The 57,671-nt window shown below is 34.6% G+C and carries 53 protein-coding genes (1 of these 53 only partly in view); 31 read left to right on the top strand and 22 right to left on the bottom strand.

Features of this window, described 5'->3' with window-relative positions; genetic code table 11:
- Nucleotides 1-297 precede the first annotated feature (297 nt).
- Both EV144_RS15350 and EV144_RS15355 read right to left on the bottom strand, forming a co-directional pair.
- Complete coding sequence (locus EV144_RS15350) at nt 298-654, bottom strand: hypothetical protein (protein WP_134150050.1); 357 nt, start codon at nt 652-654, stop codon at nt 298-300.
- A gap of 51 nt (nt 655-705) precedes the next feature.
- Nucleotides 706-1,581: a hypothetical protein gene (locus tag EV144_RS15355; RefSeq protein WP_134150051.1), complete on the bottom strand. Its 876-nt coding sequence runs from the start codon at nt 1,579-1,581 to the stop codon at nt 706-708.
- Nucleotides 1,582-2,347: 766 nt separating this feature from the next.
- On the opposite strand from EV144_RS15355, the gene EV144_RS15360 reads away from it, so the two are divergent.
- The 5 genes from EV144_RS15360 (at nt 2,348) to EV144_RS15380 (ending at nt 6,962) form a co-directional block, all read left to right on the top strand.
- A complete protein-coding gene (locus EV144_RS15360; protein WP_134150052.1) occupies nt 2,348-3,343 on the top strand; it encodes an SDR family NAD(P)-dependent oxidoreductase in 996 nt (331 codons plus the stop codon).
- A 29-nt stretch (nt 3,344-3,372) separates the two neighbouring features.
- Nucleotides 3,373-4,185 (top strand): AraC family transcriptional regulator, encoded by an 813-nt coding sequence (locus EV144_RS15365; protein WP_134150053.1) that lies wholly within the window; start codon nt 3,373-3,375, stop codon nt 4,183-4,185.
- 543 nt (nt 4,186-4,728) lie between these two features.
- Nucleotides 4,729-5,511: an alpha/beta hydrolase gene (locus EV144_RS15370; RefSeq protein WP_134150054.1), complete on the top strand. Its 783-nt coding sequence runs from the start codon at nt 4,729-4,731 to the stop codon at nt 5,509-5,511.
- A 66-nt stretch (nt 5,512-5,577) separates the two neighbouring features.
- Nucleotides 5,578-6,105 (top strand): RidA family protein, encoded by a 528-nt coding sequence (locus EV144_RS15375; RefSeq protein ID WP_134150055.1) that lies wholly within the window; start codon nt 5,578-5,580, stop codon nt 6,103-6,105.
- 611 nt (nt 6,106-6,716) lie between these two features.
- On the top strand, nt 6,717-6,962 hold the full coding sequence (locus tag EV144_RS15380) for a hypothetical protein (RefSeq protein ID WP_134150056.1): 246 nt from the start codon (nt 6,717-6,719) through the stop codon (nt 6,960-6,962).
- A gap of 132 nt (nt 6,963-7,094) precedes the next feature.
- Here the strand turns inward: EV144_RS15380 and EV144_RS15385 are convergent, their stop codons facing one another.
- The 5 genes from EV144_RS15385 to EV144_RS15405 all read right to left on the bottom strand — a co-directional run bounded on the left by EV144_RS15385 (nt 7,095) and on the right by EV144_RS15405 (nt 16,920).
- Complete coding sequence (locus tag EV144_RS15385) at nt 7,095-8,105, bottom strand: XdhC family protein (RefSeq protein ID WP_134150057.1); 1,011 nt, start codon at nt 8,103-8,105, stop codon at nt 7,095-7,097.
- 30 nt (nt 8,106-8,135) lie between these two features.
- Nucleotides 8,136-9,662 (bottom strand): alkaline phosphatase family protein, encoded by a 1,527-nt coding sequence (locus tag EV144_RS15390; RefSeq protein ID WP_134150058.1) that lies wholly within the window; start codon nt 9,660-9,662, stop codon nt 8,136-8,138.
- Nucleotides 9,663-9,700: 38 nt separating this feature from the next.
- Nucleotides 9,701-10,762 carry a deoxyribonuclease II family protein gene (locus EV144_RS15395; RefSeq protein WP_134150059.1) on the bottom strand — a complete coding sequence of 354 codons (1,062 nt, stop codon included), beginning with the start codon at nt 10,760-10,762 and terminating at the stop codon, nt 9,701-9,703.
- 104 nt (nt 10,763-10,866) lie between these two features.
- Nucleotides 10,867-12,297 (bottom strand): hypothetical protein, encoded by a 1,431-nt coding sequence (locus tag EV144_RS15400; RefSeq protein WP_134150060.1) that lies wholly within the window; start codon nt 12,295-12,297, stop codon nt 10,867-10,869.
- Nucleotides 12,298-12,324: 27 nt separating this feature from the next.
- Nucleotides 12,325-16,920, bottom strand: coding sequence for a molybdopterin cofactor-binding domain-containing protein (locus EV144_RS15405; RefSeq protein ID WP_134150061.1), 4,596 nt, complete (start codon nt 16,918-16,920; stop codon nt 12,325-12,327).
- A 479-nt stretch (nt 16,921-17,399) separates the two neighbouring features.
- Here EV144_RS15405 and EV144_RS24195 point away from each other — a divergent pair, with 479 nt between their 5' ends.
- Nucleotides 17,400-17,561, top strand: coding sequence for a hypothetical protein (locus EV144_RS24195; RefSeq protein WP_166670587.1), 162 nt, complete (start codon nt 17,400-17,402; stop codon nt 17,559-17,561).
- A 439-nt stretch (nt 17,562-18,000) separates the two neighbouring features.
- On the opposite strand, the gene EV144_RS15410 is transcribed toward EV144_RS24195, so the two are convergent.
- The 4 genes from EV144_RS15410 to EV144_RS15425 form a co-directional block, all read right to left on the bottom strand.
- Nucleotides 18,001-19,212, bottom strand: coding sequence for a sensor histidine kinase (locus EV144_RS15410; protein WP_134150062.1), 1,212 nt, complete (start codon nt 19,210-19,212; stop codon nt 18,001-18,003).
- Between the two features lie 8 nt (nt 19,213-19,220).
- The gene (locus EV144_RS15415) at nt 19,221-20,015 is read right to left on the bottom strand and encodes an alpha/beta fold hydrolase (RefSeq protein WP_134150063.1); all 795 of its coding nucleotides are present in this window, start codon (nt 20,013-20,015) and stop codon (nt 19,221-19,223) included.
- Between the two features lie 287 nt (nt 20,016-20,302).
- On the bottom strand, nt 20,303-20,755 hold the full coding sequence (locus EV144_RS15420; RefSeq protein ID WP_134150064.1) for a response regulator: 453 nt from the start codon (nt 20,753-20,755) through the stop codon (nt 20,303-20,305).
- 31 nt (nt 20,756-20,786) lie between these two features.
- Nucleotides 20,787-21,422, bottom strand: a complete 636-nt coding sequence (locus EV144_RS15425; protein ID WP_134150065.1) for an MEDS domain-containing protein — start codon at nt 21,420-21,422, stop codon at nt 20,787-20,789.
- Between the two features lie 304 nt (nt 21,423-21,726).
- Here EV144_RS15425 and EV144_RS15430 point away from each other — a divergent pair, with 304 nt between their 5' ends.
- The 10 genes from EV144_RS15430 (at nt 21,727) to EV144_RS15475 (ending at nt 29,116) form a co-directional block, all read left to right on the top strand.
- Nucleotides 21,727-22,053 (top strand): ArsR/SmtB family transcription factor, encoded by a 327-nt coding sequence (locus EV144_RS15430; protein ID WP_134150066.1) that lies wholly within the window; start codon nt 21,727-21,729, stop codon nt 22,051-22,053.
- Between the two features lie 59 nt (nt 22,054-22,112).
- Nucleotides 22,113-22,586 carry a DUF6428 family protein gene (locus EV144_RS15435; RefSeq protein WP_134150067.1) on the top strand — a complete coding sequence of 158 codons (474 nt, stop codon included), beginning with the start codon at nt 22,113-22,115 and terminating at the stop codon, nt 22,584-22,586.
- Between the two features lie 131 nt (nt 22,587-22,717).
- Complete coding sequence (locus EV144_RS15440) at nt 22,718-23,137, top strand: arsenate reductase ArsC (RefSeq protein ID WP_134150068.1); 420 nt, start codon at nt 22,718-22,720, stop codon at nt 23,135-23,137.
- Between the two features lie 630 nt (nt 23,138-23,767).
- Complete coding sequence (locus tag EV144_RS15445) at nt 23,768-24,598, top strand: STAS domain-containing protein (RefSeq protein WP_134150069.1); 831 nt, start codon at nt 23,768-23,770, stop codon at nt 24,596-24,598.
- Nucleotides 24,599-25,276: 678 nt separating this feature from the next.
- Nucleotides 25,277-25,711: a thioredoxin family protein gene (locus tag EV144_RS15450; protein WP_134150070.1), complete on the top strand. Its 435-nt coding sequence runs from the start codon at nt 25,277-25,279 to the stop codon at nt 25,709-25,711.
- 37 nt (nt 25,712-25,748) lie between these two features.
- Nucleotides 25,749-26,642 (top strand): FAD:protein FMN transferase, encoded by an 894-nt coding sequence (locus EV144_RS15455; RefSeq protein WP_134150071.1) that lies wholly within the window; start codon nt 25,749-25,751, stop codon nt 26,640-26,642.
- A 56-nt stretch (nt 26,643-26,698) separates the two neighbouring features.
- Nucleotides 26,699-26,872, top strand: coding sequence for a DUF4266 domain-containing protein (locus EV144_RS15460; RefSeq protein WP_243854699.1), 174 nt, complete (start codon nt 26,699-26,701; stop codon nt 26,870-26,872).
- Nucleotides 26,873-26,890: 18 nt separating this feature from the next.
- A complete protein-coding gene (locus EV144_RS15465; protein ID WP_134150073.1) occupies nt 26,891-28,075 on the top strand; it encodes a DUF3570 domain-containing protein in 1,185 nt (394 codons plus the stop codon).
- Nucleotides 28,076-28,158: 83 nt separating this feature from the next.
- Nucleotides 28,159-28,632, top strand: coding sequence for a hypothetical protein (locus tag EV144_RS15470; protein ID WP_134150074.1), 474 nt, complete (start codon nt 28,159-28,161; stop codon nt 28,630-28,632).
- Between the two features lie 301 nt (nt 28,633-28,933).
- Nucleotides 28,934-29,116 carry a hypothetical protein gene (locus EV144_RS15475; RefSeq protein ID WP_134150075.1) on the top strand — a complete coding sequence of 61 codons (183 nt, stop codon included), beginning with the start codon at nt 28,934-28,936 and terminating at the stop codon, nt 29,114-29,116.
- Here the strand turns inward: EV144_RS15475 and EV144_RS15480 are convergent.
- Complete coding sequence (locus EV144_RS15480) at nt 29,085-29,537, bottom strand: hypothetical protein (RefSeq protein WP_134150076.1); 453 nt, start codon at nt 29,535-29,537, stop codon at nt 29,085-29,087. The genes EV144_RS15475 and EV144_RS15480 overlap by 32 nt on opposite strands.
- Nucleotides 29,538-29,776: 239 nt before the next feature.
- Here EV144_RS15480 and EV144_RS15485 point away from each other — a divergent pair, with 239 nt between their 5' ends.
- Nucleotides 29,777-30,175 (top strand): hypothetical protein, encoded by a 399-nt coding sequence (locus EV144_RS15485; protein WP_134150077.1) that lies wholly within the window; start codon nt 29,777-29,779, stop codon nt 30,173-30,175.
- A gap of 331 nt (nt 30,176-30,506) precedes the next feature.
- On the opposite strand, the gene EV144_RS15490 is transcribed toward EV144_RS15485, so the two are convergent.
- Nucleotides 30,507-32,402 (bottom strand): glycoside hydrolase family 97 protein, encoded by a 1,896-nt coding sequence (locus EV144_RS15490; protein ID WP_243854681.1) that lies wholly within the window; start codon nt 32,400-32,402, stop codon nt 30,507-30,509.
- 442 nt (nt 32,403-32,844) lie between these two features.
- Here EV144_RS15490 and EV144_RS15495 point away from each other — a divergent pair, with 442 nt between their 5' ends.
- Together EV144_RS15495 and EV144_RS24200 are read left to right on the top strand one after the other, a co-directional pair.
- Nucleotides 32,845-33,747 (top strand): GyrI-like domain-containing protein, encoded by a 903-nt coding sequence (locus EV144_RS15495; RefSeq protein WP_134150079.1) that lies wholly within the window; start codon nt 32,845-32,847, stop codon nt 33,745-33,747.
- A gap of 17 nt (nt 33,748-33,764) precedes the next feature.
- Nucleotides 33,765-33,932: a hypothetical protein gene (locus EV144_RS24200; protein WP_166670588.1), complete on the top strand. Its 168-nt coding sequence runs from the start codon at nt 33,765-33,767 to the stop codon at nt 33,930-33,932.
- Nucleotides 33,933-34,001: 69 nt separating this feature from the next.
- Here the strand turns inward: EV144_RS24200 and EV144_RS15500 are convergent, their stop codons facing one another.
- From EV144_RS15500 to EV144_RS15510, 3 genes are all read right to left on the bottom strand, one after another.
- Nucleotides 34,002-34,403 (bottom strand): nuclear transport factor 2 family protein, encoded by a 402-nt coding sequence (locus EV144_RS15500; protein WP_134150080.1) that lies wholly within the window; start codon nt 34,401-34,403, stop codon nt 34,002-34,004.
- Nucleotides 34,404-34,492: 89 nt separating this feature from the next.
- Complete coding sequence (locus EV144_RS15505; protein WP_134150081.1) at nt 34,493-34,954, bottom strand: response regulator; 462 nt, start codon at nt 34,952-34,954, stop codon at nt 34,493-34,495.
- A 275-nt stretch (nt 34,955-35,229) separates the two neighbouring features.
- Entirely contained in the window at nt 35,230-35,739 is a 510-nt protein-coding gene (locus EV144_RS15510) for a response regulator (RefSeq protein ID WP_134150082.1), read from the bottom strand.
- Nucleotides 35,740-35,952: 213 nt separating this feature from the next.
- Here EV144_RS15510 and EV144_RS15515 point away from each other — a divergent pair, with 213 nt between their 5' ends.
- The 6 genes from EV144_RS15515 (at nt 35,953) to EV144_RS15540 (ending at nt 42,841) form a co-directional block, all read left to right on the top strand.
- A complete protein-coding gene (locus tag EV144_RS15515) occupies nt 35,953-37,461 on the top strand; it encodes an ATP-binding protein (RefSeq protein ID WP_243854682.1) in 1,509 nt (502 codons plus the stop codon).
- Nucleotides 37,462-38,169: 708 nt separating this feature from the next.
- Nucleotides 38,170-39,336 (top strand): IS3 family transposase, encoded by a 1,167-nt coding sequence (locus EV144_RS15520; protein ID WP_134150083.1) that lies wholly within the window; start codon nt 38,170-38,172, stop codon nt 39,334-39,336.
- A gap of 123 nt (nt 39,337-39,459) precedes the next feature.
- Entirely contained in the window at nt 39,460-40,056 is a 597-nt protein-coding gene (locus EV144_RS15525; protein ID WP_134150084.1) for an IS3 family transposase, read from the top strand.
- A 247-nt stretch (nt 40,057-40,303) separates the two neighbouring features.
- Nucleotides 40,304-40,699 (top strand): response regulator, encoded by a 396-nt coding sequence (locus EV144_RS15530; RefSeq protein ID WP_134150085.1) that lies wholly within the window; start codon nt 40,304-40,306, stop codon nt 40,697-40,699.
- A gap of 87 nt (nt 40,700-40,786) precedes the next feature.
- Nucleotides 40,787-42,181: an IS3 family transposase gene (locus EV144_RS15535; protein WP_134150086.1), complete on the top strand. Its 1,395-nt coding sequence runs from the start codon at nt 40,787-40,789 to the stop codon at nt 42,179-42,181.
- A 60-nt stretch (nt 42,182-42,241) separates the two neighbouring features.
- On the top strand, nt 42,242-42,841 hold the full coding sequence (locus tag EV144_RS15540) for a transposase (RefSeq protein WP_134150087.1): 600 nt from the start codon (nt 42,242-42,244) through the stop codon (nt 42,839-42,841).
- 572 nt (nt 42,842-43,413) lie between these two features.
- On the opposite strand, the gene EV144_RS15545 is transcribed toward EV144_RS15540, so the two are convergent.
- The 3 genes from EV144_RS15545 to mnmE all read right to left on the bottom strand — a co-directional run bounded on the left by EV144_RS15545 (nt 43,414) and on the right by mnmE (nt 46,793).
- Nucleotides 43,414-44,556: a tyrosine-type recombinase/integrase gene (locus EV144_RS15545; protein WP_134150088.1), complete on the bottom strand. Its 1,143-nt coding sequence runs from the start codon at nt 44,554-44,556 to the stop codon at nt 43,414-43,416.
- Nucleotides 44,549-45,118 carry a helix-turn-helix domain-containing protein gene (locus tag EV144_RS15550; protein ID WP_134150089.1) on the bottom strand — a complete coding sequence of 190 codons (570 nt, stop codon included), beginning with the start codon at nt 45,116-45,118 and terminating at the stop codon, nt 44,549-44,551. The genes EV144_RS15545 and EV144_RS15550 overlap by 8 nt, the downstream gene beginning before the upstream one ends.
- 274 nt (nt 45,119-45,392) lie before the next feature.
- Nucleotides 45,393-46,793: a tRNA uridine-5-carboxymethylaminomethyl(34) synthesis GTPase MnmE gene (mnmE, locus tag EV144_RS15555; RefSeq protein WP_134150090.1), complete on the bottom strand. Its 1,401-nt coding sequence runs from the start codon at nt 46,791-46,793 to the stop codon at nt 45,393-45,395.
- A 181-nt stretch (nt 46,794-46,974) separates the two neighbouring features.
- On the opposite strand from mnmE, the gene EV144_RS15560 reads away from it, so the two are divergent.
- From EV144_RS15560 to EV144_RS15570, 3 genes are all read left to right on the top strand, one after another.
- On the top strand, nt 46,975-47,808 hold the full coding sequence (locus EV144_RS15560; RefSeq protein WP_134150091.1) for a universal stress protein: 834 nt from the start codon (nt 46,975-46,977) through the stop codon (nt 47,806-47,808).
- Between the two features lie 68 nt (nt 47,809-47,876).
- Entirely contained in the window at nt 47,877-49,649 is a 1,773-nt protein-coding gene (locus tag EV144_RS15565) for a MutS-related protein (RefSeq protein ID WP_134150092.1), read from the top strand.
- A gap of 108 nt (nt 49,650-49,757) precedes the next feature.
- Complete coding sequence (locus EV144_RS15570) at nt 49,758-50,201, top strand: PaaI family thioesterase (RefSeq protein ID WP_134150093.1); 444 nt, start codon at nt 49,758-49,760, stop codon at nt 50,199-50,201.
- 86 nt (nt 50,202-50,287) lie between these two features.
- On the opposite strand, the gene EV144_RS15575 is transcribed toward EV144_RS15570, so the two are convergent.
- From EV144_RS15575 to EV144_RS15585, 3 genes are all read right to left on the bottom strand, one after another.
- Nucleotides 50,288-51,889 (bottom strand): Na+/H+ antiporter, encoded by a 1,602-nt coding sequence (locus EV144_RS15575; protein ID WP_134150094.1) that lies wholly within the window; start codon nt 51,887-51,889, stop codon nt 50,288-50,290.
- A gap of 125 nt (nt 51,890-52,014) precedes the next feature.
- Nucleotides 52,015-53,712 carry a ribonucleoside-diphosphate reductase subunit alpha gene (locus EV144_RS15580; RefSeq protein ID WP_134150095.1) on the bottom strand — a complete coding sequence of 566 codons (1,698 nt, stop codon included), beginning with the start codon at nt 53,710-53,712 and terminating at the stop codon, nt 52,015-52,017.
- A gap of 18 nt (nt 53,713-53,730) precedes the next feature.
- A complete protein-coding gene (locus EV144_RS15585; protein ID WP_134150096.1) occupies nt 53,731-54,705 on the bottom strand; it encodes a ribonucleotide-diphosphate reductase subunit beta in 975 nt (324 codons plus the stop codon).
- Between the two features lie 847 nt (nt 54,706-55,552).
- Here EV144_RS15585 and EV144_RS15590 point away from each other — a divergent pair.
- The 3 genes from EV144_RS15590 to EV144_RS15600 form a co-directional block, all read left to right on the top strand.
- Complete coding sequence (locus tag EV144_RS15590; RefSeq protein ID WP_134150097.1) at nt 55,553-57,049, top strand: ankyrin repeat domain-containing protein; 1,497 nt, start codon at nt 55,553-55,555, stop codon at nt 57,047-57,049.
- Nucleotides 57,050-57,161: 112 nt separating this feature from the next.
- A complete protein-coding gene (locus EV144_RS15595) occupies nt 57,162-57,647 on the top strand; it encodes a DUF2271 domain-containing protein (protein ID WP_134150098.1) in 486 nt (161 codons plus the stop codon).
- Nucleotides 57,648-57,659: 12 nt separating this feature from the next.
- A protein-coding gene (locus tag EV144_RS15600; RefSeq protein WP_134150099.1) for a PepSY domain-containing protein crosses the window boundary here: on the top strand, nt 57,660-57,671 show its 5' end (the start). 2,184 nt of this gene lie beyond the right edge of the window; only the first 12 of its 2,196 coding nucleotides appear in the window; it begins with the start codon at nt 57,660-57,662; its stop codon lies beyond the right edge, outside the window.

Raw genomic sequence — 57,671 nt, forward strand, 5'->3', positions numbered from 1 at the left:
ATCCATCATCAAATGAAAATCCACGATCACTTCTTTTTTATTATAGATATCGATGTAATCGGTCTCAACTGCCAGGTAGGGATAGACCACAGCTTGCAGGTAAAATGAATTACTCTGCAGGTTTCGGGTCCTGAAAGAATATTCACCCTGCTGGGTGGTAAAAAATTTAAAACAGCCGTCGGTCAATTGTGAACTCCTGAGGGGTTTGCGAGTTTTTACATCAAGGACGTGCTCGCGAATAGTTACGCTTGTCTCGTCCTTTATCAGAAAATCAACAGTCTCCGGTGTACTGCCCGGCTACCCTTTACCTATAGTCACAGTATATCCTCCTTTGTTATTAGTCGGGATCAATTTTGTCTGCACAATAGAACATCCGCTCATACACCAACCAACCAATAGTAAAACGATATTTTTATGTTTTTTCATGATACATATATTAGCATCCTGCTTTTTTACCTTTTTGAGCTTTGACATTACCCAGATCATCTTGCCCCTGAACTCAATTTCAACGGTATTGGATATTCTTTTTCTGTCTGCCTCAGGCAACTTCATCAATGCATCGGTTTCTATAAGCCCGTCCCCCCCAGGCCATATATTTATAAAATTGTTTATCCAAATTATAACCTTTACTGAGGCCATAAGCCTCAAAGGCATCTGCAAAAGATTTTACAAAGCTCCTTGCAATTTCTTCAATCTGCGCCGCATTTAATTTTTATACTTTGTCAAATAAATTTTATCTTCAAAAAGATAGATCTCAATATTTAAAAATGTTTCAGAATTGTCGTGTTTAACCGCAAAATTATAATAACCGCTGTCTCTTTCATAACGTGATTCAGATCGGCGTTCTAAATTCATAAACTCAAAACTTACTTTATAAGATCCGGGTCTGAGTGGATAAAAGAGGAAATGGACTTTCCTTTTACTTTCCTTGACAACTTCCAAACTTTCATTATGACTGTTATCTGGTAAAATAGCCTCAATTACTTTTTTAGGCATAAAGCTGTTGCAGAATTCATCAATTTTTCCTGCCTGAAGTAAATCTGCCAGATATTCGCCTTTTTTTATTGGATCTTCAATACTAGCCGACATCAAAATCGGGGTACTTTTTTCTATACTCTTTTTTGTCCAAAACGATACAGTATCTGCAAGTATCAATCGGTTTTCAAAAAATCCAATTTCAGGGAAAAAAATTCTTATCGTTTTACTATTTTTTTCAAAATTAAAACCATTTTTTATCGATCTGTAAAGTAGTTGATCTCCAAATTTCTTGTACACCCATCTAAAATTTTCAGAAATTAAATCCGATCGTTTCACATTGTAAAACCTCAGTGTGTCCAAAATCATAGAAAGCTTTTTCTGATTAAGACTGTCAACCTTTTTTGCATAAGATTCTATATAATATTTCTTGCCTGAAAATGGTACATACTTAAGTTTATTACTCATGCCAGACAACGAATGAGCTTTTAAATAAGCATTAAATGCATTATCATCATTAACACAATCCAAAAGATCATACAGTACACAATTGGGTAGTTTAGTCTGTGCGGATACAAAATTGAAACTGTAAAAAAAGGTAATCATATAAACATAAAACAATTTTAAAGCCATAGAAGAAATTGTATTAATTATTCATCGTTGTCAAATTCTTTATACCAAAAAACATATAATGCTTTTTTGTGGGGGAATATGCTGACAAATATAAAAATTAAATACAAAGGGATTTTTTTTAATTACAGAGGGACTTGATACTATTTCTGCCTCAAAAAGCTGAGGCCAATTAAGAATCTAAATCTTGAGATTTACAAGTTTTAATTTTCGTCGCATAATCGTCGCAAATCATTTTTGGAGTTGCCTTCAATTTACCACAAAAACATAAGGCATTTTTTATCATATTTTTACTTGTATAATTTTTATGGCAGAATCGTGGCATAGCACTTGGCAAAAAATCAAAAAATCTGCATTGCCAAGGTTTGGGGAATGATGATTCGAATATTTAAAGGATTTATTTTTAAATAAGATTAGAGTTACAGCCAAAATTTGATCTAAATTGTTAGGATATTCTTTATATATTTTTATCTGTTTATTGTTACAGAAAAACCGCGGGATAGCGTTTTCAATTAACCAGAAAGCTCGATGAGTACTTATGCTTTAGCCAAAACAACGAGATGCTCTATAATACTTTCGATAAAGTATACACTATCTATGATGTAATGTTTGTTCTCAAAACCATTATGTATACTGCCCATTTTGGTGGACGAATAAACAAAACGAATTAGGACGTTTAAACAAAATAGTCGCTTATTATACCTTTTACCTTTGTCCATTATAATAATTAAAATTAAAAAAAATGGAACAGAATAATTATCAGGGCGCTTTACAAAAATCTATCCATTCTGGATTTAACGCAGCATCAACAACAATGGAAGTTATAAAAGGAATTGATCTAACAGGAAAAACGGCTATTGTAACGGGTGGAAATACTGGTCTTGGCTTAGAAACTGTAAAAACACTTTCAGCTGCAGGAGCATCAATCATTGTACCTGCAAGGAATGTAGAAAAAGCAGAAAGAAATCTGCAGGGAATTTTCAATGTTACTATAGAAGAAATGGATTTAATGAATCCTGATTCTATCAGCATTTTTGCCCAAAAATATATAGATTCTGGCAGACCGCTTCACTTACTCATTAACAATGCCGGAATTATGTGGGTCCCGCTTCGCAGGGACAGACGTGGTTATGAATCACAGCTGGCTACTAATTATCTGGCCTTGTTCCAGCTTACTGCTAAATTATGGCCTGCTTTGAAAAAAGCTGAAGGCGCAAGAGTAGTCAATGTATCGTCTGGCGGGCATCAGTTTTCTAATTTTAATTTTGAGGATCCCAATTTCCTTTTACGCGAATACGAAACACTTCAAGCGTACGGTCAGTCCAAAACAGCAGTCAATCTTTTTTCATTAGAATTAGACAACCGTGCCAAATCCTATGATGTACGCAGTTATTCGCTATGTCCCGGCGCTGTTGGAGGAACAGAATTAGGCAGAGAAGCACCTGTTGATTTATTTCAAAAGCTGGGTTTCAGCGATGCAGAAGGTAATATACTGCCGGAAGTTGCCGCTTCGTTAAAAACCGTTGAACAGGGTGCTGCCACAACAGTCTGGGCAGCTACAAGTCCGCTTCTAAATACAATCGGCGGGGTTTATTGCGAGAACGCAGATATCGCTGAATTGCGTTCTGACACCTCAGTGATCGGAGGGGTCAAACCTTATTCCCTAGATCAAGAAAATGCAGAAAGATTGTGGAAATTAAGCGAGAATCTAACAGGAATAAAATTTAATATTCGTTAATATTTGTATCTTTATACCACATCAGTACTATGGATTATCAGGTAAATTATATAAACCCAGAAATTAAACTTTCTCATTACAGCGGTAAATTGTTTAAGACAGAAGCGGCATTTGATGACCATTTGCTGGTGTGGTTGATTTCAGGAGAAACAAAAATTATTCAGGCTGACGAAACTTTCGTATTTGTCGCAGGAAGTACTTTCCTTATACCAAGAAACCAGCTGGCCACTATAATAAACAAACCTAAAGGGGGACTGCCGCATAAGGCTGTAGCTATGCATCTGAAGACTGAAAGATTACAGGAAATTTATGGTAATGAAAATGCAAGACCAAAAACGGTACAGTCAAAAATATTCAGTTTTGATAAACATCCGCTGTTAGAAAGCTGTCTGGCTTCGCTTATTCCTTACTTTGAAATGCAGGAGAACTTTCCCGAGCATATTGCTTCATTAAAGATCAATGAAGCAGTTTTCATTCTCAAAACTATTGAAAAAGATATAGACAGTATTTTAGCTGACTTTGAAGAGCCTGGGAAAATCGATTTACTACCTTTTATGGAAAAAAACTTTATGTTTAATCTGCCTTTGGAAAAGTTCGGATATCTGACAGGACGAAGTCTCACCACTTTCAAACGTGATTTTTACAAAGCATTCAGTTCTACTCCGCAAAGATGGCTGACAAAAAAAAGATTGGAAGCGGCACATTATCTGCTGGCGCAGAAAAATAAAAAACCAGTTGAAGTATTTTATGAAACGGGGTTTGAGAATTTTTCACATTTTTCTTTTGCATTTAAAAAACATTATGGCTACCCGCCAAGTGCACTAAATATCTCCGATACTTAAATAAATCTCATTATTTTATTAATAGTCTGACTTTTTTCACGATTAAATGTTTCTGCTTTAAAACTGAAATGATAGTAATTCTTCACATAATACTAAATCCAAAACCTTTTTCTTTACTCAAGAATTACAACACTAAAAATCAAACGATTAAAGAAAAAAAATAATTAACTTTATAGAGCGGTAATCTTGCAAATTACAATTCAGTCGGATATCCTTTTTTTGATTTAACCTAAACCACTATATCATGAAAAAACTATTAAAATCGTCAATTACGCTTTTCGCAATCACGCAGTACCCTATATATTCATTCACCCCGCCATAAAAAATTAAATCTAAAGTATAGCGCGCTCTAAGCTGTCTCAATTCTCGATGTTATATTTTATAATAGGTTATAGAAAAATCGGAGCAAAACCGACAGCTGCGATAACATCTTTGCTATTGTTATAAATTAATTAATAAGATATAAAAATTATTAATTTGATTTATACTCGGAATTGGGAATACATTTGCTTAATAATTTTAAATAAATTTTATCCGATAATAATGAAAACAAAATCTTCTACACAGTTCTTAAAGTATGCTTTTTCACTAGCATTACTCTTATTGGTATCCGTTAGCGTTATGGCTCAAGCAAAACCAGCGGTAAAAAATATTGTTCTTGTACACGGAGCCTTTGCTGATGGCTCAGGTTTCAAGGTGCTTTATGATATCCTTACGAAAAAAGGTTATAATGTAACAGTAGTTCAAAACCCTCTCAGCTCACTCGAAGCAGACGTTGCAGCAACTAATGATGTCCTTGACAGACAGGACGGACCAACAATTCTTGCAGGCCATTCTTATGGAGGGTCCGTTATAACTGAAGCGGGAAATCATAAAAATGTTGTGGCACTCGTTTACATCGCAGCATTTCAACCAGACCAAGGTGAATCAGCATTAGATTGGGCGAAAAAATTACCTCCGGCACCGGAAAACGGTATATTGCCTCCAGATGCAAAAGGCAATATATATTATGATAAAGCCAAATACCACAAAGGTTTTTGTGCTGACCTTACCAAAGGAGAGGCAGATTTTATGTATGCATCACAAGGGGCATTCAATATTAAGGCAATTGATGGCAAAATAACCCAGGCGGCTTGGAAGACCAAACCATCATACGGCATTGTGGCAACTGAAGATAAAAGCATTGTACCGGATACAGAACGTAATATGTATAAACGCTCTAATACAAAAATCACAGAAATTAAAGCCAGCCACGTGGTATTTATCTCCCATCCTCAAGAGGTTGCTGATATAATTATCAAGGCTTCCCAAGAAGTTAAGAAATAATATAATGAACAGTAAAACAAACTCCGGATAAACTCCGGAGTTTGTTTTTTAAAACCACACGCAAAAATGAAAAATAATCTATTTTTATTCCTATTGATGGCATTTTCGATAAATTCAGCTTTGGCACAGCACACCCCGGAGGAAAGAATAAGGCAGTTGGGAATTAACCTTCCCGAATTATCCAATCAAAACAACAATAGTTATACAAATGCTGTAAGAATTGGCAACCTGATCTATTTATCTGGTAAAGGTCCTTTGGGGCCTGATGGAAAATACACTATCGGAAAAGTTGGAAAAGATATCACTATTGAAAAAGCGAAAGAAGCTGCACGTTTTTGCGCTATCCACCAGCTTGCTGTTCTGAAGCAGGAACTTGGCAGCCTGTCTAAAGTAAAAAAAATTATTAAGGTAACAGGCTTTGTCAACAGCAGTCCTGACTTTTATGAACATCCCAAAGTAATAGACAGTTTCTCCAACCTGCTTATCGAAGTATTTGGCGAGAATGGCAGGCATTCCCGCACGGCGGTGGGTGTAGCTTCCCTGCCATTTAACTGGTCTGTAGAAGTAGATATGATAGTAGAAATAGAAGAGTGATTTTCGGATTGAATTCTACATATATTTTTAAAAACGCGTTGCCACTTTTGACCAGCAGATTAACTAGCAGAAAGCCTAGCAAATAAACTTTTAGCCTATTCCCCGCTTTTATGCAGGAACGATTAAGAAGTTGGCTGCTAATGCCATCATAAAAGGAAATGACAAATCGTTCATTTTATAGAAAAAGGGATAAAAAAATTTCTAATTTCATCGCCAAATTTTGATGCGTACAATATGAGTAATATGTTTAAGTTTACTTTGAACAACTCACTTACTCTATTTCTATAGTTTACAGCTTAATTTAAATTTTGCTCATTGATAACTAGAGTACTACATTTTATCATATATTCACATTTACCCCCTACGATACATACAAACCATTATTGCTTCAAAATATAGGGTAATTATCTCACAAATAAAGTTAGAAGTAAGCTAATTTTTTTAAATCATTCATAAAATGGTTTGTAAATTGTTCAGTAAGGGTCCCTCTAAATAAACAATTAAATAAATACTTAACATTTGTAAACAATTGATTATATTTAAGTTACAAAATGAATAACAAATGAATAGCAAATGAAAAATGGAAAATTACTCGTGAGATAGCACTTAAAATGTTAGCCGACGAGGGTATGAATGTTACACTGAATCAGGCTTCGGAAATACTATCTTTTTTAAGATTTATGGCAGAAAGAACAGTGAAGAAATTTCTAAAAGATTCGGAAAGCGGTGAAATTGTAGAAGAGGATGTTTTGCCAGAAAAATATGAAACTCCAAATAAAAATAAGCAGAAACAAAAAGTCTCTACCGAAGGAAAAATTTATTGCAGTACTTGTAATTTTTTAAATAATAATTTTTAAGCAAAAATTTTGCTTTCAGCATTAATGAGTAAAATATCATATAACTTAAATAAAGTATCAAAATTTTATGGCAGAATCGTGGCACATTGAATTTTGAAAAAGTAAACCCAGCATTTATAATCTCTCCAGAGTTTAGGTTCGAATCGGAGATGAAATACGATCGTTTATACATTCATTTGGCTTTATTCGCCAGATGCTGGTGATTTCTGCCATTATAGCTAGTGCTATTTCTTCTGGAGTTTTGCTTCCAATGGACATACCCGCAGGACCGTGAATTTTATCAAATAACTCATCATCAATTATTAGATCTGTATCCAGAACGGCGTTTAATAATTTTTCTCTGCGATGTACAGGACCAAGAAGACCTATATACCGCACTTTTGAATTAATGATGTTGAGTAAAAAACGTAAATCTTTAGAATAATTATGACTCATGACTACAATGGCGGTATTTTTGCAAAATAAGTCTTGATCTAAATCCTCCGGTTTTATTGTTAAAACCGATTTTGCAAAAGGAAAATCATTCTCATTTACAGTACTATATTCAGAACCTATTATAATGACTTCCCATCCTAAAAAGGATGCCATTTGACTTAATTTGGCGGCATCATGTTCTATTCCGAAGATACATAATCGGTTTAGTGATTCTATTTTCTGTGTAAAAATGAGATTATCTGACTCTTTTTTATAATTAGAATGATAAATAGTAATGGAATTAAATTCAAAAGAAGTTCCAAAATCTGGTCTGCTTATTTCTTCTGTCATGAATGAACATGATAAAGAAAAAACCTGCCTTTGCTGAATTGTATTCTCAATTAAATGGATAAGTTCATTATTTGGATGAAACAATTCTATTAAAATATAAATACTCCCTTCGCATCCCAGTCTAAAGCGTCCGTCGTATTTGAATACCTTCGGACAAGTGGATGAAAATACACTAGCCGATTGTCTTATAACTTCTTGTTCTACACAGCCGCCGCTTAATGCTCCTGTTATATTTCCAAATTCATCAATAAGCATTTGCGTTCCTTCTTTTCGATAAGAAGATCCTTCTACATGCACAATGGTAGCCAGAACTGTTCGTGTATTCTTTTTGCCGGCTATTTTGTATGACGCTATTATTTTTACAAATTCGTGGGTCATTTACACTGTGATTTATGTTTTTTGGAATAATTAATTATTCCCGAAAAGTTTTTTATAGTTTATCTGAATGTATTCTAAAATTTGACTAGAGCAAGGTTTTGGATTACCGGTCATGTCTTCGATAACATCTGCTATTAAATGATGTAAGTCATTTACATGCAATTCACCTGACTGCAAATTCCATTCTAAGGGTTTTACTGCAGGAATATCATCTCTACGAGCATATTCCAATTCTAATAAGCATGAAAAATCGGGTGCTGCTTTATCTCTTTCTGTGAGACAGCCTACAAGATTAAAACAATTCTGGACCGTTTTAATGATAGAGGAATGATCAAACGGAATATAACCATCTGGTCTTGCTATAATACCTTTTTTGATGTATGGATTGATTACAACACAGGGAACGCGAACACCAAATCGATTGAAAAGGAATCCGTCCTGACCTGCCCGTTCATCTGTATAAGGATTTTTTGCACCGCCGGGAGGAGCAACATGATCGTAGGTGCCGCCATGTTCATCATAAGTAATAATAAACATCGTTTTATCAAATACTGGTGACGATTTTATCATATTGTATATGTCTGCAATAAGCTTTTCCCCCGCTCTGATATCGGTTGGCGGGTGCTGATCGTTTTGTCCTTCGCCACCATAATTTGGTTCTAAAAAAGAGTAGCTTGGCAAATTTCCGCTTGTGCATTTTGATTCAAAATCATTTAGTGTCCCAAAATTATTGTTGTATTTTGAATCATGCAATTTACTCATAATAAGACGGGTAAGAGAGAAATGATTATTACCAAATTCTCCGTCCTGATCTTTAGAGCTTGCAAAATCATTGTTGCCAAAAATCCCCCAGCTAAGATCATTTCTCCCGCTGTCAATAGCATCTTGTATCTGGTTAAAGATGGTTTTTGCATCACATTGTGCAACTGGATTGTTATTGACGTGTCCTGTAGAAGTTGCGGCGTGAACAAAGTCCCGATTCGGAATAGTCTGGCTGGGTACAGAGCAATGATAATGGTCACAAACTGCAAAACTTTTGGCTAATTCGCTTAATACAGGAGTTTGTTCGGGAGTGTAACATTTCATTATAGCGCGGGGGTTTGTTGGATTATCTCCAAAGCTAAAGGCTCCATAGAGCATCGCATTTTGATAATTTTGAACAAATCCCATATTAATTGCTGGCGGTGCATATTGCTGTGCTATATCATATTTTTGAAACAATTGATAATTGGTATCTTTATATCCTTCGCCCGGATCTGGGTTTGGGAGTGTAAAATCGACTGGATTTGGTATAAATTCGTCTCGGCGTTTTTTGGCCTGACCATTTTTTTCTATCATCACTTTCTCAATGAATGGAATACCATCTGAATCAATATTGTCGAGTGGATTCCACAGGTCTTTTGTCAGTCCTTCAAATTGCTGATTATGTGGTGGAACTTCATCGGCGTACAGCCAGCCTAATAAATTATCAAAAGATCTGTTTTCTAACATCAGCACTACGATGTGCTTAATTGTATTTTGCAGTTTGTCTTTATTAGGAGGGAGATATTGGTTCATCTTGCTTAATTTTTTTTTGATAAAGGATCAGGTATTATTTAGTGCGTTGCCTTGATTAAGTTCTGTGCATCAACTCTTGTGTTTCCTGGTGGTGCAACAATAAGGTCCGTTTTTGATAAAGCTGCCCATAGTATATTGTCTTGAAATGCGATGGTGCCGCCTCCTCGTTTTTCCTGAGAAATCATACGATTAATATCGCCTACGCAAACCCAGTCTGAGTCTACAGTAACCGCCCATTTGGCATGGTCGTGTGTTTCCGGCCAATTCCAAGGCACGCCAAGCGGACTTAGGTCTATATACTTAACATCAAAGGTTTTATGAATACCGTCACTGTCTAGTGTCGGCGGAATTTTACCTCGTATCCAGGTTTCTACATTAATGTCTGCTCCAAGTGTGGGGCCAACTAAATCATTCCAGAAATCCTTGTTCCACTTTTCATTTTTCGCAATGACTTTAAAGTCAAATCCTCCTCGCGATTGATAAGATAATACGTCTGAATCTCCGGCTGGATTTGGATTTAGAGGCTGACTTAGAAGATAAAGCGGATCATTTTTATCTAACGATGCAGGGATGCGGGGTACATATACTTGCGGTACTTGATGGTCTGCCATCTGCGCTGCAATTTTACCAGCAGTTTCAATGTCTATGGAAATGCAAAGATAAGTCTGCCCATAATCTGGGGTTGGCATTGTTGATGCTCCGGCATCTGCATATTTGGGCCAGGAATGAAGTACCCATAAAGCTGTTTTTGTATCGGTATCAAAAGCAAGTACACCTTTGGTATGCCCATATGTACTGCTGTCCGTCCTATTGGCATCGGCAGGCATTTCGTCATTGTAAAGAATCCATCCAGTAGTCGGTGATGGTGCATCAAAAATTGCTTTTAATGTAAGATCAAGTGCTCCTTTTCCATCTGTGAGTAAATTAGGAGACTGAACAACCTTTTTTATATTAGGATCATAATATACATACTCATAGCCTGTAGCGGTAGGATCATCTGCCGTTTTGCCAAGTTTTGGAACTTTATAAGCGAACCACCAGTCAACTGGCTGTCCGCTTTCATCTAATGCAGAAATTCCCTTTGTGATTGTATTAGCCATTTTTTTATTTTATAAGTTTTAATATAGGTTTTGCATGATAATCATACCGATTCAAATTTTGGAAACTTGAATCGATATGCTATTAAATTTGGTATGTTCTAAGATTATTTGTTGGGTGCAATATCGCCGCGGCGGATAGGTACATGAACCGCTTTGTATTGAGAAGCAAATTTTCCTTTTTCTGAAGCTTCTTTAGCAGTAAAGAAATTTTCTAAGGCAATAGCTACCTGAAAAGAAAAATCGGTTGAATATACCTTAGGATCCATAGAGGTACCGCAGTCTATATTTTGAAACCATTCCATCCATTTGGCATTACCACCGCCTACAGGAGGAGCTGCGCCGCCATCTGGAGCAGCATTTGGCGGAACAAGTGATGTTACTGCTGGATATTGAGCTGCATTATGGCACGACATACAAGAAACGGTATTTAAATCAGCAGGACCGTCTAATCTTCCATTCCATCCAAGGTGCTGAGGCGGAAGATTTGGACTTTCAAAAATTACTGTTTCTTTTAAGTCTTTATTTACTTCAGTCTTGATTGGAGGATATGGTGCTGTTTTGTTGATCTTGTTTTCTGGATCATTACCCCACGTTAGACCAACAGGTACAAGATTCATTAATTTGTTTTTCTTGTTTAATTTACCGTTGTAACAGAAAGTTCCAAATACCCAGCCGGTTCCTTGAGGATTGCTCGCACTTCTGTCTGCTCTTGGGTCACGAATAGAAATATCCATTTGCAAAAGATGAACATCAGAAACCACTCTTTTATCTGATTTCCAAAAGTTTTCGGTAATATAAGCTTTCCATGTCAATGGATTTACAAGATAATCTACGAAGTCTGTTCCTTTAGGCGCATCGGTAAAAAGTAATTTTACAAAAACAGTTCCTGTTGGAAACCCGCCGTCATCATAACGTTTATCTAATACTTTTATATTAGGGTTTTGTGTGTCTTTCCACATTTTGTACATGGCATAACCTGCTTTGTCGTTGATTAAAGTAATTGCGTAAACCGAATAATCGCCATCAACTCCTTTTAGTCCCGGGCCTAATTGAAGAGGTCCAAGAGGTGCTTCTTTAATAAGACCATGAAAACCTTCCGTTCCTCCGTTTGGCGGATAGGCGTTTGGTCCTTCAACACTTGGATGAAGCCATGGTATATGATACCAGCTGCGAACTTTGTTTTTAAACGGATTCCATTCTTCTGTGTTTCCTTCAAAGCCATAATCCCTAACAGCTTCTATATATTTTAAAGGTTCTTTTTTGAAATCGATTTCAAGAAATTTAGGCATTTCTTTAGGCATTTCAGATGGAAAATCTGTTTTTAGACGAAAGATCGGCTGATCTGGATATTTATCTCTGTATTCCTGAGGGCTGACCATATAGCCAAAATCGGGAAATCCATCTTCCTCATAATTTTGTCTTTCTAATGCGGCTAAGGCTTTGTTCTTTTTTTCTGGAGCTGGTTCTTCCTGTTTTTTACTGCAGGAAACAAACAAGATGGACATTGCTAAAATCAGCGGTTTTAATTGTTTCATAATAGATGATTTGGTTGTTGGTAATTATTATACTAGATTATTTTCGGTTACATCACAGGCTCTGCGCACTTCCTGAACTGTTGCTGGGGCATCAAATCGGAACAAAGGTGACAACTTGCGTTCTTTTCTTGAAGCACGTATTGCATCTTTAATAGCAAAGAAGACACTATTGGCCAATACCAAAGGCGGCTCACCCACTTCTTTTGCAGAAAATATTTGGTTAGAATCTTCTGGGATACTTTGTACAGATTCCTCGTCTCTAGGAAAAAGGAAGGTATTCATCTCTAATGGAATAGTCGTTACAGCAGGAATCTTATAGCGCCAGGTATTAGTCGAATTTAATCTTCCTTTATTTGGCCCATCGGTTTCTGATACCAGCTTTTCAGTTAAAAGATAACCAATACCCTGAACAAAAGCACCTTCTATCTGTCCTATATCTATAGCTGGATTCATGCTCCAGCCCATGTCGTAGATAATATCAGAACTAATAATTTTAACTTCTCCGGTAAGGATATCAACTTCGGTAACCGAGCACGCTGCAGAATAGGTAAAGCCAACAAAGGAATCAACACCACCTCCAAGTTTTGCATCTTTAACACGGTCTATACCTGGAATATTGGGCTGGTCTGCTTCGGTTTTGAATGTCATGGCCGGTATTTGAGTTTCTCCTCCTTTTATTTTAGAATTAAAAGAAGCAATAAGATTAACTCTTTGTGATGCGGCTAAACTGATTAAATGCTGCCAGATCATCAATTCATTTCCTTCACTTATTTTGATTTTTTTTGCCCAGCCTTTATTTTCTCCGGCGCCATAATTCCAAAAGTCTATGTTCTTGGCTTTGCACCAGTCTTCGCCATATTCTTTGAGCATTTGGTAGCCAAATTCCATAAGTCTGGCGCGCATTTCTTCACAGGTTTGTTTTACGGCTTCACAAGAATAAGGAGTTCCGGTAGAACCACCCGTACTTGTTGGGTTTGGGGTGACACTTGTATTTACATTGTCAATAAATATCATTTCCATTGGTATTCCTAAAACATAAGATGCTACCTGCTGTGCCTGGGTAACTAATCCCTGCCCAATTTCAACACCTCCCTGATGGATAACAACAGTTCCGTCACTTGGATTGATAACCACAATAGCAGCTGATTGTTCTAATGCCAATAAATTGTATCCTGAACCATATTTTACAGGTATCATAGAAATACCTCTTTTATGCCATTTGTTTTTTTTATTGAATTGCTCTACTTCCAGATACTTAGCTTCGAAATTAGAAACTCTTTTTGCATAATCCCATACTTGCTTCATATAACAATACGTAAGTGCCTGCCCGAATGGAGTAACATCCCCACGATCGTAGAGGTTTTTTTCGCGCAGATCTTCTGGTCTCATATCTAATGAAACAGCAGCATCATCGATGGCATTTTCTACAATGTTTTTACCTTGCACGTCTCCAAAGGCCCGCATTGCGGTGCTTGGAGCTGTATTAGTGCGGCATACATCTATCTGGCTTTCAAAATTTTTGATGTTATAGGCGTTGTCAGTTCGCAACTGAATACAGTTGGATACAATAAACGAGCAGTCATAAAAAGCACCTCCGTCTCCCCACATTTTTAGTTGGAATCCGTGAATAATTCCTTTGTTCTTTTCGTTATGCAGACCAGCATCAACGGCAATTTGATATTCACCATAATAGGCATGACGTTTTCCAATCATTGCGGTATCCTCATCACGAGGTACAACAAGGCGAACAGGTCTTTTGGTTGCTTTTGCCGCAACCGCAGTTGGTCCGGCAATAAAACGGGTTTGCTCTGTTTTTCCTCCAAATCCTCCGCCTACAGGCGGTACCTCTACTTCTATTTGATGATGATACATACCCAATGCCGAAGCAACAGTATCATGCATTCCTCCGGGACTTTGCACAGAAGGCTGCACTTTCATACGGTGCTCATCTACAGGAGTTACAATACAAGCTTGCGGCTCCATGTAAAAATGAGCCTGACCGCCGCAAAGTTGTGAGGAACGAACCATCGTACATGGTACACTGTCTACTGTAACTTCTTTGGTATCTATTTTTTTTTGTTTACATAAAAGAGCTTTCGGAGCGCTATTTTCATCATTTGTTACCCATTCAAACTGACTGCCTGGACGTGTTATTTTCCAAATATGAGAAGCAAAAGATGCAGATACAGGTGCATCTGGAAAAATACTTCCTTTTGTAATGGCGTCAAGAAAATCAATAATGGGTTCACTCCATTCTCCTGTCCATGGCGCTCCTGGTTTTGTGTATTGAACATATTCTTTGGAAACTTGTGAAGCAATTTTAATTGCATCCTGCTCATTGGAAGCAAGGATCATAGCAATAGACTGCCCTACATAACTCACCAATTCTTTTGCAAAAAGCGGCTGGTCACTTCCCATTCCCTGAAAATTACGGCCTCCGTTTTTAATGTTTTCAGCAGTAATGATATCGGCAAAAGCTGGAAATTTCTCCTTCAATAGTATTTTTAATTTCCCTATTGAAATCGTCTTTTTATTCTCTGGATTAATAAAGGAGTAATTCATAAGTGCTTGCTCACTTTGTACGAATGCCCCGTTTAAAGTAAGCGGCGGTACAGAAAGCTCATGGGTGTAATGCGTTTGTCCCGATGTTTGATACATGGCTGTCACCTTGATATAAGGCTGCGAAACCGGAGCTTTAAAATCTTGTGTTTTGTATGTTTGTATTCCCTCGCTAACCGGCCAGTTCCCCCATTTGTTCTCTGCTATTGAAGTCAGGTTTGCTGGTATAGCAATCCCTTTGGCTGTTAAAACATTTACAATTGACTTGTAAAAAAAAGCAACGGCTAATTGCGTACGATATTCTGAAGTAAAACCTTCATTAGGCACTTCTTTCATACGTTCTTTCTGAGCTTTAAGTTCTTTAGAAACTTCTTTTGCTAAAATTACAGAAAGATCACCGACATCGTTTAATGTAAGTTTTTCAATTTTTTTCATTGCGTTTTCAGTTTTTACTGCTCTCCACGGATAAGGAGCAATACCACCAAATGCAATTATTGCCGATTTAACGATACATTCATCATTAATATTAAAGTTTGTCGTTGCATTTACTATACTATGAGCATTTACTTCACGCAAGGCAACTTTTTGCGCAAATGCCACAGCATTAGAATCTTTTAATGAAATTTGATAAGAAACAAGTACAATTTCGTCTGCCAGTTTGGGATTAACAACAATTGCTTTTACGAGTTCTTGAGCTGTTTGTATATTTTGTTTAAAATTGCCGTTTTTGTCAAGCTGCAAATAATTGATTTTTGCTTCTACAGCAAATAGAGCCGTAAAAAGATCTGATGGAAAAGGTTCTCCTTTTCCTTTTGGTATATGCTTTAGCACAAGCATAGTATTACCGCCAATTGTTGCAGCATTACGAACAATACGACCGGCAGTTCGTCGTGCCATATAGTCTAATGCCTCTAAAATTGTAATATCTGATTGAGATATTTTATTATTATTAAATTTGGCTTGCGCTAAACCTTCAGTAAGTGTTTCAAGTAGTTCACTGTAGGTACTGCCGGCAGCTATTTGAAGACTATCTTTTGTAATTATGTTTTTAGCATTCAGTTCTGGTATAAACCGAATGTCAGCATAAAAAGTGTTATCTAAAAACTCATCTTTGTAAATTCCATACGAAGTATTGCCGTGTACAAACCGAACATCTTTGTTCTTTTTAAAAATTTCGGCTAGTTCTGTCAGCGTTTTTGGAGTAACCCAACGATCTGTAAAAACTCTGGATGCAGGTTGTTGTGCTTGTTTAGGAAAAGGAATTTCAACATTGGCTGGAAGCTGGGCTTTTCCAACGGGATCCAGCTTACAAGGCATTCTATTTTTTTCATCTGCTGCACTCCAATCAGATGCAAAGGTTTTCATTCCGGTAAGTATAGACCGATAACCTGTACATCGGCATAAGTTTCCATCAAATGCTTCTTCAATTTCTTTTTTAGTTGCTTTTGGTTTATTATATATAAATTCAGACATGTTCATTACAAATCCTACGCTGCAATACCCACATTGGCTTCCGTTGTTTAGTGCCAATTGATAGGCAACTGGATTCATGCCTAAATGTGTTTCTTCAGACGGAAACTCTGAAATTTCATCTATAATCTTTATTTCTGCGTCAGAATTACCGCTTTGAATGGTTTTCGCAATTTCTTTTTGAACTGCAACAAGCTTATTTCCAGCTTCTTTCATTGCAATATCCAATACTGGAGATTTGTCATCCTCTATAGGAACATAGGCACGGGTTGAACTCGTTTTTTGCAAAAGAAATTCAGCATCAGGTTTACGGGCAGCACCCGTTCCTTCAACCGTAGTAACCGAAAGTCCGCCTATAGCGCATACGGGTCTAAGACAGGAGTTTATAGCGACATGGCTGGCTTTATTTTCTTCATTGTTCCATTCTGATAAAATAACAGTGCAGCCACCACAGCCTCCTTGGCCACATGGCTTTTTTGGTCCGGAAAGCCCCACTTCTGGCGATCTTAAATAATCAATTAAAAGTAAATCTGGTGAGGGATTTTCTATGGTCGTAGGTTTTCCATTTAGAAAGAAATTTACAGTATTTTTCATAATAGTAAGTGATAATTGATTTGGTCTTTATTTTTTTGAAAATTTAGGAGAATGAAATAGATCGTTATTAGATAATTACAGAGTCGAAAATCGTAGATATCAAAAACAAATGTTTATGTTCACTCAATTTTTTCTAATACTCCACCCTTATTTAGTCTTCTTAACATTTAAGCACATTGATAAATCTGGTTTGTTCAGAAATAGATAACTCATCAGGTTTATTTAGCAGTATTACGGTCTAAAGCTAGAGATACTTCAGGTCATAAAAATCTGATTAATAAAACTATAACAAATATAATATGGTGTTTTAAATCACAACCAAGTAATAATACCTGTTTTAAGATTAAACCTATAAAAAAACTGCCTTGTCGTACATAACGCTGAACAAGACAATTATAGATTTCTATGTGATGATAAAATTATCGATTCCCAGAGGTCATTTGATTTAAAGGAATAAACTTCTCAACTATGAGCTGGGAATGGAGTCGGACAACAAAAAATTATTGTTCGAATATGTTACCGATGAAACGGGAAAAGTTTACGGAAATGTTTCGCTTTTTAGAGGAAGCGCTTTAAGAACAACATTTACCGAAAAAAACGATCTGGTTGAAGTTTCATTAAATGGAAAATCTGTCTATTAAACTAAAATTTAATTTATACCTTAAAGGTTCTAATCTAAAGTGGACTTGATACTTTTTCACAAAAAAGGTTAAGGCGAATTAGCAATGTTCATATAGTTTAATTTTCGTGGCAGAATCGTGGCACATGCTTTTTGAGAAAATAAAAATTCAATGAAATCAAGACCTGCCGAGTTTAGGTTCGAATCGGAGATGTACATACTCCTAGCATAAACAAATATTCTCAACTTGTTTTATAGATGTTTCGCAGTTCTTAACTATAGCCGATTCGAAATATAAATTATCTAAAGTATAATTAGGAACTACAAGCAGAATAAATCATCAAATAAAAATCTGATGTAAGTATACCGGATTTTTCTAGGCTTAAGAACTTGCAGTACGAATTGAATCTTAATAAGCTTGTTGAGTCCGTGCTCCATAAAACACTGTCAAAGATCAGAATCTAATTATTTTCAGCAGGCAAGAGAATTGTGAATCTTGTTCCGATTCCTTCCCTAGAGGATACGGTAATATTTCCCTTATGCCTCTGTACAATTTTTTTGCAGAGTGCTAATCCCATTCCAATAGATTTTTCCTTGGAATCGACTTTTCTGAAAATTTCAAACAGTTTGATTCCCTGCTCGTTAAAACCTTCTCCATTATCCTCATATGAAATCCTTATAAAGTTCTGATAATGATATTTATTACTGTTTTCCAGTATATTTTGCGTGATTATTTCTGCTTTTATATTTATGGAAACTTTGCTCTCTCGCTTTTTAAATTTAAAGGAATTATCAATAAGCTCTTTAAAAAGATTTGTTATCATATTGAAATCAGCATAGAAAAAAGGATAGCTGTTTTCAAGTATTTCATAATTTAAATCGCGAAGCGAATCTGGTAGATTTTTAACTACATATTCGATTATTTCCGCTAGATTTACTTCCGTATAAGTAAGTTTTTTTGAATCAATTGCATTATAACGTTCAAGACCTTCAAGCAAATCACGAGTGTTTTCAACTAAGTCAGTAATTTTAGTCAGGTACAGCGTATTTATTTTAGTTTCTTTTCCAGCATCGTCTTTAACCTTATTACTAAAAAAGCTGATTTTTCTGAGAGGTTCCTGCAGATCATGAGACAAAATTTTATTGATTTCTGTCATCTGGCTGTTTTTATCAGCAAGTTCCTGTAGCTGCCGAGATAACAATTTTTCATTTTCTAAAAGTACATTACGCATGGATATAAGCTCAGCATTTTGGAGCAATGCTTTTTCAGCAGCATTTTTAGCAGCTAATATTTCCTTTTCGAATTTATTTCGGTTAGAGATTCTCATCCCTCCAAAATGAACAGCAAATGAATTTTCCTTTTCAATATAAGCTGCATTTAAAAGCACTGGGAAATCAGTACCGTCTTTTGCAATAAATGAAAGAAAAACTTCATCGGCATATCCTTTCATTTTAACGATAGGAAAAAATTGGGTCTGAAAAAAAATTCGACTCCCAGCGGTAACTATGTCCGCAAACTTTATTCTACGGATTAGCTCTTCACGGCTGTATTTTAAGTCATGCAGTAAAGCATCATTTATTTTTGTAATTAAGCCATCGCTTTGGAAAGTAAAAAGGTAACAAGGAGCTGAATGATATTCAGAATCCGAATGTTCACTATTGATGTCTGGCACGCTGATATCTATACTTTTAAGTAGTTTTTAATATGTTCGATAGTTTCTTGCGGGTGGCTTAAATGAGGACAGTGACCTGTTGCCTGCATCTTTATAAACTTACTTCCCTCAATTTTTTTTGCAATATAATTCCCCACAGCATCAGGAGCGATAATATCATCCGAACACTGTAGTATTAACGAAGGAACTCTTAGTTTAGTAAGATCCTTTCTGTTGTCGGAGAAAAATGTAACCCTTGCAAATTTTCGTGTAATATCCGGATCTGCGGCGCAAAAACTTTCTTCGAGCTCAATTGACAATTCAGGGCGGTTTTGATTTTTCATAACATTAGGTGCAAGAAAGTTAGCCCATCCGATATAATTATTATCCATAACATCGAATAGTCCCTCTAAATCTTGCTGCGTAAAACCTCCATCATAGTCTATATCATTAACATATCTTGCAGATGGACCAATCATTATTAACGATTTAAATACTTCAGGTCGTTGAATTGATGATAAAAGCCCTATCATAGCACTCACCGAATGACCAATAAAGATAATGTCTGTAAGGTTGAGAAAATCACAAATATCGAGAATATCCTGTGCATAGCCATTAAGACTGCTGTAACGGTCTGGATTATATGAATCCTTATCAGATTTCCCACATCCAACGTAATCAAAGACTATAATTTTATAGTTTTCTTCAAAGGCTGGAGTTATAAAACGCCACATATTCTGGTCACATCCAAAACCATGTGCAAACATTACCACTTCGGAACCTTTACCGAAACACCTTACATTATTACGCTGTATAACTTCCATTATTACAAATATACATCTATATTTGATAAAGGAATCGCTTCATCCTAAAATTTTAATTAGTTTACTGCGCTAATCTGGGTCTTTTACGTTTTGTGGCAGAATCGTGGCAAATCAATTTTCTGAATTACAAAATCCAAGCAATCATAGACATTCTCGGAATCAGGTTTCAATCGGGATGTACCTGTATTGATCATAATGTAAGTTTCTCATTGAATCATATCACTGTTATCTTTGGAATAACTTATGAAAAATATCTGCATAAAGATACAGATCGAGAAATAAGATTTTTAAAGTATCGCTTGTGGTTCGTGGCATTTCTTCCAGTATGCAATAATATTCTCAATTACGGTCTGGAAATCCGAAAAATTACTCTCTTTCTTAAAATAACCTTGCGCAGAAAGCCTAAATGCCTTATCAACATAGCTCGGATCACTCGAAGTAGAAAGATATATATATGGAATGAATCTGATTTCAAGACGTTTTTCAGACATAATAAGTTGTCGGAGTCCAAATCCATCTAGTTTTGGCATATTAATGTCTGACAACACCAAAAATGGGTATGCTTTATTTTCTAAAAGGTAAGGAACAACCATGGTAGGATCATCAAAAAAAACAATCTTATTGGATATATTCAGACTTTCAAAAATATCGGCAAGAAAGTCCTGATCATCAAGATCATCTTCTACAACAATAATTTCACCATTTACATTCATAATAGGAAAATCTTTTACATTGAACATTGAAGACCAGCTTATCTAGTTCGCCTTAAATTTATGATTTAAGTAAACTCGAGATAAAATCCGAATGGTTCGAAATTAATTCCAAAGGATCAAGATATTGTGGATTTTTAATGATCTTTCCATCTTTGATTACGTACGGATGGGTAAGCAAAACATCTTTAATTGTACTCTCACTGAAACTACTAACATCATACATACAGATCAATGAACACGAATGTTTTGGAGTCAACAGATTCAGGTTTGACTCATACTGTAGAAGTTCCTCTGTTCCGGGAAGATTCTTAAGAGCCCATACCATATCTCCGCAAGCTCTTACACTATCATAACCTGCCCTTGAAGCAGATAATAAAGTTTTTTCCAACATAGCATACATTCTTTCTGCACCAAACATCCCATCTTTAATATAAGTGTTTTCCGAAGCCAATACTTCCAGTTGACCGCTCACAAGTTTATCAGTGATTGATATTCCACTATCTGTGAGACAGCGACAATGCTCACCGTGACGGTTTGCTTCAAGTATGTTAATGACTTTATCATTTGATTCTAAACCTTCCATAATATATGGAATGATTACCTCATATTGCTGTTCTCTGGAATCGAAAAATCCACAGATGTGCATTGGAGCTGACAAGGACTCTCCACATACTGAAAAAGAAGTTTGTTTCATATATCAAATATACAAAATTACTACAAAAAAATTTAGGACTACTGAACTTTTATACTTGTGGCAAATTCGTAACAAATGCATTTGACTTGACACTTTTAAAAAAGAATAAAAATTTTACCTACTTTTTCCTAGTTTACATTTTGTCGCAGACTCATGCCACGCAAGATTTTAGAAAATTAAACCTCAGCAATATTAAGTTCTTTTGAGTTTAGGTTCGAATCGGGATGCAGGACAATATTAATTTTAAATAAAGTTTTAATATTCAAAATTTATATCGTAATATTGCAATATTAAAATAAACAAAATGGGAGCAACTAAAACAGAACACTTTTCAGATGCGCAAAATCAAATAGCCATAATTGCTAAAGCATTAGGTCATCCAGCAAGAATAGCAATTATTGAGTACTTACTGAAAATTAATGAATGTATTTGCGGTGATATCGTTAACGAACTTCCTCTAGCTCAGCCGACAGTGTCACAACATTTAAAAGAACTTAAAAATGCAGGTATCATAAAAGGAAATATCTCAGGAAACGCAATCTGTTATTGTATCGATGAAAAAACAATTGATATTTTAAATTCCTATTTCTTGAATATCACTCAGACAATTTCAAAATCAAAATGTTGTTAAGACATTTTTTTTGATAAGATATATCGCAATATTGCATTAAAACAATAAACAAAAACATTATGAAATTATCAGAAGTAAAACAAATTTCATCAACATTGGAAAATGTTGAGTTTCAACTTGAAAATGGAACTTTTGTTCCTGAACATTTTCATGTTACCGAAGTTGGAATAATTACAAAACATTTTATTGATTGCGGGGGTGTAGTTAGAAATGAGAAAGTTGTAAACTTTCAACTTTGGAATGCCAACGATTTTGAACATCGACTAAAACCTGCTAAACTATTACATATCATTCAACTCTCTGAGGATAAATTAAAAATTGAAGATTTTGAGATTGAGGTAGAATATCAAAGCGAGACAATAGGAAAATATGATTTAGCGTTTAACGGAAAAACTTTTGTTCTTCAAAATAAAACTACTGCATGCTTAGCTCAAGACTCTTGCAGAATTCCATCAGAAAAACAAAAGATTAATTTAGTTGAATTAAGTAATGATGCATCTTCCTGTTGTACGCCAAATTCTGGATGCTGTTAAAATGAAAGAAAAAATCGTAAGATACAAAAAGCCTATTATCATAACAACCTTTGTTATTTTGCTACAGCTAATTTTTGGCTTTGAGCCAAAATTCTGTATTATAAATATTATTTGGTTATTCGTTTAAAAACATGAAAAAGAAAATACTAATACTCTGCACAGGAAATAGCTGCAGGAGTCAAATTGCTGAAGGTTACATGAGATATTTCACAGGTAACAAAGCTGATGTTTATAGTGCGGGTGTTGAAGCTCATGGAGTCAATCCAAAAGCAATTTCAATTATGGCAGAAGATGGCATCGACATTTCAAATCACACATCTAATAATATTGATGAGTATAGAGACATTGATTTTGATTACGTAATAACGGTCTGTGACAATGCTAGAGAAAGATGTCCATTTTTTCCAACAAAGGCACTAAAATTTCATTACAATTTTCCTGACCCTGCTAAGGCGACAGGTACAGATTCTGAGATAACTACACAATTTAAAAGTGTAGGGCAGTTGATAAAGAATTATTGCGAAGATTTTGTAAATACAAATCTATCATAAAACAACAATTAAAAACTAATCTATAACACTTTAGTAAACTATACTTGGTACTATTTCTGTTGCAAGAATTAAGTGAATTCAGCAATATTTCATTTGAAAATGTTTTGTGGCAGAATCGTGGCAAAAACTCCTTATCAAAGTAACAATTTAGCATTTGTATAGCTGCTGAATCAAAATTAGAATGACAAACGATCAAAACTAATCTGAAAAACACGGTAAATTTTCATTCGAACCAATCATGTAGTGCTCTTCTACCTCTATCAATAATTATTTGACCAACTTTGTACTGACTTAAAAATACTGAAACTTCCACTGTTAGATCAATATTAATTCACGCTCGCATACCTGTAAGTAAATAGTAAGCAATGATAATTTTAAAAAGCCGGAATAATCTGTGCAAGTTAATATCATTGTTGTTCTACAGGGTTTTCTTCATCAATATTTTTTAAAATTTCATATTTTTTTTCAGTCGTTTAGCAATTGATCCAAGAAAGTAAAATTTTGCGGCAATATGATATGGAGCACTTATCAATAATCACTAACGATGCTATTTTTTTCCACTAAGTATTTCGGATATTTTAAGAATTGAGTATAATTCTTATATTTGTATGTGTATTTAATATTACAAAAATGAGTAAAAATATCTTAGGAGCCCTGACACAGCATGAAAGTAAATTGAACACTCTTTGGTTACAGTTTCTTTTGGAGAAAGGATTGAGTGACGGTGCAACAGAAGAAGACGAATCAAAAGAATTTATTAGACTGTTTATAGAGACGCTGAACCATGGCGCCACAAGTAAAGATTTAAATTCACATGTATTTGATAAAATCTACGAGTTATTATCTGGAATAACTATATCTCGGGCAAAACGCGGCTTCTCTCCCCGTGAAACAGCGTTTTATATAATTTCTTTTAAAGAAGCTGCTTCAAAAATATTATCAGATATAACGAATGATACAGTACATCTTTACACTGCAAATCTGGAGTTAAACAACATTATAGACCATTTAATTATAATGACTTTTGAATCTTTCATGCAAGGTCGGGAAGAAATAATTGTAAGGCAGAATAACGAAATAAGTCAGATTTCCACACCAGTAATCCAGGTCTGGGAAGGCGTTGTTGTATTACCTATAATTGGAACTTTAGACAGCTCACGAGCGCAGTCTGTGACAGAAAGCTTACTACAGCAGATTACTGAAACCGGCAGTTCCATTGCTATATTGGATATTTCAGGAGTTCCTGCTGTAGATTCACTAGTAGCGCAGCATCTAATAAAAACTGTTAGTGCAACACGTTTAATGGGCGGCGAATGCATAATTAGTGGTGTCCGCCCCGAAATTGCACAAACTGTTATTCATTTGGGAATTGAGCTCACAAATATTATTACAAAAGCAACACTTGAAAATGCATTACAGACAGCATTCGGCATGATGCAAATTGTTGTTATGAAAAAATAATGCTAATCAGAATTTGATTTCCTGAAATTTTATTTTGAATATTTTTTGTTTAAAGGACTGGAAATAATTTGTATTTGTGGACTTGATACTCTGTCAGACACAAAAACTTATGCGATTTTTACCAATTTTTCTTCAATTTAAGTTTCATGATAGTATCGTGGCGCATTGCATTTCGAAAATATAAAAACCAGCAAAATCAAACACAATTGAACTTGGGTTCGAATATATTAAGATCATTTTGAAAGAACATTAGGGACTGCAGTTCCCACAGCAGAATTGATTTTAACCGCACCATCGCTCAGCGAAGTTAATAATAATATATAATACTATCAGATACAGGATTGTCTTTGTAAATTATCTAAAAAAACTACTTTGTTCGGAACTTTAAGCCTTTCGAAAATTACTAAAATGGCTTCCTGATCATCAATATAATCTTATACTATTATAATTTACTTATACATATTTGTCTTATAATTTCTTTTATACTCGAAAACCTTCATGATAAATTTTATGATCGTAAATATTAATTAAGTGTAAAATATAATCTCTTTTTTGTCTTTAATTTCATTGACAAAACACATTTCATTTACTAAAGAATTAATCAAATCTTAAGCAGTTTTAAAAAATAACATCCGAGGTAATTCGTTATTTCGTATATACCTAAAAATAAGCCGCAAAATGAAGCTGATTACATTATTTCTGTTATTGACGGTGCTTCCTATAAACTGGGAAACTAATTTTAATAACGCCAAAAAAAAGGCAAAGGAAAAGCATGAATTAATACTTCTGAACTTCTCGGGATCTGACTGGTGCGGGCCCTGTATTGTATTGCGCCGGGAGTATCTTGAAAGTCAGGTTTTCACAGACATTGCAAATGAAAATCTAGTATTGGTGAATGCTGACTTTCCGAGAAAAAAGAAAAACATCGGCACACCCGAGCAAGTCAAACGAAATGAGGAACTTGCCGAAATTTATAATAAAGAGGGAAGTTTTCCCTTAACCCTTTTGTTAGATGCTGACGGAAAAGTTCTTAAAACGTGGCACGGAAAACCTGAAACCAGCCCTGAACAATGGACAGCCGAAATAAAAGCAATTTGTGACAGCAAAAAATAACATAATATCCCAAAAATATTCACAATCCTTGAAACTCATGGGAAACAACTTTACCATTACAGTTGTGGCAGCTAATGAGAAAGCAGGAAATGAGTATATCAAACTTGCTGTTGAAGAAATAAGGAGGATTGAAAAATTGCTGACAACTTATAAAGCGGACAGTCAGACCAGCCTGATCAATGAAAATGCAGGAATTATACCGATTCAAGTAGACGCTGAAGTTTTTAATCTCATCGAAAGGTCTGTTGGAATTTCAAGAATTACGCAAGGTGCTTTTGACATCTCATACGGAAGTATCGATAAAAGTCTATGGAATTTTGACAAATCCATGACCAGTCTTCCTGATTCCCAGACAGCGCTTAAGATGGTGCATCTTATCAATTACCAAAATATTATTCTTGACAGGGAAAAAACTACCGTATTTCTAAAGGAAAAAGGGATGCGCATTGGTTTTGGAGGAATCGGAAAAGGATACGCCGCAGAAATGGCCAAACAAATACTGATCAAAAACAATGTCCGGAGCGGTATCATTAATGCCAGCGGTGATCTTTCTGCGTGGGGTGTTCAGCCAAATGGCAGTAAATGGACGATCGGTGTTGCATCGCCTGATTCTCCCAGTACAGCATTTTCCTATATGGAAATATCAGATAAAGCAGTTGCGACTTCTGGAAATTATGAAAAATTCGTAATGATTGGCGGAAAAAAATATTCGCACACCATAGACCCAAAAACAGGACTTCCCATAACGGGAATTAAAAGCGTTACCGTAATTGCCTCAAACGCAGAATTCGCAGATGCGATGGCTACACCGATTGCAGTTATGGGAATTAAAGCAGGCTTGTTTTTAATAGATCAGATTCCGGATCTATATTGTATTATAATCGATGATAACAATAAAATTTACACTTCAAAAAACATTAACCTGAGATGAAAAATCCAAAACAAAAATCGATCTTATTGTTCTGCTGCCTGACTTTTACAGGTCTTATGCTTACATCGTGCACTTCGGTAAAGGAATACCAGAAAGGAAAAATCGATGATTCTGAAATGGTGCTATCTAACAGAAAAATTGAAAAGACAGAACTCAGTTTTCAGTCCTACCGTGAAGGAGCTTCCGGAGCAAATTCAGGAAAAAGCGGCGGTGGCTGCGGCTGTAACTAATTTTCATACGACCAAAAAATGAAAAGAATATTCATCTCAGGATTTGCTCTACTGGCACTATTGCAGGCAAGAGCGCAAAACATACCTGCTGATTCCAGCAGTTATAAAAGCACAAAATTAAAATTAGAAGAGGTAAATCTGGTATCCAGCTATTATAAACAGGACGGAAATAATTCAGCTGTCACCGGTGGTATTGGTTCGGAACATTTAACCGACATCGCCAACACAATAGATGTAAAGCTGATAAAATACGGCCAAACCGGAATCAAACATACTTTTGATATTGAAGCTGGAATTGATCATTACACATCAGCATCTTCTGATATGATTGATTTAAGTGCCAATTCATCTGCTTCTTCTTCGGATAATCGTTTTTATCCCTCGTTGACTTATTTAAGAGAAAATGAAGAAAATGGCAGAACATTGGGAATCGGCGTTTCTTCATCAACTGAATTTGATTATCAGTCTTTTGGAGGCAACATCATGTTTTCGCAAAAAACGAAAGACAAAAATGGCGAGTTTACAGCCAAATTTCAAACATTTATAGATCAGCTGAAGTTGATTGAACCTGTTGATCTTCGCAATCCCGGCAGTGAAGGTTATGGAAGTGCCAACCGTAATACTTTTGCGGGAACCCTCAGTTTTACTCAGGTTGTAAATAAAAACCTGCAGCTAATGATTGTTGGTGATGTGATCAGTCAAAATGGATATCTGAGTCTTCCGTTTCACAGGGTATATTTTGCGGACGGTTCTGTGCATCAGGAGAAAATGCCCGACAGCAGATTAAAAATTCCATTGGGAATCAGAGCCAGCTATTTTTTTGGTGACAATATAATTATTCGTGCATATTACAGATATTACAGCGATGACTGGAGCCTGAAAGCGCATACAGCTGATCTTGAAATCCCCGTAAAATTAACACAAGCGTTCTCCTTAAGTCCATTTTACAGATATTACATACAGACTGGAACCAAATATTTCAAACCATATGGTGAACATACTCAGGCTGATGAGTTTTACACCAGTAATTATGATTTATCTAAATTTGACAGCAGTTTCTTTGGAATGGGGATGAAATTCACACCTCCCAACGGAATCTTTGGACTTAAACACTGGAGTACCCTTGAGATCCGTTACGGCCATTATACCAGAACTACCAATATGACTTCTGATATTATCAGTATAAACATTAAATACAAATAAAGGATAATTAAGTGTATAACAAATATAAATTTTAGGCACGTTTCTTATTTTATTCCATTCTATTAACAAATAAAAGCAGTATTATGAAAACTATAAGATATTTTCTCATTGCAATTGCTGCAATAACTTTTAGTTCTGGACACGCTCAGGTTTCAGTAAACGTAAATATAGAAACACCGCCTGCATGGGGACCAGTTGGTTATTCCGATGTCCGTTATTATTATCTGCCTGATCTTGAAACCTATTATGATGTAAGCACTTCAAACTATGTTTATTTGAATGATGGCAGATGGGTAAGAACCAGATCGCTTCCATCTGTTTACAGAAACTATGATCTTTATAATGAATATAAAGTTGTATTGACAGATTATAGTGGTGACCGTCCTTATGACAATTTCAAAGTCCATAAAGTAAAATATGGAAAAGGTTATAAAGGAAAACCTCAAAAAACAATCGGCCCAAAACCTGGTAAGGGAAACAACAAAGGCGGAAATGGTAATGATCATAACGATAACGGAAACCATAATGGCAAAGGAAATGGAAATGGAAAACATTAAAAAAAAGGAGGCTATAAATAGCCTCCTTTTTTTAATCCATTGCAACCACAATGCTTGTGCAGGCAGACTCCTGTCAAATTCCTAGTCTGTAATCTTTATTGTATAAGGATATTTAATATCGATGAATTGATTTCAAATCGAACTTTAGATATAAAATTACCTTACTATTTAATTAAAGTTGTTTTAAAGATTGTAATAACAAATTAAAGTTCTTCGGCAATTATTTATAGATTTCACCGCAAGGCACTATATTTTGATAGTGCTTAGAATAAAAACTACTTTTGTAAAAAAAATAAAAAACATGAAGAATTATGTTATTAAAATTTTATTTGTAGCTGCAGCTTTTACATTATCAAACTGCAGCGTTAATACGACCAATCGTTCCACTGCAGCTGCCAATACTAAAAAAGTCCCGCCGGGACAGGCAAAAAAAATGAATGGTGATAAAAGTGCTAAAAATTACGCACCGGGACGCAATAAATAATAGCAAGAGATTGTAAAGGAATACCCCCTAAATCAAAGTCTAGGTCGAAAATTTTTTCCTGCTGATAATTTTCATCTGTAAGTGTGGCTGGCATAATATTGTAAATCAGATCAATATTTGATAGTTTTTCATTTTTTAATAAAATCAGGCACGAAGGAGCCGGCAAGGTACTGACTGAAGTAAGACTAAATATTTTTTCGCCTGTATTTTGAAGAGGATTAATAAAATAAGATCCGGGAAAGTGACTTTTATTTACCCCCATATATTCTATAAATTGTTCCATTTCAAAATCTGTAAACGGAATACCTTTCACTTGTAAATCAGAAACCAGCTGCAGCTTAAGCCATGTAATATTGACCAGTAATCTTTTACAATCCCGGGCATATTTAAAATAAGTGAACTGTGTATTTATACTGTACATTATACTTATTAAATTTTATAGTCAGACTGCAATTGGTAATAGTATTACTCAGAGCAAACATTTCTCTCAAAATTACTCATTAAAACTGCTAACGATAATAATTGCATTCCAGGCACTAACTTAATCTAATTTATCGCTGAAAAACAATACAGGAGAAATTTAGAACCATTCTAACAGCTTGTTTGGTGCAGCTGAATTCTTTTTTTAAGTAAATTTACTTATCAAAAAAAAGAGGAACAATGAGTATAATTATTAATGAAAATGATTTTAGGGAGACTCTTGAAAAAATAGATAAGAGGATCCGCATGCTGAATGATCAAAAAATAACAGCTCTGTTTGAGTCGCTTGGACTGAACGAAAGGGAAGATATACCGCAGGATTACCTAACATGGGAAAATATTCTGGTTGTAGTTCCAAGCCGCATTATTTTAAATGATCTGAAGAAATACAAAGTTTTAATAACGGGTATCACGTTGCTTTTAAATCCTAACGCAGTGCAAATTCACCTTTTTGATTCTAAGGAATGGGACAGCATGACACGAACTAAAACACAATTTCAAATCAGGGAACTTTTAAAAACTAATTTTGGCGGGGTTCCAAAGATTTCTGAAAAAAAAGACTGGACCAAATTATTTTAATTACAGCTATTAACTTCCCAAAATTATGCCAGGTTTATGATCACTCAATGTAGTTCAGGCGTCAAATAAAAGGCACATACACCAATGAAAAACAAAATCTGATAATGGCAGTAAAACGAAAAATCTACCACCGAAATTTTAAATTGGAGGCAGTTTTATTTAGTTATAATAACACATATCACAGATGTAGAAAAACAGCTTGATTTTAAATTTTCTACTTTCTTGTGAGACCCTTTCTTTAATTTTAAAATATTTTTCACGACTGTGCAAGCTGGAGTCCCACTTTTTAAATTAGATAAGAATTATATCATATCTTAAAAATACTATTTCCTTAATTTATGATTAATACCCCTCCATTCTGAGGGATACTAATTTCAACTTTCTGATCTTTTTTTAATTTTATTGTATTTACTTTTCCGGTTAATTGTTCATCATCTATATAAGTTTTTAACACGGCTCCGGAAGCAAACATGGGCAGTTTTAAATGAATCTTAAGTGTTTTCTTTTCAGCATTAACACCGGCAATATACCATTTGACACCTTTACGACGCGCAAGCAGCACATATTTACCCGGATACCCTTCTAAAAAACAAACCTCATCCCAGGTTGTCGGTACTTCTTTCATAAAGTTAACAGCCCATTCAGGAGCATCATTTAAGTTATTGGGGGCCAATGCAAAATGCTGTACGCCGCTTTGAAACAATATGGCTGTTGCCAAAGCAAATACATCAGAGGTCATTCTTTTTGAACCTTTATTCGGAATATTATCACTATTGTAAAATTTATTTAAAGTACTTCCTCCAAAATCCATACTTCCGACTGTATTTCTGATAAAAGTATGAATAGTAGCATTTGCAGCTTCGTTATTACAGCTTTCTTGTTCGAAATGTAAATTTTCGCTTGCCAGAACAGCCTCGCTTGATGCATAATTAGGATACATACGCTCCCAACCGCGCGGTAAAGTACAACCGTGAAAAATAACCATTATTCCGAAATCGTTGGCGTCTGTCAGGATATCTTCATATAGTTTCATGGTTTCCTGCTTATCTCCTCCAAAAAAGTCGACTTTAATTCCTTTTACGCCAATACTTTTCATCCACGCCATTTCTTTACGACGAATGGCCGCATTGTCCATTAATCCTCTTGGACCTTGCGGAGCATCATTCCAATGTCCATTAGAGTTGTACCATAAATAAAGACCAACATTTTTTCTCGCTCCATATTTTGCCAATTCAGCTATTTTATCGCGGCCAATTTGTGTATCCCAAAGCGCATCAATCAAAATGGTTTCATAATTCATAGCAGCACTAAAATCGATATACTGTTTTTGAATCGGAAACGTCGTATTATTGTCCATTTTTATAATCCAGCTCCAGCTTCCTTTTGTATATTGATACTCTTTAGAAGCTTCGTATTTTTGTTTAACCAAATCAAACGGAATCGTAGTTTCTACAATTGGCGCAAGGGTTTCCCCAATTGTAATGGTACGCCACGGCGTTTCTCCCGCAAGTGGAATTCCCGGCGCGGTTGTACCATTTCCATTGTTTTCACCTTCCGCTGGAAATCCAATGGTATATAATCCTTTGTCGCGGCCAATAAGTTTACTGGCGCAATAACTTCCGTCAACTCCGGTTTCCGAAATTAAAACCCATCCATTGGTCCTTACTTTGAAAAGACATGGAAATGAATATCCGTTGCCTAAGCCGTTTTTACCCATTGCATCATCTGGTAAATAAGAGGTTTCATAACTTGGTGCAGTTCTCGCATATCCAGTCATCGGCAAACTTTGCGGACAAAGAAAAGTTGTCGTTTGCTGCGGGAATACAAAACCAGAAACTTCTTCCTGAACAATACAGGCGCGGGCATCTTTTTGAGGATATACTTTATATTTGAAAGCTAAATTGTTATTGCTTACGCGAAAAATAATATCGATAGCTGCTTTACCCTCTTTTGTAAAAGAAAAAACAGCTTCGTTAGCAACATATTTTACATTGCTCTGTTTAATGTTTCGTAGCTGATACGTTTCGTATATTATATTTTGCTTTATATTCGTATCTAAACTTAATCCGGAACTAAAATCTCCCACATTTGTTTTTAATCCAAGCGGAGAATTTTCTATAAAACTCTTTTCGCCGTACGTAACGCTGTAAACCGGCTTTCCATTTTCTAAAGAAAGAGAAACTTTAAGTTTTTCATCAAGACTTTTTACAACAGATTGCGCGTTCACTTTAAAAAAAGAGAGAAAACAAATATATATCACAAATTTAAAATTCATAATAGAGTGTGGTTATTTAGTTAGTATCTTCAGATTAATGATTCGCTTTAATTAAGTTTGCAATTTAAACTTTCATTAAAGTTTTTTTGCTTTTTAGTCCTTAAGCGATTCTTGTTTTTAAAGATAAAAAATATCATTTTAGCGAACTATTCAACTCTGACATTTTTTACGCAAAAATCAGGGAGACTTATTTCACCAAATAAAAAATCAAATAGAGGTTTTTAAATCCCAGACAATAATTTTTAGAGCCAAAGAAAGACAGGTCTATTTTAAGCATTCTAATCTTTTCAAATTCTGTATAATATTTATAGAAATTTGTATTACATAATAATTTTGATTCAACTATAGATAATATTTCATTAAAAGATTAATTTAGAACCACGAAAACCTAAGCATGAAAGAAGATTACATAAAACGAATTAATAATGTATTATTATTTATTGACCAAAATTTAGATAATGAACTAAATTTGGAAGCTATAGCCAGAATTGGAAATTACTCACCGTTTCATTTGCACAGAATTTTTAAAGCAATTACAAATGAAACTATAAATGAATACATTACTCGCAAAAGAATTGAAAAAGCGGCGTCAATACTTTTACACAAAAGAGAAATAACTATTTCAGAACTTTCATTACAATATGGGTTCAACAGTAACTCGTCCTTTACCAGAACTTTTAAGAAATTTTACGGGATAAGCCCTAAAGTATTCCGACAAACATATCCGGATAAATTTAGCAAGATTGGTAAAATGGATAGCAAGAATAGACAAGAAAATGGGATATTTGACCAATATATTTGCAACATTAATAATCATAATAATTGGATTAAAATGAAAGCAAAAATTGAAATTAAAGAAATGCCAAAATTGGATCTTGCTTATATTTCACAAATTGGACATCACGGAATGCAGCATGCTTATTCAAAATTAATTAAGTGGGCAGCTTCAAGGAGGCTTCTGGAAAATAAAAACTTAAAAATAGTTACCATTTACCACGATAGTTTTAAAATAACTGAACCGGAAAAAGTTAGAATGAGTGGCTGCATTTCGTTGAAAGAAAAAGTGGAAGTTGATGGAGAAATTGGATTAACTACAATTGAAAAAGGTAGATTCATTGTCGGACATTTTGAAATTCAAATAAACGAATTTGAAAAATCATGGAGTGGTCTTTTCATTTGGATGAGCGAAAACGGATATAAAAAAGCTGATCGAAATCCTTATGAAATCTATTATAATGATTTCAATGAGCATCCGAAAAAAATGAGCATTGTAGATTTTTGTATTCCAATTGAATAAATTAAAACTACTTAAAAATGGAATACAAAGAAATAAAAACAGTGATAATTTTGACTTTAATAATTACAACGTTTTTAGCAGCGTTTGAATTAAACATCACAAAAAAATATTATTCAAATAAGAAATCCAAAATCGGTTGCACTGAAGTAACAACTTATGCCCTGAAAATTAAAAATACAAAGTAAAAATAAGCCTGAACTATTAGATTTAAAAAAAAATCAAACATAGATGGTTATATCCACTAGAAATTCAAATTAGTTAAACGGCTCAAAACAATCGTAATTTCTTTGTTTAATTATTTTGTTGTCTTTGAATTCATAAAACTGTGCAAAGTATGCTTTCATCTGACCACCTTTTGGTATACTCCCAATTGGAACAGCTAATGTTCCTGTCCAAAGGGCTTCGATGATTACTGTGTTTTCAAAAGTATACGATTTAATTATTTCATATTCTTCTTTCTGCAATACTTTTTTACCTCTTTCAGATGCAAGTTTTAGATCTTCCAAATTCCTGATGGCAATATTCTTTGTCAAGGTATTTGGAAATTCAATTTGTTCAATGTCCTTGTGATAGAATTGAATTAATTCTTCTGTCGTATTACGGTTTTGTAAAGTTTTGATAAATTGCTCTGCAATTTTATTTAGTTCTTCTGACATAAGCGTAAAGTTATTTAATTGAAAATTTTAGTGCTGTTTTTTAAGATCAAAAATAAAGTTATTTGTCTGCTAAAATGTGGAATGGTCTATCAATTTTCAGCAAATACAAATATAGTCTTCGGGGCAGTAACTTGAAGTCGCAGGAGCAGTTCTTTCAATAATCCATCAGAAACTGAAGAGATAACCTGCATAATGTTTTTTAAATCGTCAAAACGTGAAGGTTTTATGATGTAACCTTCCGCACCGAGATTACGTGCCTCATCAATCCCTTCAACTCGTGATGAGGTTGCGGTCATAATAACAGGCAGCTTTTTAAAACGACTGTCCTCTTTTAGCAGTTTAAGACATTCCCAGCCATTCATTCCAGGCAAACCAGCATCGAGAAGTATTAGTTCCGGGCGGGTCTCCATTTCAGAAAGCATCTGGAGCCCCTCTTCTCCGCTCTTTGCATATAATAATATAATATTTTCTTCCACATCATCAAGCGCCGCGGAAAAAAGCACTGCATCGTCACAGTCGTCATCAATCAATAAAATTATTTTCTTCAGCATTTTTAATATTTCAATATAAACCCATTCGTAAATTGTTTAAGTAAATATACTAAATATTAAACAAAAATAATTTCTTTCAAATTTCAACGGTTATTAAGATTTAAAACGAACTAAAACTTTCTAGAAAGCATGAGTGAAAACAAGCTGGGATTTTTATTTAAACATTGAATATTATTAAGAAGCAGTTTTTGATTAGTTGTCATGTTTCCAGACTTATATAACTAACGATGACTTACTTGAAAAGGTAAAGTTTACTACACAGAAATAGAGATTATTTAATCCTTATGAGAAATATTCTTTTCAGAAACAAAAAATATATTTCTAACTGGATTCAATAAAGCTTTTGTCCAGTGGAGAATGAATACTTTTTTCAAAATGAGTATAAAGCCTGTAAAAGAACTTGGTTTTTGTACATAGAGGTTTGCTCCATTATTAAAAGTCTCTTCAATATCTTTAGGATGATTGGAAGTGGAGAGCATAACTGCAGGGATATCTTTAAGTTCCTGATCGCTCTTTATTTCTGCCAGTGCCTCCTTGCCACCTTTAACTGGCATATTTATATCTATAAAAACAATATCAGGTTTTGGTTCAGCCCGATCTTTCAATGTGTTAACCAATTCCTGCCCATTCTCTACCGTAACAACCTCCGCAGAGACTTTTGTTGCATCAAGTGCTTCTATAAATAACTCCTGATCATCCTTATCATCCTCAGCCAGTATAATTTTTACTGGCTCATTTTCTTCTAATTCATTAGAAGTCACAGCTGCATTTTTAGGACTTGTCATATTAAAGCGGTTTATGATTTCAAAAATACTATATAAATGCTTAATAAAATTTCGACAAAGCAAAAATCTTAAAATAAATTGATTTTTTTATTTCACAGAAAATAGACGTTAAGGATTTAATTATATTGGAGTTGTGCAATCATTAGCATTAAATTGTATAACATAATTTTTTAATAGTACACTACTTTAGCATAAACCATAAAGCTGATAGATGTGCAGAACAATTTAATTTTTCTACAAGACATTTTACTACATACTCCCGTGCCCACTGCAGTTTATTATACTGACGATTTAGTAATTTCATTTGCTAATCCCGCCATGCGTAATTTATGGAATATGGATGAGCAGGTGATAGGCGAAAAATTCGCAGATATCATTGTTGACTTTGAGAAAGATTTGATTAGCGAAAAAATTCTAGGGGTAATAAAAACTGGAATACCTTTTCTAGCCAGTGACAGAAAACTTGACATCCTTATAAATGGAATATGGAAACCCATTTTTTATAATTATAACTTCACTCCTCTTCGCAATGAAAAGGGAATTATTTATGGCGTGGTACAAACCTGCACAGAAGTAACTAAATTACATGAAGCAACAAATCAAATAGTAAATTCAGATGAAATGCTAAGCATGGCAATCGACGCCTGTGGTATGGGAACATATGAAATCGACGTTATAACAAACAGAATCAAAATTTCTGCTAATTTTAAAAAGCTCTTGTCCATCGAATCTGAAATTACCGTAGATGCAGTGCTGGCAAAACTACATCCAGACGATCAGCAGCTTCAAAAAAAAGCTCATAAAGATGCGCTGGAAAACGGAATAGTCTGCTACGAAGCCAGAATTCTACAGAAAAACAACTCCGAAAAATGGATTAAGATTTTTGGAAAAATCATAAAAAATGAGAAGGGTGATCCTTCAACAATCTTAGGAATTGTGCAGGATATACAGGAACAAAAAGAATTTGAAGTAGAACTGAAAAGAAAAATCGAAGAAAGCACTTTGGAACTTCGACGATCTAATGATGACCTATTGCATTTTGCCAATGTGGTAAGCCATGATCTTCAGGAACCAGTGAGGAAAATTAAAATCTTCAGCGACTTCTTAAAAAATGAGATTGCAGACCAGCTGCCTGATCGCTCCCTTATGCACCTAAACAAAATTGCCCACTCTGCAAATCGTATGCAGTGCATTATTGAAGGACTCCTTGCCTATTCAACTATAGACAAAAGCACCCAGCCTGTTGAAAAGATTTTCCTAAACGATCTATTGGAGAATATCAAAACAGACCTGGAACTTTTAATCAAAGAAAAAGGTGCCATTCTAATCATAAAGGATCTTCCTGAAATCGAGGGAGCACCAATTCTTATTCAGCAGCTTTTTTACAACCTTATCCAAAATGCATTAAAATTCACAAAAGCCGATCTGCCTCCGAGACTTATTATAACCTCCGCTATAAAAAATATTGATTCGATTGAATCTATTGAAATTTCAGTTAAAGATAATGGCATAGGACTAGATCCGATCTATGCTGAAAAAATATTTGCCGCTTTTGAAAGACTTCATTCCAAGGATGAATACGAGGGAAATGGGATTGGACTGGCTCTTTGCAGAAAGATTATCGATAGACACAATGGAACTATTATGGCTAAAGGAGAAAAAGAAAATGGAGCTGAATTTATAGTTACACTTCCCCTTAAACAAAATAGTAAAAATATCTAGAAAATACGAGTAGTCCGCAATTTCCTTATCTGCCATTGCTGTTTTTTATAAAGTTACTTCAGAAAGCGTAAATCTTAAAAGTAAAAAAGTATTTTCCTGTAAGAACTACGCCCTTTTAACTTTATTCTTGATCTATAATTTTCTAATTAACATTTTCTAAATTGTTCTCAATTAAAGTTCAATTGCAAATAATGAAATTTTATTTATAAATCTTTTATGCTTTCATTTTAACTTGAATCTTCCGCGCAGGATAATTACAAGTCCATTCTTAATTATTTTGAGATAGAATACAAGCAAATTGAAAATACAAAATAGTAACTTTAAAACCTTGCACCATCTTGAATTAAAAATTGCCAAAAATTACCAAAAAAGCAGTTTTTATTATTAAAGTACATTAAATATAAATAAAAAACAAAATAACAATAAAAACCTAACAGTCAGGTTTTTATTGTTATTTTGACGTGTTTTATTAGCGTGGCAGAATCGCGGCACTTTCACTTTTAAAAAATAAAAATGCAGGAAATATGCAGGTTTCAAGCCTTAGGTTCGAATCGGATGTACCAACAACCCATTTGATATATTATCATTAATTGAATGACCCAAAACAATAGTAATTTAATTTAGAGTTAATTAAACTGGCTGCAGTTGAGAGCTTCTATCCCAAAGACAGTATTTATATATTACTTTAGTAATTAAAACAATCTAATCATGGCAGTAAAGCGAAAAATCTACGACCGAAATTTTAAATTGGAGGCTGTTTTACTTAGTTATAAAAAAGACAATATCGCAGATATTGAAAAACAGTTTGCAATTACTCCTTCTCTTCTGAACAGGTGGAGACAGGAATATCAAAAATTCGGAACAGGAAGTTTTCCCGGTCTTAATAAATTAAAAATACCTGCAGGACAGGAAGAAATATATCACCTTGAGAAACAGCTTAAAAATTCAGAACTAAACTTTGAAATACTGAAAAAAGGCACTAAATGCCTTTTAGCTGGAAAAATTATGAGTTACGAATTCATACAAAAAAATGAAAAAATGTATACCGTCAGAAGGATGTGCAGCGTGCTGGGCATCTCGGAAAGCAGTTATCGGAGATGGAAAAGACATCCTGTAACTGAAGCTAAGAAACGTAAAGAGCTTATTAAAGAAAAAATATCTTATTTATTTTTTAAATCCAAAAAACGTTTTGGACCAGTAAGAATAGCGGCAGAAATGCATAAGCACGGATTGCCGATATCAAGCAAGCTGACAGCATATTATATGAAACAATCAGGACTGCGAAAAAAAATCAAAAGAATGTATAAAATTACTACCGATTCGAAACACAATTTATATACCGCTCCGAATATTTTAAACCAGCAGTTTACAGTGAACAGTCCTTCAGTAGTATGGGTATCAGACATAACTTACATAGCCTTAAATAAAAGATTCTTATATCTGACTATTATTATGGACCTCTTTGACAGAAAAATTATCGGCTGGAACTTGAGCACAAGACTCACGGCTGCAGAAACATCTCTTGCCGCATGGGAAATGGCAGTCAGCAGACGCATCATTTCCAGCAGGCTTTTATTTCACTCTGACAGAGGTGTTCAATATGCCTGCAAAGCTTTTACCAGTAAATTAGACTCCTACGAATGCGTGACAAGGAGTATGAGCAGAAAAGGAAATTCATATGACAATGCCGTTTCTGAGAGCTTTTTCAGCTCTATAAAAAGGGAGCTCATCTATCCCGGTAAACTTCTTACAAAGGTGCAGATGAAAGCTGAAATATATGAATATATAGAAAACTGGTACAATAAAAAAAGGAGACACTCTGCTTTGGGGTATAAAACTATTGAAGAATTCAATTGTATGTGCGGTCTGATTTAAGCTCACTTGCCTCCTGCTGAAGTTTCAATGCCTATATTCAGACCATAGCGCCAATATGTCGACAGTAAAAGTAAAATTAAGCCCTCTGCGTTAAAAATATAATTTTCAATTTAATAATATAATATGAAAGCTGAAAGAGAAAAACATGATATATCAATTAAGGAAAAGGCAGTTCTGCTGAGTTATCAAACCAGTAGTATCTCCCAAGTTGAAAAGAAATTTAATATCTGCACCAATGTGCTGTACAGCTGGCGTGCCCAGTATAAAAAATCCGGCACTGCAGGATTCACATGTACGGGCGGTGAGGTACTGGATGCTAAAACCATAAAAATAAATGAACTCGAAAAAAAAATAAAAGAATCTAATTTAAAATTAGCCATTTTAAAAGACGGCATTAGTATTCTCGGACAGGATAAAAAAATGATTTTTCATTTTATAGAGCGCCATGAAAAAAATTATCCCGTCACAAAAATATGCATGATTTTAGGCATAAATGCCAGTACCTACTATTTATGGAAAAAACAAACTCTCACCGAAGCGAAAAGAAAGAAAAAATTAATGCAGGAAGAAATAAATGATGTATTTCTTTCCTCTAAACAACGTTACGGATGCCCAAGAATCACAATTGAGCTTAAAAAACGCGGTTATAAAATTTCAAGCGCAACAGTAGCGCGATATATGAGAGAATTAGGAATTCATATTAAAACCACAAAATATTAATACGGAATCCCTGCTCTGTAATAAGAAAAGACATGCGATCATGCACAAAAAACAAAGAAAATGAAGACTTAAAAGGACCTAGTGTTCCCATTTTATTGGAGGATAATCTACCATAATAACAATACAGCATCGTAAGATTAATCACTTAAAAAACCTTAAAAAACGTTAAATTTATTATCTTTGATAAGCAGTTCAGGCATCTTCCTGTGAAAAGTCTGAATCAATATAAAAACTTAAACCGGCTCAGATGGACACCAAAAATAAAATAGTACTGCTGGCTGATGATGATGAAGATGACAGAGCGCTTTTTGAGCAGGCGCTGTCTGCCGCAGATCCCAGTATACTGTTTTTTTACTCCGAAGACGGCTGTCAGGCTTTAGAGCGGCTAGGAACCCGGGGTTTCAGTCCTGATGTGGTTTTTATGGATATCAACATGCCTGTAATGAACGGCATAGAGTGCCTGAAAAAGATAAAGGAATCAAAAGAGTATAATAAAATTCCCGTGGTAATGTACAGCACCTGCGGCCTCTCTCAGACAAAAGACGAATGTCTGGCTCTGGGCGCGGCCGCCTTTGTGCAGAAACCCTCAAGTATCAGCAGCATAACCGATGAGATTAAAAACGTATTTGCCGGTCTTCCATAAAAAAATGCTCCTCCGGACAGCAGCTGTATAAACCGTAGCCCTGAAAAATACAGCACACAAGCACCTTAAACATTTAAATTTAACCTGATGGCAGGAAATTACCAGTTTTACGATGCCGCATTCAAGGAAACAGCCGTGCTTCAGAGTTATCACGCCCAGAGTATCTCGCAGCTCAGCAGAATGCTTGATATAAGACCTTCATTATTATACCGCTGGCGAGAGAAATATGAGAAATTCGGCACAGGCTGTTTCTGCGGTAAAGGTAAAAACAGGATGCATCCGATTTCTGGAATACAGCAGGAAACCCCAAAAAAATGCATCAGATCAAAACGACGCTTTTTCGACAGTACTTTTAAAGAGCAGGCAGTGCAGCTGAGTTATAAACCCGGCACATTCACGTCAATTGAAAAAGAACACACCATTACCCCGGGTCTGTTGGCACGCTGGCGCAGGGAATATGAAAAATTCGGAGCAGGAAGCTTCAAAGGATCTGGAATTACCCGGATCAGCCCCGAGGAGCTGGCCGTATATAAACTTGAAAAGCACTGCCGCGAATCCGAACTGCAGTATGAAATACTAAAAAAAGCGGCTCCCTTTCTTATAAAAGAAAAACCTGCAGTATATCTGTTTATTAAAAAACATGAAAACAGCTATCCTCTCTATAAAATGTGCGGGGTTTTAGGAGTAAGTGAAAGCACCTACCGGCTCTGGAGAGAACATCCTGTTTCAGAAAAAAAACAGCACATCGCACAGCTCAAAGAAAAAATAAAGACCATTTTTTTTGAATATAATAAACAGTACGGCGGCACCAGACTATCAGAGGAACTAAAAAAAAGAGGCACCCATATTTCCCGCACCCAGGTTTCCCTTTACATGAAAGAAATGCGCCTGCGCCCAAAGGCAAAAAGAAAATACAAAGCCACCACAGACTCTAAACACAATAACTATACTTCGCCTAATGTCTTAAACCAGAATTTTACAGCATCAGGACATTCTCAGATCTGGGTTTCAGACATCACCTACATCCAGACCAGCAGACGTTTTTTATACCTTACCATAATTATGGATCTCTACGACCGTAAAATAGTCGGCTGGAATCTTTCCAGCACTCTGTCCGCAGAGCGCACCTCTCTGGCAGCGTGGACGATGGCAGAGAAGAGAAGGCAAATAAAAAAAGGTCTGGTATTTCATTCCGACCGGGGCGTACAGTATGCCTGCCGTTCTTTCACTTCTAAATTAGATTCTTATAACTGCGTCACCAGAAGCATGAGCCGAAGAGGAAATCATTTTGACAACGCCGCTGCAGAGAGTTTTTTCAACACCATTAAACGCGAACTTATATACCATTATAATCTCCTTCCTAAAAAACAGCTTAAAGAACTCGTTGGAGAGTACATAGAAAACTGGTACAATAAAAACCGAATACATTCTTCCCTGCGGTATAAGACCATAGAGGAATTTAATGCAGGAGCCAGTATATAAATCCAGCTTCTCCGTACAGACTGTTCCGTATTTAAAAAATTATAACGAAAATCAGCGGCAATGAAAAGAAACCTAAAAGTTTACCCGCGCAGTTTCAAACAAGAGGCCGTCCGGCTCAGTTATCAAAGAGGCTGTATCGAACAGGTGGAAAAAGAGCTGGGCATTACACCCTCCCTGCTGAACCGCTGGCGACAGGATTATGAAAAATTCGGCGCCGGCAGTTTCTGCGGTTCCGGTTATTTAAAAATGAACCCTGAACAGCAGAAAATTCATAACCTTAAAAAAAGAATCAAAAAGGCGGAACTTCAGTCTGAGATCTTAAAAAAAGCCGTACCGTTTCTCAAACTCGGAAATCCTGCCGTGATGGCATTTATAGAGAATCACAAAGAGAAGTACAGCCTGAAAATGATCTGCAGCGTTTTAGGCATTTCACCGCATACTTACAGGAAATGGAAAAATGATTTTATTTCAGAAACACAGCAGAAGAGAAATAAAGTTAAACAAGAAATAACCAAGCTGTTTTATAAGGCCGAGAAACGCTACGGCTGTGCAAGGATTACCGTGGAACTTCATAAGCTGGGGTATCAGATAACAAGTACAACAACTGGACGGTATATGAGAGAGCTGGGGCTTTACGTTTCAGTTAAAAGAGAATCTTGATCGTTCCACATTAAAATACTAAACTGAAACATCGAAGAAATAGTAAAGAATTTTCAGCATCAATAGTCTGGCTCCAGCGTACTAATCTGCCCTTATATCACAGTAAGCTCTTTCTAAAATATGTTAATTCAAAATCAACAGATTATTACTTATCGTGTATAAATTATAAAACAGAATTATTGCATTTATCATAAAAGAATATTTTGGAGTGGATAACTTTTTACAACTAAAAATTAAGACGTTTTATTTGATATCCAAAAACTTAATTTTCATAATATTGAAGATTAAAAAATCAATTTTACATTTTTAAATCTTATATTTACAACATATAAAATAGCGTACAAAAAACCAAAAAAGTTGCTTAGCGATCAATAACTTAAAAGAAAAATCAATAATTTTACTTTCATGGCAGAATCGTGGCACTCTAGTTTTTAAAAATTGAAAATGCAGTATAAGCAGGCTTTCCCAAGCTAAGGTTCGAATCCTGCTCTGATTTCTACACACAACAATTTTAAAAGCATTCTATAAAAACGTCTCACTTACGAAATGAGACGTTTTTACTTTACAAAATTCTACTCTAGCGAAATTCTGTTTGCCGCATCCCTCTTTTTCTGGTCAATCACTCTTGCATATACCTGTGTAGTCTTTACATTCCTATGGCCCAGCATCTTTGAAACCGTAAAAATATCAGTTCCTGCTGTAATTTGAAGTGTTGCATAAGTATGTCTGAAACAGTGAAAAGTAATATGTTTACTGATTCCAGATAATGCCACCCAAAGAGGAACAGTCTTGTCTACATCGCATTTTCTCAATCCTTTAAACACCAGCTCCTTTTCACCCTTTTTCTTTCCTAAAAGCTCAAAAGCCTCCTCAGAAATCGGCATTGACTCCACTCCGTCCGTTTTTTTCTGCCTGAAAAATATATAGTAACCATCATTTTCGATATACTGGATCTCGGACCAGGTCAGCTTCTTAATATCAACATAACGAATACCGGTAAGAACAGAAAACATTGAAATCTTGCGAACCAGAAGATTAGGACAAGGTGTAGCAAACAAGCGCTTTGTTTCTTCCAAAGTCATAAAATTGCGCTGGGATTCCATTTCTTTAATACAGCTTATTTTGGAATTGATATCAGTTTTCAATTTATCTTCTCTGTAAGCCCTTTTAAGAGTCGTTTTGATTTTATTGTAGTAAGAAAGTGCCGTATTGCGCGACAGTTTTTTCTGGGTATTTCTAAGACTTCTGGCTTTTAAAAGATAATCCCTGAAGTCTTCAATTAAAGTTACCGTCACGTCTTGAAATAATAAGTCTTTTCCATTCAAAAATCCCTCAAAATGGGAGATGGCGCAATTCCAGATAGACAAATTGTTTCCTTCTTTTTTCTTTCCTAGTTTCTTATAATACTGTAGGAATGATTCTCTTCCAACTGCCTGAATTTTCAACTGCTCTTTCTCAAATCCTGAATAAACTTCCATTTTATTTATTTCATTCTGTCTTCTGGCCCGAATCAGTTCCGCTGTGTGCATATTCTCCATATTAGCCATTTTCTGATACTGGTCAGCAGGTTTTGAATACACATAAAGCTTTAAAAATTCACGTCTTGTAAAACAGTTTGAGTCTTCATCCCACAGCGGCGGATAAAAATCTAAATACAAAGACATTCTACCTTGAGATATAGCCTTTTTTCTAAGCGTTGCGATACTTTTACTCATGATCAATGCTTTTTAAATAAATATCTAAATCCTTTCTCTGCACATAAGTAAATTTTCCAGAAGTAAATTTACGTATGCTGTGTTTCTTGATTAAAAAATACAAGCCAGTCTGACTTATTCCATAAAATGCCTGTGCCTGAGTTATGGTACAGCATTCATTAAGGTCTATAATCTGAGGTTCCTGAGCCGGCTTTACATCCACCGGCTCATTTATTACAAAAAGAGCTTCTATACTTTTTGTACTTACAAACTTCCTTCTGCCAAGCTTCACTGTTTCTACGTCATTTCTTGTAATCATTCTGTATAATGTCCTTCTGCTTATACCAAAAAATTGTACACAATTGTTTATACTTAAATAATCCCGTTTTTTAACAGCTTCAAAATCCAGTAATCTAATACCTTCAGTTTCCTTATTACTGACATCAACTATGTTGTGCCTGGTAATTAATTTGTAGTTCTTACTACTGCATTTTAGGGAGCAGAACTTGGTTTTGGTTGTTTTTGCCGTAAATTCTTGGCTGCAGAACTGGCAGATTCTTGTAATTCGAATGTTTGAACTCATAATTTTTTACTTTTTTAGTTATGTGCCCTACATTATCCATTAAATACTGTCCTGATGTGTCATAATGTGCCATAAGATGCCAAAATGTGCCAAAACCTGCCCTTATCATTATTTTTTCATTCTATCTCGAATTTCGAGGTACAAATAAGGTACAAATTTGAGCAAAAAAACACCAAATATTCCAAAATACAATTCAATAAAAAAAGAGCTAAAATGTTAATTACCAACATTCTAACTCTTTTTGTTATTTTTGTTTTGTGATTCTTTGCGCCTTCTATTTGCCAATACAGAAATTAGCAAATATATTCCCCAACAATTCATCATTAGTAACCTGACCTGTGATAAGACCAAATTGATACAAAGCTTCGCGGATATCGAGTGCCATTAAGTCACTTGAAAGATTAGTTTCGATACCATATTTTACTTTTTGTATTTCATCTAAAGCTTTTAGTAACGAATCATAATGCCTTGTGTTCGTTACAATTGTTTCGTTATTGCGAAGTGCACCAGTATTTACAAACGATAACAATTCATTCTTTAAATCATCAACACCAATTTTTTGTTTAGCCGAAATTAAAAGCAATTTTGCATTTAAATTTTCAAGCTGATTGGTGATATTTAAAACTTCATCAGCAGATAAAATATCTTTTTTATTAACTACAATTAATAAAGGTTTTAGCGGGTATTTATTTTTGATCTGCTCAATTTCAGAAACAAATTCAGAACTTGAAACCTGAAACTTTAAACCATCAAACAAATAAATAACTACCTGCGCCTGATCTATTTTTTCGAATGTTTTTTTGATTCCGATGCTTTCGACAACATCTTTAGTTTCACGGATTCCGGCAGTATCAATAAAACGGAAACCAATTCCGCCTATTACCAATTCGTCTTCAATTGTATCACGCGTTGTTCCTGCAATATCAGAAACTATGGCTCTTTCTTCATTTAATAAAGCATTCAACAAAGTCGATTTCCCAACGTTTGGTTCTCCGACAATCGCAACAGGAATTCCGTTTTTGATAACGTTTCCAACTGCAAACGAATCAATTAAACGTTTTAAGACAAACTCAATTCTATTCAATAATTCGTTAAACTGAGATCGGTCTGCAAACTCAACGTCTTCTTCTGCAAAATCCAATTCTAACTCAATTAAAGAAGCAAAATTCAATAACTCTTCGCGCAGTTTTGCAATTTCATTACTAAAACCACCTCGCATTTGCTGCATAGCAATTTGGTGTGAAGCTTCGTTATCCGAAGAAATTAAATCGGCAACAGCTTCTGCCTGCGATAAATCCAGTTTTCCGTTTAAGAATGCTCTTAGCGTAAATTCTCCCGCATCTGCCATACGACACCCTTTTCGCAGCAATAACTGAATAATTTGCTGCTGAATATAAGTAGAACCGTGACACGAAATTTCGATCGTATCTTCGCCTGTATAAGAGTTTGGTCCTTTAAACAAAGAAACCAAAACTTCGTCAAGTGTTTTAGAACCGTCTATAACGTGTCCTAAATGCAATGTATGCGTTTTTTGCTGGGTTAAATCTTTGCCTTTTATAGACTTAAAAACCGAATTACCGATAGTAATGGCTTCAGGTCCGGAAATTCGAATGATGGCAATTGCTCCCGCTCCAGACGGAGTGGCTAATGCAACTATAGAATCTTGATTTATCATCTTGCAAAGGTATAAAAAAAGCCCCAAAGTTTAGAATCAGTAACACTTTAGAAAATACCTTCTTAATACCTGATTTACTAGTCAATTAACATATTTTTGTGTGTTAAATAACTGATAATTATCAGGTGCTTTCTTCTTTAGAATGATTAAATTTGAGAGAACAACCTTAATCATCAGTAAAATGAAAAAGATATTATTCCCAACCGATTTCTCTGAGGCTGCTACAAATGCCTTTGTTCATGCTTTAGAATTTGCTAAAGTTGTTAATGCAGAACTTATTTTGCTTCACACATTTGAGATACCTGTTTACGATAGTCAGTTTTTTCCAGAAAATTACGCGTCAATTTACAGTTCTATAGAATTGGCACAGTTTGAGATGTTTAAAGACGAAATTCCGAAGTTAAAAACGATTGCTATCGAAAGAAATTTAGAAGACATTGTCATCAAACACCGACTGATGGATGGCGATTTACTATATAATTTAAAAAATGCCGTGGAAGAAGATCATATTGATTTTGTAATTATGGGTACAACGGGTGTTTCTGACTGGACAAAATTCTTTACGGGTTCTAATACCAATTCTGTAATTTCTGGTGTAGAAGTTCCTGTTTTATGCGTTCCAATTTCAGCTAAATACAAAAAAATTAAAACCATTGGCTTTACAACACGTTATCGAGATAAAGACAAAAAGGAATTGAAAAAAGTGCTTAAAATCGCCAAAAAAACCAATGCAAAAGTTAAAAGTTTATATGTAAAAACTTCACATTCTGATGTTTCTGACACCACTATTAAAGAATGGGAAAAAGAATTTGCTGCAGAAAATATAGATTTCCTAGTCCTGCCGAGCGACGAAGTTAAAGAAACCATTCTTGATTTTGTACTTTACAAAGACATTGATATTCTGACGACTATTACGCACAAACGCTCTTTCTTTGAAAGTATTTTTGATTCTAGTTTTTCTCAAAAAATATCAAAACAAGTAGAAATACCAGTTTTAGTAATGCATGAAGATTAAAATCTATTTCTTTTGATCGATTATTTTCTCCTGTAAAAACTATATTTGTATCTCATCAAATCAATACAATGAAAGTATATCAGGAAAAGACAGTAAAATATTCAGAACAATATAATAAAATCAACAAACGATACAACAGCATCAGTCTTTTACGTCTATTAAGTGTTTTTTTATTTTTGTTTTTTATGTATAATTACATTAAAACAGATGAAACCTTAAACGTAATTTCTGCTTTTCTGTCCTTTGTTGGTTTTATTTTTTTAATGCGAATCCATTCACGATTGTCTTTTCAAAAGTTAATGACAAATTCGCTTTTAAAAATCAATAACAATGAAATCTCTTATCTTAAAAGAGAAAAAATCCCTTTTGAAAACGGTATCGAATTCAACGATTTTCATCATCCTTATGCCTACGATTTAGATATATTTGGAGAACATTCTTTATTTCAAAACCTCAACAGAACGGCTACTTTTATAGGAAAAAAAACATTAGCCAATCAGCTTTTAATTACCAATTCTAATGTCGAAATTCTAGAAAATCAGGAAGCAGTAAACGAACTTAAAAGCAAAATAAACTGGAGACAGGAATTTTTGGCTCTTGCTATGATAAGCAACGATTCTAAAGATTCTTACAATTCTATAATACATTGGAATTCATTCAAGAATAACACATTACCTAAAGCTTTAGTTATACTTTCAATTGCTCTTCCAACGTTGTTTTTTGGTGTTTTGGCAGCTTATTTTATAACCTCAAAAACGATATTACTTTCTTATTTAACGTATATTTTTATTGCCAATATGATTGTATTAGGAAAGGCAGTAAAAAGAATACAATCAGAAATTGCACAGGCAGACAACGTTGATAAAATCATCAAACAATACAGCCTTCTGGTTCAAAAGATTGAAATCGAAAAATTTGAATCCAAAAAACTAATTGATCTACAAAAAGAACTTATTTCAAAAAATACTACAGCTAGCTTACATTTAAAACAATTATCGGAATTGTTTTCGCGAATGGATACCATTAGTAATTTATTTACAGCAACATTATTCAACGGAACATTTTTATTTAATGTACACGTTTTAAAGGCTTTATTAAAATGGAAAGAAAGTCATTCGCAGGATCTTGAAAAATGGATTTCGATTATTGGTGAATTTGAAGCTTTGAGCAGTCTTGCTAATTTGGCTTATAATAATCCCGAATTTGTTTTTCCAGAAATCAATTCTGAATACAAAATTGGTTTTTCAAATCTGGGTCATCCCTTGTTAAATCCTGCAACCAGAGTTGGAAATGATACTCATTTTTATCCTGAATCTTTCATGATTTTAACGGGCTCTAATATGTCTGGAAAAAGTACTTTTTTAAGAAGCTTGGGTGTAAATATGGTATTAGGTGGAATTGGTTCAGTTGTTTGTGCATCAAAAGCTAACATTCACCCATTGCAAGTATTAGTTTCAATGCGATTGTCCGATTCTTTGTCGGATAGTGAGTCTTACTTTTTTGCCGAAATCAAGCGTTTGAAGCAAATTATGAATGCGCTCGAAGAACAACCGGCTTTTGTTTTATTGGATGAAATTTTAAGAGGAACAAACTCTGATGATAAACGTAACGGAACAATTGAAGTGGTAAAAAAAATCATCGCTAAAAAAGCAATTGGCGCCATTGCCACTCACGATATTGAAGTTTGTTTAACAACGAATGAATATCCTGAAATTTTAACGAATCAATGTTTTGAAGTCGAAATTCAGAATAATGAATTGCATTTTGATTATAAGCTTCGTAACGGAATCTGTAAAAACAAAAGTGCAACTTTTTTAATGCAAAAAATGGGGGTTATTTAATTTTAGAGTTTAGAATGTAGATTTTAGATTAATGAATAACGATTATTGATTTGAGATTAATGAATTGGAATTTGGAATTTAAAGAAATTGGAGTTTAAATTATTATTTATGGAAAACAAGAGATTAAAATATTTACAAAGTTTTATTGGTAAACACTTCAATAACAGCCCTTCGCCTTTTGCAAATTGGCTCAACGGAAAAGTAATTATTGTTGAAGAAACAGGAGTTGAATTTCAGTTTGAAATTAGAAAAGACATGACAAACCCCGTTGGAATACTTCACGGAGGTGTTACCGCCGGAATGATCGACGATTGTATGGGTGTAAATTTTATGGTTTTGGGTTTAGAGAAATTCTATCCAACAATCAATCTTTATATCGATTATTTTAATCCAGCTTACGAGGGACAAACTGTTCTTGTAAAAACCAAAATAGAAAAATTAGGTAAAACAATAATCAATATCAAGGCAGAAGTTTTTAATGAAAGTACTTCAAAAAAAGTTGCTCAAGCAACTGCCAATCTTGCTGTAAGTGAAATTAAAATACCTGATTAAGTTTTTTTTAGTCCTTAGTTTTTTAGTCGTTAGTACTTAGCTAAAAAACTAAGCGCTTTGGACTAAAAAACTAAGGACTAAAGAAACTAATCCTCATACATCTCCATCCAAAGACGGGTTTCTTCAAGGTCAAGTTCTTTTTCTATTTTACGAAAGATTTCTTCGTTTACAGAACCCGATTTATGCATTTTTTCCAATTTTGTGCGTTCAACATTTAAGAGGTCTATTTGCAGTTTGGTAAAATCATTAAAGATTTCTCCGCCAATCACTTTTCCTTTTCCGAAAAAATTGGCAGGAAGTTCGGTCTTTTGCAAACGGTTAAATTTTACTTCGTATTTGCTTTTAATGTTGTGCAGTAAATCATCATTCAACAGCGAAAAATTATCTTCGATATGAGCTATGGTTTCAGAAACAATTATATTTCTAATTCCGTATTCTTCTGCAATTATCGAATAAGGTTCGACTTTCATTTTTCGAATAATCCACGGCAGTGTAAGTCCCTGAATCACTAAGGTTGAAAGTATAACACAGAAAACTAAATAAATAATTAAATCCCTAAGCGGAAATGGTTCATTTTGGTGAATGGTGAGCGGCAAAGCCAATGCAGCAGCCATTGATACAACACCACGCATTCCTGACCAGCCAAAAATGATTAAATTTCTATAATCGAACGATTCTTTTTCTCTAATTTTTGAACTCATAAATCGCGGAATCATTGTCGCGGGAACGATCCATAAAAAACGAACCAAAATAACCACAATGCTAACTACAGCGCCCCAGATAAAAAGTGACATTCCCGAATAATTACTAATTCCGTCAATAATCTGGCGCAATTGAAGACCAATTAATATAAAAATTAACCCGTTTAAAATATTAGTCAGCACATCCCAGATTGTTCCGGTCATCATACGACTTTCATAATTAAAAATAGTTCCCGATCGTGCTGATAGAAATAATCCTGTAGTTACAACTGCCAGAACACCAGAACCTTCAAAATGTTCTGCAATAAGATAAGAAGTAAACGGCGTAAGTAATGTAAGTGTTACATCGATTATATCATCAGAAACAAATTTTTTATGAATAAAACTCATTACAATTCCAACAACAAGACCAATCGCAATGCCTATTAAAGACATTAAAACAAAATTTAATCCTGCTTGCCATAAAATAAAATTTCCTGCGGTAATTGCGGTAAGTGCATATTTGTACGCTACAAGTCCACTTGCATCATTTACCAAGCTTTCGCCTTCTAAAATTGCAATTAATCTTGGATGTAACCCTAATCCTTTTGTAATTGATGCGGCCGATACAGCATCTGGCGGTGAAACAATAGCACCCAGTAAAAATGCTAACGGCCAGGAGATATCATCTATAAGTTCATGCACCACAACGGCAACCGCAAATGTGGTAAAAAACACCAAACCAACCGCAGCAAGGGTAATTTGTCTGATAGATCCTTTAAAATCCGACCAGCTGGTATACCACGCAGAATGATACAAAAGCGGCGGTAAAAAAACAATAAAAACAATCTCCGGACTCAAAGCAATTACTGGAAGTCCCGGAACAATACTAATAATAACACCGCAAAGCACTAAGGCAATTGGAATTGGAAAATTATATCTTTTGCTAATAAGACTTAAAAATGCTACGCCAAAAAGCAGCATTATAATTACCGTAACATTTTCCATGTGGCGTTTATTTATTGTTTTGGGTTTGAAGTGCTAAATTACTATTTTATGGTAATTTTCATTTCAACGGCAGAACAAATTCCATAAAAAAAACCGAATCTTTTCGGATTCGGTTTTGTATTTATTTAAGATTCACAACTACTGCAAGAAACCAAACTCGTAACCAGTTCCTTAGAAACACTTTGGCTTCGTTGGTAATACAAACTCTTGATTCCTAACTGCCAAGCTTCGATCAAAAGACGGTTTACTTCTTTAATAGCCAGATCTGCCGGAATATTAAGATTGATACTCTGCCCCTGATCTACATATTTTTGTCTGATAGAAGCTTGTTGAATAATCTCTAACTGACTGATTTCTTTGAAGGTTTTAAAAACGTCTTTTTCTTCTTGAGAAAGTTCACTCATATGCTGCACGCTTCCGCCATTTAGCATAATTCCCCTCCAAACTTCTTCATTATCCAAACCTTTTTTCTCTAATAAAGTTTTCAGGTATTTGTTTTTACGCATAAAATTACCTTTGCTCAATCCCGCTTTGTAGTAATTACTGCTAAAAGGTTCAATTCCTGGTGAAGTCTGTCCTAAAATTGCCGAAGATGATGTTGTTGGCGCAATTGCCATTGTCGTTGTATTACGTCTTCCATAACCTTTTAAAAGTTCTGGTTCTCCGTAAATTCTAGCTAAATCCTGCGTTGCTTTGTCGGCTTTATCGCTAATGTGTTTGAAAATTTCTGTAGTTTTCATTTTAGCTTCTAATCCTTCAAACGGAATCATATTTTTTTGAAGATAAGAATGCCATCCTAAAACGCCAAGTCCTAACGCACGGTGTCTTTTCGCAAATTTATTGGCTGCAGACAGATAATAATTTCCTTCTGTTTTTTCTATAAATTCCTGCAATACAGCATCAAGGAAAAAGATCGCTAATTTTACTGCTTCGGTATCTTTCCATTCTTCGTATAATTCAAGATTCATCGAAGAAAGACAGCAGATAAATGATTCGTCACTTGTTGACGGAAGCATGATTTCGCTGCACAAATTACTCGCGTTGATACGAAGATTTTGATCTTTATATACCTGAGGTTTATTTTTGTTTACGTTGTCACTAAAGAAAATATAAGGAAGCCCTTTTTGCTGACGACTTTCTAATACTTTTGCCCAAACTTGTCTTTTCTCTGCATCTCCGTCAATCATTTCCTGCATCCAATAATCTGGCACACAAATTCCTGTAAACAAGTTCTGAATTGGATTTCCGATACTTTTAATTTTCAAAAATTCTTCGATATCCGGGTGATCTACATCTAAATACGCTGCAAACGCGCCACGACGTACGCCGCCTTGCGAAATCGTATCCATAGCCGTATCAAAAAGTTTCATAAAACTTACGGCACCGCTGCTTTTTCCGTTATCAGTTACAGCGCTTCCTCTTTCGCGAAGCTCACCAAAATAACCAGAAGTTCCACCGCCAATTTTGGTCTGCATGATCACTTCTCCAAGTTTATGCGTAATCCCTTCAATTTTATCTGGAACGTGTACATTAAAACAAGAAATCGGCAGTCCGCGTTCTGTACCCATATTGGCCCAAACTGGCGAACTAATACTCATCCAGCCTCTTTCTATCATTTCTACAAAAGATTCTTTCAATTCTGGTTTGTACAGTCTTTTCGCAGCAGCGGTACAAATTCTATCAATTGCACCTTCTACAGTTTCGCCTTTCAGCAAATAACCGCGATTAAGAATTTGTTCACTTTCAGAGTTTTTCCACCACATTTTTGTGTCAGGCTGTCCTGGCGCAATGCTGTTTTCTTGATTTGTATCGTTTGTATTCATAAGTTCTTTGTGCTTGTATTAAAAAAGGTCGTTGGCTGTTATGCTTTTATCATGTTTGGTATATTCTACCGGACGTTTTGCAAAGAAATCGTCTAAACTGTTAGCAAAAACTTCTTCTTCAAACCAAGCCATTGCTTTGTATTCGTCTGGCGAAACATTAAAAATCGTTTCTATATTAATTTGTTTTAAACTTTCATCAATTCTAAATTTCATGAAGTTTACTAAATCTGCTTTTTTGATGCTTTCTATTTCTCCATCTTCAAAAATCCAGTCTAAAATATCCGCTTCAACACCTATCGAATCTTTTACGATATTTCTAATTAATTCTAAAGTTTCGGCATCAAAATAATCTGGAAATTCTTCGCGGATTTTATTGATAATGAAAATTCCACCGTTGGCGTGAATTTGCTCATCAATAGAAGTCCAGGCAATAATATTGCTCACATTTTTCATGTAGCCTTTAAATCTTGTAAAAGATAACAAGATTGCAAACTGACTGAATAATGATACATTTTCTATAAGAATACTGAACAATATTAAAGAAACTACATATTTTTTATTGTCCTGAGATTTGGTATCTTTTAAAACATTTGAAAGATAATCTACACGTTTGCGCACTACCGGAATATCCAATAATTTTTCGAATTCGTCATTATATCCCAACACTTCCAAAAGACGAGAATAAGCTTCAGAATGTCTAAACTCACATTCTGCAAAAGTAGTTCCCAAACCGTTGAATTCAGGTTTTGGAAAATGCTCGTAAATATTTCCCCAAAAGCTTTTTACGGCAACTTCTATTTGGGCAATTGCCAGTAAACTATTTTTGATTGCTGTTTTTTCAGCAGGATTAAGATGAGCGTGAAAATCTTGTGTATCAGCTGTAAAATCAACTTCTGTATGAACCCAATAAGCCTTGTTTATGGCTTCCGTAAATTGTAAAACCTCTGGATATTCAAATGGTTTATAATTAATTCTTTTATCGAAAATTGACATATATATAGTGTTTAAAGATGACTTAATTAAGAATAGAAAAGATTTTATTTACGGGGGCGTTGTAAATGATGTTTTTCTATAAATACAAAATTAAGTCTCAGTTCTTCTTTTACCATAGTTTTGTTGTTAAAAATCCATCCAATTATCAACAGTAAATAATGCCTGAAAATTGACCCGAAAATATTTTTTATCAACAGCAAGTTTGGTTGTCGTAATTCTCAATCTACTAGCTCATTCTATAAATTGAATGTGGAGTTATCAACAAGAAAAATCATGGCTTTTTTATCTCTTCGTGGAAACAGTTATTAACATCGCTTTCTTAATTTTTGACTTTTTATTGCGCAATTATATTCTCAAAAAAGCGCTTTATTTATAATTATTCTAATTAGTAATAATTTATAACAAGCAAGCCAAAGTTATTATATCCTTTTATAAGTAACTAAAAAGCAATATTTTACAGAAACACCAAAGCTTCTTTAAAGAAGCAGAGTTTAAAAAACGGAGTTTAAGCTTCTTTAAAATGCTTAAATTCCTGAAAAAATAGAGCAACTGTAAAAGGAAAACTAAAAAGGTCGCAAAAAGGAAATTGTTATCATTTTAAAATCACTTTTGAGCATCATTTCCAACCTTAAAAATTAACTTGAAAGTCTTAAAACTGCTTAAACAAATCTTAAAATTAGAGATTCTAACTAAAATCTTTTTTTTAAGCAGAAATTAAGATTGATTTAATGATTTTAATATTTACATTTGTCTTATTTTTATTTATTCTAAATAGATCGGTTTGCATCTCCTATTTCATAATAAAATTAACCTTGACAAATTCAATAAAACAATAAATACCATACTCATGAAAAAGAATGTTTTTCTTTCTTTTGCATTAGCCGCTACTTTATTTGTTAGTGCCCAGCAAAAAAACACTTTATTAGAAGCATCATTTTGGAAAGCTTCGCCGGATGTAAATACGGTTAAAGCAGAAATAGCCAAAGGAAATGATCCTGCGCAACCCAATCAAAATGCTTTTGATCCGGTTGTTTTGGCAATTAATAATGAAGCACCAATTGCGACTATCAAATTTCTTTTGGAACAACCTGGAAATCCAGTTGGGAAAATGACGCATGACAATCGTATTTATCTGCATTGGGCTGCTTATAAAGGAAATGCAGAATTGGTTGAATATCTTATTGCCAAAGGTTCTGATATTAACTTAGAAGACAGCCACGCAACAACGCCAATCACTTTTGCTGCCAGTAATGGAGTAATCAATACCGCATTATACGATGTATTCTTTAAAGCAGGAATTGATCCGAAGAAAAAAAATAAAGACGGAGCAAGTTTATTGCTTCTTTCTGCTTCGGCTGATAAGGATTTGAAACTTGCTGATTATTTTGCAACAAAAGGAATGTCTCTAAAAGATGTTGATAATGATGGAAATACAGCTTTTAATTATGCTGCCAGATCTGGAAATGTTACTTTATTAAAAAAGCTGGCAGAAAAAGGAATTAAATATAATGACAATGCTATTCTTATTGCGGCACAAGGAAGCCGTAGAGAAACTGCTCCGCTTGAAGCTTATAAATATTTGATTGATGAATTAAAATTAAAACCAGCTTATACAAATAAATCTGGCGAAAATGTATTGCATATTTTAGCAGGAAAACCGAACCAAACTGAAATTATCAAATATTTACTTTCTAAAGGTGTTGATGCTAATAAGGTTTCTAAAGAAGGAACTACACCAATCATGATTGCTGCTGCTGCAAAAGAAACAGCTGTTTTAGAGCAATTACTTCCGACAGTAAAAAATATTAATCTTCAGAATCTTAAAGGAGAATCGGCTTTGACATTTGCTGTAAAATCAGGAACTCCAGAAGCTGTAACGCTTCTTTTATCTAAAGGTGCAGATATTAATGTAAAAGATAAAGACGGGAACAATCTTGGTGTTTATTTAGTACAATCGTATCGTCCGCAAGCTCGTGGTGAAGCCGCTCCGGCACAAGATCCTTTTGAGGCAAAAGCAAAATTACTTCAGGATAAAGGTTTAAATCTTGCTGCTCCTCAAAAAGACGGAAATACTTTATATCTGGTTGCTATGCCTAAAAATGATTTAGGTTTATTAAAAAAATTAGCTTCTTTAAATATTGATGTAAATGCTAAAAACAAAGATGGTTTAACGGCATTGCATAAAGCGGCAATGATTTCTAAAGACGATGCTATCTTAAAATACCTTGTTTCTATTGGCGCTAAAAAAGAACTTAAAACAGATTTTGACGAAACGGTTTATGCTCTTGCAAAAGAAAACGAAACGCTGACAAAAAATAATGTCTCTCTTGAATTTTTAAAATAAAACAATAATTTAAAATCCGATAGCTTAAATTCCAAATTCCAAACCCTATATTTGGAATTTGGAATTTGAAAATTGGAACTTCAAATATCAAATTAAATACAAATAATTTCAAATGAAATCAATATTAAAAATCGCTCTTACAGGCGCACTTATCTGCCTTATTTCTTTTCAGGCTTCTGCACAAGCAAGCAAATACAAATGCATGCTTCAAATGTCAAATTATATGGGAGAAGGCGCATATATAGTAGTTTCTTTAGTAAATGCTAAAGGAGAATATGAAAAAACATTATATGTAATGGGCGACGATAAAAAATGGTATACTTCTCTAAAAGAATGGCATAAATTTCATTCTAAAAAACCTTCTGACGATATCAGCGCAAAAACCGGAGCTTCGGTAACTGGTGGTGACAGAAGTATTACTACTATCGAAATTGACGATTCTAAAATCAATTCGGGATACAAATTAAGATTTGAAAGCGCTGTAGAAGATCAAAAATACTATGTAACCGATTTAGAAATTCCACTTACAAACGAAGGATTAGCTGATAAAACCGACGGAAAAGGCTATATTCGTTACGTTAGATTAAACAAAATATAATAGGATTACATAATGACTCTTTCT

It is taken from the genome of Flavobacterium sp. 270 (genome assembly GCF_004368785.1).
Taxonomy (GTDB): domain Bacteria; phylum Bacteroidota; class Bacteroidia; order Flavobacteriales; family Flavobacteriaceae; genus Flavobacterium.

Bases quoted from the DNA above. Each gene is read 5' to 3' on its own strand.
- EV144_RS15425 (WP_134150065.1), bottom strand. From the start codon at position 21,422: ATGAAACAAACTTCTTTTTCAGTATGTGGAGAGTCCTTGTCAGCTCCA.
- EV144_RS15570 (WP_134150093.1), top strand. From the start codon at position 49,758: ATGGAAAACAAGAGATTAAAATATTTACAAAGTTTTATTGGTAAACAC.
- EV144_RS15400 (WP_134150060.1), bottom strand. From the start codon at position 12,297: ATGAAACAATTAAAACCGCTGATTTTAGCAATGTCCATCTTGTTTGTT.
- EV144_RS15510 (WP_134150082.1), bottom strand. From the start codon at position 35,739: ATGACAAGTCCTAAAAATGCAGCTGTGACTTCTAATGAATTAGAAGAA.
- EV144_RS24200 (WP_166670588.1), top strand. From the start codon at position 33,765: ATGGAATACAAAGAAATAAAAACAGTGATAATTTTGACTTTAATAATT.
- EV144_RS15500 (WP_134150080.1), bottom strand. From the start codon at position 34,403: ATGTCAGAAGAACTAAATAAAATTGCAGAGCAATTTATCAAAACTTTA.
- EV144_RS15565 (WP_134150092.1), top strand. From the start codon at position 47,877: ATGAAAGTATATCAGGAAAAGACAGTAAAATATTCAGAACAATATAAT.
- EV144_RS15420 (WP_134150064.1), bottom strand. From the start codon at position 20,755: ATGTTCAATGTAAAAGATTTTCCTATTATGAATGTAAATGGTGAAATT.
- EV144_RS15530 (WP_134150085.1), top strand. From the start codon at position 40,304: ATGGACACCAAAAATAAAATAGTACTGCTGGCTGATGATGATGAAGAT.
- EV144_RS15545 (WP_134150088.1), bottom strand. From the start codon at position 44,556: ATGAGTAAAAGTATCGCAACGCTTAGAAAAAAGGCTATATCTCAAGGT.
- EV144_RS15405 (WP_134150061.1), bottom strand. From the start codon at position 16,920: ATGAAAAATACTGTAAATTTCTTTCTAAATGGAAAACCTACGACCATA.
- EV144_RS15460 (WP_243854699.1), top strand. From the start codon at position 26,699: ATGCTTACATCGTGCACTTCGGTAAAGGAATACCAGAAAGGAAAAATC.
- EV144_RS15485 (WP_134150077.1), top strand. From the start codon at position 29,777: ATGAGTATAATTATTAATGAAAATGATTTTAGGGAGACTCTTGAAAAA.
- EV144_RS15440 (WP_134150068.1), top strand. From the start codon at position 22,718: ATGAAAAAGAAAATACTAATACTCTGCACAGGAAATAGCTGCAGGAGT.
- EV144_RS15395 (WP_134150059.1), bottom strand. From the start codon at position 10,762: ATGGCTAATACAATCACAAAGGGAATTTCTGCATTAGATGAAAGCGGA.
- EV144_RS15495 (WP_134150079.1), top strand. From the start codon at position 32,845: ATGAAAGAAGATTACATAAAACGAATTAATAATGTATTATTATTTATT.
- EV144_RS15580 (WP_134150095.1), bottom strand. From the start codon at position 53,712: ATGAATACAAACGATACAAATCAAGAAAACAGCATTGCGCCAGGACAG.
- EV144_RS15590 (WP_134150097.1), top strand. From the start codon at position 55,553: ATGAAAAAGAATGTTTTTCTTTCTTTTGCATTAGCCGCTACTTTATTT.
- EV144_RS15370 (WP_134150054.1), top strand. From the start codon at position 4,729: ATGAAAACAAAATCTTCTACACAGTTCTTAAAGTATGCTTTTTCACTA.
- EV144_RS15430 (WP_134150066.1), top strand. From the start codon at position 21,727: ATGGGAGCAACTAAAACAGAACACTTTTCAGATGCGCAAAATCAAATA.
- EV144_RS15375 (WP_134150055.1), top strand. From the start codon at position 5,578: ATGAAAAATAATCTATTTTTATTCCTATTGATGGCATTTTCGATAAAT.
- EV144_RS15365 (WP_134150053.1), top strand. From the start codon at position 3,373: ATGGATTATCAGGTAAATTATATAAACCCAGAAATTAAACTTTCTCAT.
- mnmE (WP_134150090.1), bottom strand. From the start codon at position 46,793: ATGATAAATCAAGATTCTATAGTTGCATTAGCCACTCCGTCTGGAGCG.
- EV144_RS15445 (WP_134150069.1), top strand. From the start codon at position 23,768: ATGAGTAAAAATATCTTAGGAGCCCTGACACAGCATGAAAGTAAATTG.
- EV144_RS15595 (WP_134150098.1), top strand. From the start codon at position 57,162: ATGAAATCAATATTAAAAATCGCTCTTACAGGCGCACTTATCTGCCTT.
- EV144_RS15450 (WP_134150070.1), top strand. From the start codon at position 25,277: ATGAAGCTGATTACATTATTTCTGTTATTGACGGTGCTTCCTATAAAC.
- EV144_RS15550 (WP_134150089.1), bottom strand. From the start codon at position 45,118: ATGAGTTCAAACATTCGAATTACAAGAATCTGCCAGTTCTGCAGCCAA.
- EV144_RS15350 (WP_134150050.1), bottom strand. From the start codon at position 654: ATGCCTTTGAGGCTTATGGCCTCAGTAAAGGTTATAATTTGGATAAAC.
- EV144_RS15480 (WP_134150076.1), bottom strand. From the start codon at position 29,537: ATGTACAGTATAAATACACAGTTCACTTATTTTAAATATGCCCGGGAT.
- EV144_RS15465 (WP_134150073.1), top strand. From the start codon at position 26,891: ATGAAAAGAATATTCATCTCAGGATTTGCTCTACTGGCACTATTGCAG.
- EV144_RS15390 (WP_134150058.1), bottom strand. From the start codon at position 9,662: ATGAACCAATATCTCCCTCCTAATAAAGACAAACTGCAAAATACAATT.
- EV144_RS15525 (WP_134150084.1), top strand. From the start codon at position 39,460: ATGAAAGCTGAAAGAGAAAAACATGATATATCAATTAAGGAAAAGGCA.
- EV144_RS15475 (WP_134150075.1), top strand. From the start codon at position 28,934: ATGAAGAATTATGTTATTAAAATTTTATTTGTAGCTGCAGCTTTTACA.
- EV144_RS15520 (WP_134150083.1), top strand. From the start codon at position 38,170: ATGGCAGTAAAGCGAAAAATCTACGACCGAAATTTTAAATTGGAGGCT.
- EV144_RS15385 (WP_134150057.1), bottom strand. From the start codon at position 8,105: ATGACCCACGAATTTGTAAAAATAATAGCGTCATACAAAATAGCCGGC.
- EV144_RS15435 (WP_134150067.1), top strand. From the start codon at position 22,113: ATGAAATTATCAGAAGTAAAACAAATTTCATCAACATTGGAAAATGTT.
- EV144_RS15575 (WP_134150094.1), bottom strand. From the start codon at position 51,889: ATGGAAAATGTTACGGTAATTATAATGCTGCTTTTTGGCGTAGCATTT.
- EV144_RS24195 (WP_166670587.1), top strand. From the start codon at position 17,400: ATGGAGTCGGACAACAAAAAATTATTGTTCGAATATGTTACCGATGAA.
- EV144_RS15535 (WP_134150086.1), top strand. From the start codon at position 40,787: ATGGCAGGAAATTACCAGTTTTACGATGCCGCATTCAAGGAAACAGCC.
- EV144_RS15360 (WP_134150052.1), top strand. From the start codon at position 2,348: ATGGAACAGAATAATTATCAGGGCGCTTTACAAAAATCTATCCATTCT.
- EV144_RS15505 (WP_134150081.1), bottom strand. From the start codon at position 34,954: ATGCTGAAGAAAATAATTTTATTGATTGATGACGACTGTGACGATGCA.
- EV144_RS15540 (WP_134150087.1), top strand. From the start codon at position 42,242: ATGAAAAGAAACCTAAAAGTTTACCCGCGCAGTTTCAAACAAGAGGCC.
- EV144_RS15415 (WP_134150063.1), bottom strand. From the start codon at position 20,015: ATGGAAGTTATACAGCGTAATAATGTAAGGTGTTTCGGTAAAGGTTCC.
- EV144_RS15560 (WP_134150091.1), top strand. From the start codon at position 46,975: ATGAAAAAGATATTATTCCCAACCGATTTCTCTGAGGCTGCTACAAAT.
- EV144_RS15455 (WP_134150071.1), top strand. From the start codon at position 25,749: ATGGGAAACAACTTTACCATTACAGTTGTGGCAGCTAATGAGAAAGCA.
- EV144_RS15380 (WP_134150056.1), top strand. From the start codon at position 6,717: ATGTTAGCCGACGAGGGTATGAATGTTACACTGAATCAGGCTTCGGAA.
- EV144_RS15355 (WP_134150051.1), bottom strand. From the start codon at position 1,581: ATGATTACCTTTTTTTACAGTTTCAATTTTGTATCCGCACAGACTAAA.
- EV144_RS15585 (WP_134150096.1), bottom strand. From the start codon at position 54,705: ATGTCAATTTTCGATAAAAGAATTAATTATAAACCATTTGAATATCCA.
- EV144_RS15470 (WP_134150074.1), top strand. From the start codon at position 28,159: ATGAAAACTATAAGATATTTTCTCATTGCAATTGCTGCAATAACTTTT.